This window comes from Nonomuraea sp. KM90, assembly GCF_052246675.1.
GTDB lineage: Bacteria > Actinomycetota > Actinomycetes > Streptosporangiales > Streptosporangiaceae > Nonomuraea.
The window spans coordinates 1-40,496 of sequence record NZ_JBQQCB010000100.1 but is presented as its reverse complement, the minus strand read 5'-3'; the positions used below and the strand labels follow the sequence as shown (position 1 = coordinate 40,496).

General features: G+C 71.6%; 33 protein-coding genes and 1 riboswitch. Of the genes, 16 read left to right on the top strand and 17 right to left on the bottom strand.

Features of this window, described 5'->3' with window-relative positions:
• The first annotated feature begins 128 nt into the window (after positions 1 to 128).
• Both ACTWPW_RS48800 and ACTWPW_RS48795 read left to right on the top strand, forming a co-directional pair.
• Positions 129 to 9,056: an RHS repeat-associated core domain-containing protein gene (locus ACTWPW_RS48800; protein ID WP_443172810.1), complete on the top strand. Its 8,928-nt coding sequence runs from the start codon at positions 129 to 131 to the stop codon at positions 9,054 to 9,056.
• A 35-nt stretch (positions 9,057 to 9,091) separates the two neighbouring features.
• Positions 9,092 to 10,507, top strand: a complete 1,416-nt coding sequence (locus tag ACTWPW_RS48795; protein WP_443172813.1) for a WD40 repeat domain-containing protein — start codon at positions 9,092 to 9,094, stop codon at positions 10,505 to 10,507.
• 15 nt (positions 10,508 to 10,522) lie between these two features.
• Here the strand turns inward: ACTWPW_RS48795 and ACTWPW_RS48790 are convergent, their stop codons facing one another.
• A complete protein-coding gene (locus ACTWPW_RS48790) occupies positions 10,523 to 11,464 on the bottom strand; it encodes a LysR family transcriptional regulator (protein WP_443172809.1) in 942 nt (313 codons plus the stop codon).
• 108 nt (positions 11,465 to 11,572) lie between these two features.
• On the opposite strand from ACTWPW_RS48790, the gene ACTWPW_RS48785 reads away from it, so the two are divergent.
• The gene (locus tag ACTWPW_RS48785) at positions 11,573 to 12,265 is read left to right on the top strand and encodes an MBL fold metallo-hydrolase (protein ID WP_375113760.1); all 693 of its coding nucleotides are present in this window, start codon (positions 11,573 to 11,575) and stop codon (positions 12,263 to 12,265) included.
• Positions 12,266 to 12,366: 101 nt separating this feature from the next.
• Positions 12,367 to 14,037 (top strand): RecQ family ATP-dependent DNA helicase, encoded by a 1,671-nt coding sequence (locus tag ACTWPW_RS48780; RefSeq protein WP_443172808.1) that lies wholly within the window; start codon positions 12,367 to 12,369, stop codon positions 14,035 to 14,037.
• A gap of 68 nt (positions 14,038 to 14,105) precedes the next feature.
• On the opposite strand, the gene ACTWPW_RS48775 is transcribed toward ACTWPW_RS48780, so the two are convergent.
• Positions 14,106 to 15,671: a sulfatase family protein gene (locus ACTWPW_RS48775; RefSeq protein ID WP_443172807.1), complete on the bottom strand. Its 1,566-nt coding sequence runs from the start codon at positions 15,669 to 15,671 to the stop codon at positions 14,106 to 14,108.
• 90 nt (positions 15,672 to 15,761) lie between these two features.
• Here ACTWPW_RS48775 and ACTWPW_RS48770 point away from each other — a divergent pair, with 90 nt between their 5' ends.
• Both ACTWPW_RS48770 and ACTWPW_RS48765 read left to right on the top strand, forming a co-directional pair.
• Positions 15,762 to 16,436, top strand: a complete 675-nt coding sequence (locus ACTWPW_RS48770; protein WP_443172806.1) for a TetR family transcriptional regulator — start codon at positions 15,762 to 15,764, stop codon at positions 16,434 to 16,436.
• A 208-nt stretch (positions 16,437 to 16,644) separates the two neighbouring features.
• A complete protein-coding gene (locus ACTWPW_RS48765) occupies positions 16,645 to 17,076 on the top strand; it encodes a cold shock domain-containing protein (RefSeq protein WP_375113756.1) in 432 nt (143 codons plus the stop codon).
• A gap of 258 nt (positions 17,077 to 17,334) precedes the next feature.
• Here the strand turns inward: ACTWPW_RS48765 and ACTWPW_RS48760 are convergent, their stop codons facing one another.
• The 3 genes from ACTWPW_RS48760 to ACTWPW_RS48750 form a co-directional block, all read right to left on the bottom strand.
• The gene (locus ACTWPW_RS48760) at positions 17,335 to 17,529 is read right to left on the bottom strand and encodes a helix-turn-helix transcriptional regulator (protein ID WP_375113755.1); all 195 of its coding nucleotides are present in this window, start codon (positions 17,527 to 17,529) and stop codon (positions 17,335 to 17,337) included.
• Positions 17,526 to 17,945: a hypothetical protein gene (locus ACTWPW_RS48755; RefSeq protein ID WP_443172805.1), complete on the bottom strand. Its 420-nt coding sequence runs from the start codon at positions 17,943 to 17,945 to the stop codon at positions 17,526 to 17,528. Before ACTWPW_RS48755 ends, ACTWPW_RS48760 begins: the two co-directional genes overlap by 4 nt.
• A gap of 115 nt (positions 17,946 to 18,060) precedes the next feature.
• Positions 18,061 to 18,915: a S1 RNA-binding domain-containing protein gene (locus ACTWPW_RS48750; RefSeq protein ID WP_443172804.1), complete on the bottom strand. Its 855-nt coding sequence runs from the start codon at positions 18,913 to 18,915 to the stop codon at positions 18,061 to 18,063.
• Positions 18,916 to 19,049: 134 nt separating this feature from the next.
• Here ACTWPW_RS48750 and ACTWPW_RS48745 point away from each other — a divergent pair, with 134 nt between their 5' ends.
• The 4 genes from ACTWPW_RS48745 to ACTWPW_RS48730 all read left to right on the top strand — a co-directional run bounded on the left by ACTWPW_RS48745 (position 19,050) and on the right by ACTWPW_RS48730 (position 21,809).
• The gene (locus ACTWPW_RS48745; protein ID WP_443172812.1) at positions 19,050 to 20,279 is read left to right on the top strand and encodes a serine hydrolase domain-containing protein; all 1,230 of its coding nucleotides are present in this window, start codon (positions 19,050 to 19,052) and stop codon (positions 20,277 to 20,279) included.
• Positions 20,280 to 20,373: 94 nt separating this feature from the next.
• Positions 20,374 to 20,781, top strand: a complete 408-nt coding sequence (locus tag ACTWPW_RS48740; RefSeq protein ID WP_443172803.1) for a hypothetical protein — start codon at positions 20,374 to 20,376, stop codon at positions 20,779 to 20,781.
• Positions 20,782 to 21,114: 333 nt separating this feature from the next.
• Positions 21,115 to 21,333 carry a hypothetical protein gene (locus tag ACTWPW_RS48735; protein ID WP_375113751.1) on the top strand — a complete coding sequence of 73 codons (219 nt, stop codon included), beginning with the start codon at positions 21,115 to 21,117 and terminating at the stop codon, positions 21,331 to 21,333.
• Positions 21,334 to 21,446: 113 nt separating this feature from the next.
• Positions 21,447 to 21,809 (top strand): YdeI/OmpD-associated family protein, encoded by a 363-nt coding sequence (locus ACTWPW_RS48730; protein WP_375113750.1) that lies wholly within the window; start codon positions 21,447 to 21,449, stop codon positions 21,807 to 21,809.
• Between the two features lie 116 nt (positions 21,810 to 21,925).
• Here ACTWPW_RS48730 and ACTWPW_RS48725 read toward each other — a convergent pair whose 3' ends face one another.
• The gene (locus ACTWPW_RS48725) at positions 21,926 to 22,399 is read right to left on the bottom strand and encodes a carboxymuconolactone decarboxylase family protein (RefSeq protein WP_443172802.1); all 474 of its coding nucleotides are present in this window, start codon (positions 22,397 to 22,399) and stop codon (positions 21,926 to 21,928) included.
• A gap of 110 nt (positions 22,400 to 22,509) precedes the next feature.
• Positions 22,510 to 23,268 carry a precorrin-6A synthase (deacetylating) gene (gene cobF / locus ACTWPW_RS48720; RefSeq protein ID WP_375113748.1) on the bottom strand — a complete coding sequence of 253 codons (759 nt, stop codon included), beginning with the start codon at positions 23,266 to 23,268 and terminating at the stop codon, positions 22,510 to 22,512.
• A gap of 82 nt (positions 23,269 to 23,350) precedes the next feature.
• On the opposite strand from cobF, the gene ACTWPW_RS48715 reads away from it, so the two are divergent.
• Genes ACTWPW_RS48715 through ACTWPW_RS48700 form a run of 4 tightly spaced genes read left to right on the top strand, consistent with a single transcriptional unit; the run spans position 23,351 to position 26,482 of the window.
• Positions 23,351 to 23,737, top strand: coding sequence for a pyridoxamine 5'-phosphate oxidase family protein (locus ACTWPW_RS48715; protein WP_375113747.1), 387 nt, complete (start codon positions 23,351 to 23,353; stop codon positions 23,735 to 23,737).
• Positions 23,734 to 24,942, top strand: a complete 1,209-nt coding sequence (gene cbiE, locus ACTWPW_RS48710; RefSeq protein ID WP_443172801.1) for a precorrin-6y C5,15-methyltransferase (decarboxylating) subunit CbiE — start codon at positions 23,734 to 23,736, stop codon at positions 24,940 to 24,942. The genes ACTWPW_RS48715 and cbiE overlap by 4 nt, the downstream gene beginning before the upstream one ends.
• The gene (gene cobM, locus ACTWPW_RS48705; RefSeq protein ID WP_375113745.1) at positions 24,939 to 25,709 is read left to right on the top strand and encodes a precorrin-4 C(11)-methyltransferase; all 771 of its coding nucleotides are present in this window, start codon (positions 24,939 to 24,941) and stop codon (positions 25,707 to 25,709) included. Before cbiE ends, cobM begins: the two co-directional genes overlap by 4 nt.
• Positions 25,694 to 26,482: a cobalt-precorrin-6A reductase gene (locus tag ACTWPW_RS48700; RefSeq protein WP_443172800.1), complete on the top strand. Its 789-nt coding sequence runs from the start codon at positions 25,694 to 25,696 to the stop codon at positions 26,480 to 26,482. Before cobM ends, ACTWPW_RS48700 begins: the two co-directional genes overlap by 16 nt.
• On the opposite strand, the gene cobJ is transcribed toward ACTWPW_RS48700, so the two are convergent.
• The 3 genes from cobJ to cobG are packed head-to-tail and all read right to left on the bottom strand — an operon-like array spanning position 26,473 to position 29,824.
• Complete coding sequence (gene cobJ, locus ACTWPW_RS48695; RefSeq protein WP_443172799.1) at positions 26,473 to 27,951, bottom strand: precorrin-3B C(17)-methyltransferase; 1,479 nt, start codon at positions 27,949 to 27,951, stop codon at positions 26,473 to 26,475. The genes ACTWPW_RS48700 and cobJ overlap by 10 nt on opposite strands.
• 5 nt (positions 27,952 to 27,956) lie before the next feature.
• The gene (locus ACTWPW_RS48690) at positions 27,957 to 28,577 is read right to left on the bottom strand and encodes a precorrin-8X methylmutase (protein WP_375113742.1); all 621 of its coding nucleotides are present in this window, start codon (positions 28,575 to 28,577) and stop codon (positions 27,957 to 27,959) included.
• The gene (gene cobG, locus ACTWPW_RS48685; protein ID WP_443172798.1) at positions 28,574 to 29,824 is read right to left on the bottom strand and encodes a precorrin-3B synthase; all 1,251 of its coding nucleotides are present in this window, start codon (positions 29,822 to 29,824) and stop codon (positions 28,574 to 28,576) included. Before cobG ends, ACTWPW_RS48690 begins: the two co-directional genes overlap by 4 nt.
• 76 nt (positions 29,825 to 29,900) lie before the next feature.
• A riboswitch (cobalamin riboswitch) is annotated at positions 29,901 to 30,103 on the top strand.
• A gap of 31 nt (positions 30,104 to 30,134) precedes the next feature.
• Between cobG and cobN the strand changes: the two genes are divergently transcribed.
• Positions 30,135 to 33,815: a cobaltochelatase subunit CobN gene (cobN, locus tag ACTWPW_RS48680; RefSeq protein WP_443172797.1), complete on the top strand. Its 3,681-nt coding sequence runs from the start codon at positions 30,135 to 30,137 to the stop codon at positions 33,813 to 33,815.
• Here cobN and ACTWPW_RS48675 read toward each other — a convergent pair.
• The 6 genes from ACTWPW_RS48675 to ACTWPW_RS48650 are packed head-to-tail and all read right to left on the bottom strand — an operon-like array spanning position 33,770 to position 39,503.
• Positions 33,770 to 35,083 carry a cobyrinate a,c-diamide synthase gene (locus ACTWPW_RS48675; RefSeq protein ID WP_443172811.1) on the bottom strand — a complete coding sequence of 438 codons (1,314 nt, stop codon included), beginning with the start codon at positions 35,081 to 35,083 and terminating at the stop codon, positions 33,770 to 33,772. The genes cobN and ACTWPW_RS48675 overlap by 46 nt on opposite strands.
• 8 nt (positions 35,084 to 35,091) lie before the next feature.
• Positions 35,092 to 35,694 (bottom strand): cob(I)yrinic acid a,c-diamide adenosyltransferase, encoded by a 603-nt coding sequence (gene cobO / locus ACTWPW_RS48670; RefSeq protein WP_364130644.1) that lies wholly within the window; start codon positions 35,692 to 35,694, stop codon positions 35,092 to 35,094.
• A 3-nt stretch (positions 35,695 to 35,697) separates the two neighbouring features.
• Positions 35,698 to 37,845 carry a VWA domain-containing protein gene (locus ACTWPW_RS48665; RefSeq protein ID WP_443172796.1) on the bottom strand — a complete coding sequence of 716 codons (2,148 nt, stop codon included), beginning with the start codon at positions 37,843 to 37,845 and terminating at the stop codon, positions 35,698 to 35,700.
• Entirely contained in the window at positions 37,797 to 38,486 is a 690-nt protein-coding gene (locus ACTWPW_RS48660) for a histidine phosphatase family protein (RefSeq protein WP_443172795.1), read from the bottom strand. The genes ACTWPW_RS48665 and ACTWPW_RS48660 overlap by 49 nt, the downstream gene beginning before the upstream one ends.
• Positions 38,487 to 38,495: 9 nt before the next feature.
• Complete coding sequence (locus ACTWPW_RS48655) at positions 38,496 to 39,290, bottom strand: CbtA family protein (RefSeq protein ID WP_443172794.1); 795 nt, start codon at positions 39,288 to 39,290, stop codon at positions 38,496 to 38,498.
• Between the two features lie 21 nt (positions 39,291 to 39,311).
• Positions 39,312 to 39,503, bottom strand: coding sequence for a CbtB domain-containing protein (locus ACTWPW_RS48650; protein WP_364130656.1), 192 nt, complete (start codon positions 39,501 to 39,503; stop codon positions 39,312 to 39,314).
• 352 nt (positions 39,504 to 39,855) lie between these two features.
• Between ACTWPW_RS48650 and ACTWPW_RS48645 the strand changes: the two genes are divergently transcribed.
• Positions 39,856 to 40,209 (top strand): STAS domain-containing protein, encoded by a 354-nt coding sequence (locus tag ACTWPW_RS48645; protein WP_443172793.1) that lies wholly within the window; start codon positions 39,856 to 39,858, stop codon positions 40,207 to 40,209.
• A gap of 18 nt (positions 40,210 to 40,227) precedes the next feature.
• On the opposite strand, the gene ACTWPW_RS48640 is transcribed toward ACTWPW_RS48645, so the two are convergent.
• The coding region (locus ACTWPW_RS48640) for a hypothetical protein (RefSeq protein WP_443172792.1) at positions 40,228 to 40,496 on the bottom strand (269 nt) is incomplete at its 5' end.

Genomic DNA, 40,496 nt, shown 5'->3' with positions numbered 1-40,496 from the left:
GCGGTGTGATCTGGGCCGGGAGCGGGACGACGTCGGCGGTGGCGGGGGGCGGTGTCTGGTTGAGCAGTGGTGCGGTGCCGGCGGGGAGGTTGCAGGACGGTTGGTTGATCCGGTGGCGGGTACGCGGTGTGACCACGAGCGGGGTGGCCGGACCGTGGTCGGCCTGGCAGTTCGGTCATGTCGACACCAGCAAGCCGACGGTGTCGTCGGTGAACTCCACCGGAGCCGAGGGGGAGTCGGTGTGGACGTATGTGAACACGATGCCGTCCTTCACCGGGTATGTGACGGATTCGGATGGCCGGGCTGTGGTGTTGGGTGTGGAGGTCGAGCACGATCCGGCGGCGGCGGGTCAGGGCAGCGGTGTGATCTGGGCCGGGAGCGGGACGACGTCGGCGGTGGCGGGGGGCGGTGTCTGGTTGAGCAGTGGTGCGGTGCCGGCGGGGAGGTTGCAGGACGGTTGGTTGATCCGGTGGCGGGTACGCGGCGTCACGACGGGCGGGGTGGCCGGGCCGTGGTCACAGTGGCAATCGGCGAAGGTGGACACGACCAAGCCCGCGATCTCGTCGTTGAACTCCACCGGAACCCTGAGCGAGGGGCTCTGGAGCTACTCCACCCTCACGCCGTCGTTCTCTGGTTATGTGACGGATCCGGATGGCCGGGCTGCGGTGTTGGGTGTGGAGGTCGAGCACGATCCGGCGGCGGCGGGTCAGGGCAGCGGTGTGATCTGGGCTGGGAGCGGGACGACGTCGGCGGTGGCGGCCGGGACTGGTGTCTGGTTGAGCAGTGGTGCGGTGCCGTCGGGGAGGTTGCAGGACGGTTGGTTGATCCGGTGGCGGGCGCGTGGCGTCGCCACGGGTGGGGTGGCCGGGCCGTGGTCACAGTGGCAGACCGGCAAGGTCGAGGTGAGCAAGCCGGCCGGAGGTGACCTCGGGGCCGTTCCGGCCACCCAGGGGACGAGCGCCTGGACGTTATCGTCGCTGACGCCCTACCTCTACATGAAGGTGACCGACTCGGGCGGAGCCGCGTCATACCTGGGGGCGGAAATCGAGCACGATCCGTCGGTGCCGGCGCAGGGCAGTGGGTCGATCTGGGCGGGTAAGGGCACCAAGTCGTACGCTTCGGGGTCCAATGCGTGGGTGCAGGTGCCGGAGGTCAAGTTGCAGGACGGCTGGCTGGTCCGCTGGCGGGTGCAGGGTGTCACCATCACGGGGATTAAGGGGCCGTGGTCGCAGTGGCTGTCGGCGAGGGTGGACCTGAAGAAGCCGTCGGTCGCGGGGCAGGGGCTGACGCCCGCCACTGAGGGGTCCGGCCTGTGGACCGCCTCCTCCGTGACGCCGTCGATCTTCGCGACGGTCACCGATCCGGAGAGCCGGGCGTCCTACCTGGGTGTGGAGGTGGAGCACGATCCGCTAGCGGCGGAGCAGGGCAGCGGACCGATCTACGCGGGACGGGGTACGGCGGCGGTCGCCTCGGGAGCGAAGGCGTGGGTGCAGGTGCCGGCGGCCAAGCTCAGCGACGGCTGGCTGGTGCGGTGGCGCGTCCGCGCTGAGACCACGACGGGGATCAAGGGGCCGTGGTCGGAGTGGCAGTCAGCCAAGGTGGACCTGAAGAAGCCGAGCGTGGACAGCCCGGGCATGGACCCGGCGATGCGGGGCACCGTCTCGTGGACGGCCGCCACGCTCACACCGAACCTGTACGCGACGGTCAATGATCCGGAGAACCGCCGCGTCCACCTCGGGATCGAGGTCGAGCATGACCTGTCGGCCACGACCCAGGGTGCCGGGCAGATCTTCGCGGGCACGGCGACAACCTCGTACGCGACCGGCACCAAGGCGTGGATGTCGATCCCGACCGGTAAGCTGAAGGACGGGTGGCTGATCCGCTGGCGCGTCCGCGCCGTGACCACCACCGGCGTCGCCGGTCCGTGGGCGGACTGGCAGTACGCCCAGGTGAGCGCGCTGCCGTTCGAGACGTTCTCGCCGGCGAACAACTCCCAGGTCGGCAGCCTGACCCCGATCCTAGCGGCGCACGCGCGGCCGCTGAACGAGGCGCCGGTCACGTACTGGTTCCAGGTGTGCGAGGGCACACAACCGAACTGGACCTGGTGCGAGAGCTCTCCCGGCTGGGAGAAGTCCGGGGCGTGGAAGGTGCCGGAGAATAAGCTCACGTGGGGGAAGACCTACTGGTGGATGGCCAAAGCGGTGGCGGGTGGCACCACGGTGACTTCCTCTTGGCGTACCTTCACGCCAACCCCCGAGCAGGGCACGATCAACGCGTCCCTGGGCGGGGCTGACGACGGGCACGCGTTCGACCACTTCTCCGGGAACTACACACGGGCCGAGACGGATTTGTCGGTCTCGGTGGTGGGCCCGCCACTGTCGGTGTCGCGTACGTACAACAGCCTTGACCCGCGTACGAGCGGCGCCTTCGGCGCGGGCTGGTCGACCCGCTGGGACATGCGGATCGACCCGGAGCTGCAGACATCGACCCTGCTGGTGACCTATCCGGCCGGCGTGCAGTTGCGGTTCGCGGCCAAGGGCGACGGCACGTACGCGTCGCCGTCGGGCATGTACGCGACTCTGGCGACGCTGCCGGAGGGCGGCTGGCGGCTGATGGACAAGTCGGCCACCTCCTACTGGTTCGACGTGACCGGCCGCCTTACCAAGGTGAGTGACCATCGCGACCGCGGCCAGGAGCTGAAGTACGGGGCGGATGGCAAGCTGGCCAAGGTGACCGCGACCGGCGGCAGGTCGCTCACGTTCGGCTGGACTGGCAAGCACGTGACCAGCGTGTCCACCGACCCAGTCGATGGGACGGCGCTCACCTGGACCTACACCTATGACGGCGACAAGCTGACCAAAGTGTGCGGCCCCACTCAGGCCTGCACCACCTATACCCACACCGACGCCTCCCGCTACCGGAGCATCGTGCTCGACGCGGGACCGGAGGGTTACTGGCGGCTGAACGAGACCACCACCGCCAAGGGCGCGAAGATCGCGAACTCGGCCGGGTGGAACGTCACCACCGAGGAGGCCACGCTCACCGGCGGCACCGCAGACGTGGTCGCTGGCGTCACCGGCGCTCTGGCCGGCTCGTCGGATACCGCGATGCGCTTCAAGGGCATGGCGACCTCCGGATACGTCTCGCTCCCGCCGGCCACCATCAGCGGCAACGGCGGCACCCTGGCGGTGGAGGCATGGTTCAGGACCACCGGCTCCGGCACGATCATCGGCTACCAGAACTCGGCGTCCGCGCCGTCAGCCTTCACCCCCGGAATCTACGTGGGCACCGACGGCAAGCTGCGCGGCCAGTTCTACACCGGCGCCGTGACGCCGATCACCTCCTCGGCCCCGGTGAACGACGGCAGCTGGCACCACGTGGTGCTGTCGGGTGCCGAGGACCGGCAGACCCTGTTCCTGGACGGCCAGGTGGTGGGCACGCTGACCGGAAAGATCACCCACGCCGGCCAGTGGGAGACTCGGATTGGCTCCGGCCACGGCTCTTCCGCCTGGCCCGCCACGACGGCCTCGGCGGCATCGTTCCCGTTCGCCGGCGACATTGACGAGGTGGCCGTCTATGGCAAGCCCCTGGGGGAGGCGCTCGTCAAGCTGCACTACGCGGCCAGGTCGCCGCAGCCGCAGCTCACCAAGGCCGTGGCGCCGTCGGGACGGGTCCAGGCGGACAACGTCTACGCCGCCGACGGCGGCCGGTTGACCCAGCACACCGACCGTCATGGCGGCGCGTGGAAGCTGTCGGACCCGGTGTACGTGCAAGAGACCACCGTGTACACCTCCGCCACAATTACTGTGACCGATCCGCACGGCGGCACCCTCACGTACGTGGACGACGTGACCCGGGGCAACCGGCAGGTCGCCGAGACTGACCAGCTCGGCAACACCACGAAGTACGGCTACGACGTGGGCGGATTCCAGGCCAAGATCGTCGATCCCAATGGCGGCGTGGTGGAGGCGGCGTTCAACGCCCGCGGCAACCTGATATCGAAGAAGACGTGCCGATCCGCGAACGCCTGCTCAACCGAGTACTACACCTACTACGTGAACGTCGACGACCCCTTCGACCCGCGCAACGACTTGAAGACGGCCTTCCGCGACGCGCGCTCGTCCTCGCCGCTGGACGAGATGTATCAGACATCCTGGACCTTCAACTCCTTCGGCGAGCAGATCGCGCAGACGACTCCGGCCACACCGGACTTCCCGCAGGGCCGTTCGACAGGAAAGACCTACACAGACGGGACCGAGTCCGCGGTGGGCGGTGGGCTGAGCCCGGCGGGTCTGGTCAAGTCGGTCAAGGACTACAAGGGCAACGAGACCACCTACGCCTACACCGCATCCGGCGACCTGGCCACCGAGACCACCCGCACCGGCCTGGTCAAGAAGTACGAGCACGACGCGCTCGGTCGGATCGTCAAGCAGACCGAGATCTCGCAGGCGTACCCGGGCGGAGCCACCACGACCACCGCCTACGACGCGTTCGGCAGAATCGTCTCCCGCACGGGTCACGGGGTGAAGAACGCGATCACCGGGGTGACGCACACCTCACGGTCGACAATTGTCTACGACGCCGACGGGCTGCCGCTGACCGAGACGCAGAGCGACCTGACCGGCGGGGACACTGCCCGTACCATCTCCCACACCTATGACACGTATGGCCGGACGGAGACCATCACCGGTCCGGAAGGCGGGACCCAACGCTTCGCCTACGACCACAGGGGGCAGAAGGTCAGCTTCACGGACGAGCGCGGCACGACCTACCACTACACTTACACGCCGCGCGGAGAGTGGGCCACGACCACACTGAAGGGCTGGACGGGAAGCCCGGTGGCGCTGCAACCGCCCGTAGACGTCGTGGTGACCTCCAACGCCTATGACCCGGCCGGGCGGCTCGCCTCCGAAACGGATGCGATGGGCCGCACCACCGCCTTCACCTACTACAACGACAACCTGCTCGCGGAGAAGATCGCCAAGGGCGTCAAGCTGAACGGTTCGGCGACCGCGCGCGACGTCGTGCTCGAGTCCAGGGTGTACGACGCGGCGGACCAGCTGATCCGCCAGACGGCTCACGGCGGGACGCTGCGTGCGGACGCGGCCTACGACGCCGCCGGCCGGCTCGTCTCGCAGACGCTGGACCCGGCCAAGCTCAACCGGGTCACCACACCCGCGTACGACGCCAACGGGAACATCACCAAGCTCACGCTGACAGCCGCGGGCACCCAGCGTGCCGAGGTCAGCGAGTACGCCTACAACGGGAGCGGCAAACTCGTCCGCCAGGTTGTCCGCAACGACGGGCAGGACCTCGTCACCACGTTCACCGTGGACGACCGCGACCTGGTCACCGCGATGACCGATCCGCGTGGCAACGTTTCCGGGGCCGACCCGGCCGCCTTTACCACAGACATCACCTATGACGTGTCCGGCCAGCCCGTCCAGGTGCAGCTGCCGCCGGTCAAGGTGGAGCACGTCGGTGCCGCGCCAGCCACTTCGCGGCCGACGACCAAGGTGGGTTACAACACGTACGGCGACAAGACGCATCAGGTCGATGCCGAGGGCCGAGCCGTGACCTCCGCTTTTGACCGGGCCGGGCGGGTCGTCGAGCAGACCTTCCCCGCCTACAACCCGCCCGGCGGCCAGCCGATCATCCCCAAGGTGAGCGCCGGTTACGACGCCGCCGGTCAGCTGATAACCTCCACCGACCGGCGGGGGCAGACCAGCACGGCGGTGTATGACGCGCTCGGCCGCAAGGTCAAGGTCACTGCGCCCAAGGGCGGGGTCTGGGCCTACGGCTACGACCTGCTGGGCGAGGCCTTATGGACGGTCGATGCCGGCGGGGCCCGTTCGGAGTCCACGTACGACGACCTGGGGCGTCAGATCACACTGACCACGATCGAGCGCAAGCCGTCCCGGGCTGCCTACGTCACCAGGATGGAGTACGACGACGCCGGACGGGTGACCAAGACCACCCGTCCGACCGGGGACATCAGCACACGTGTCTATGACGCCGTCGGCGCGCTCACCGAGCAGGCCGATGCCCTCGGCAATACCACGACCTTCGGCTACGACCTGGCCGGGCGCCTCATCGAGACGACCAACCCGCTGGGCGATTCCAGTACGGCGAGCTACGATCTGGCAGGACGGAAGGTACAGATCCAGGAGTTGGATGCCGGTGGAGCGGTGCTGCGCAGCCAGAAGGCCGGTTACGACGTGGCGAGCAACCCGATCAGTCGTACGTCGGCAGAGGGACGCATCACCACGCAGGTGTTCGATGCCGCCAACCGGCTGACCGAACTGCGCGAGCCGGTGTCTGCCACCGAGACCATCACTAGCAGCTTCGGCTACGATGCCACAGGTTCCCGCACCCGCTCGACCGACGGGCGTGGCAACTCCACCTTCACCACCTACAACACGCTCGGCCTGGCGGAATCGGTGATCGAGCCGAGCACGGCCGCACATCCGAATCCGGCCGACCGCACCTGGACCAACATCTACGACGCGGGCGGCAACCCGGTCACCAGCCTCATCCCGGGCGGAGTCCGCGTGGACCGCGTCTTCGATGAGCTCAGCCGGCTCACCACGCAGACCGGGACCGGCGGCGAAGCAGCGACCGAGGACAAGACATTCGGCTACGACCAGGTCGGCAGGCTGATCGCGGCGAACGACCTGACCTTCACCCTCAACGACCGCGGCCTGCTGCTGAGAACCACAGGAGCGGGCGGCGACCTCAACGCCTACGCCTACGACGCCAACAACCGGCCGACCCAGCGCGTCGACATCACCGGCGTCTCCAGTTTCACCTGGGATGACGCCGACCGTCTGACCCAGGCGGTCGACCCGGTCAGCGCCACCACCATCGAGTACGGCTACGACAAGGCATCCCGCCTGACCTCGATGGCTTATGGCGCGTCCGGGGCCCGTCGCTCCTACACCTATGACCCGCTAAACCGCCTGACCAAGGACCAGCTCACCACGTCAGCGGGCGGCGCCATCGCCTCCATCGAGTACGGCTACGACCTCGACAACAACCTGACGACCAAGACCACCGCTGGAACGGCCGGAGCCGGCACCAACACCTACACCTACGACTGGTCCAACCGGCTCACCTCCTGGACCGCCCCGGATGGCAAGAAGACCGACTACGGATGGGATGCCGCGGGCAACCGCGTGAAGGCAGGCGACGCCACCTTCACCTACGACGAACGCAACCGCCTGACGTCAGGAGACGGCCACACGTACACCTACACCGCCCGCGGCACCCTGGCCGAGGACTCCGGCGGCATCGTCCGCCTCACTAAGTCCGACGCCTTCGACCGTCTGGTGCAGGACGACGGCGTGCACTACGACTACGACGGCCTGGACCGGGTGGAATCCCGCTCCCAGGGCCAGCAGATCACCCGCCACATCTACGACGGTCTAAGCAACAACCTCGTGTGCGTCACCGACGGTAGTGGCGTCAAGCAGGCGTCCTTCGGCCGCGACGCGCTGGGCCGCACCTTGGGTATCAGCGACGGTGCAGGCGCCCAGCTCGGCTTCTCCGACCTGCGCGGAGACCTGATCGGCGCATTCACGGCCGACGGAATAGGACTGGTGGATTCGGTGGCCTACGACCCCTTCGGCGAGGTGATCATGCGCACCGGGGCCCAGCACACGCTCGGCTACCAAGGCGCCTACACCGATCCCGACTCGGGCAAGGTGAACATGGCCGCCCGCTGGTACCAGCCCACCACGGGGAGTTTCGTCACCCGCGACACGCTCACGCAGAACCCCGATCCCAGCGTGCAGCTCAACCGCTACGCCTACGCCAACGCTAACCCGCTCACCAACGTCGACCCCGACGGTCACGCTTCACTGAGCGCCAGGCTCATGAGCAAACTCAAGAACATGGTCCTGAACCGGCTAGCGGGCTTTGCCACAGTCGGGGGGGCCGGGATGTCCTTGGCCGATGACGAGAAGAAATGCCCCAGGGGGCGAAAGTCGGACGGCAGCTCGCTCTGCAACGATGCGCGCGGGGCCTACAACAAGTGCGTTGACGGAAAGAAAGGCAGCAAGGCGGTCTGCGAAGGAATGAAAAGTGACTACGTCGAATGCCGCCAGGAGAGCCGGGGTGAAGCTTCCAAGACAAACGACAAAATATGCTCGAGATATTCGAATGAATATCTCACGTGCCGCAAGGGGACCGAAACCTATGGCCGGCAGAGCCATGAGGCCTGCGGCGGCGCTGGCCGTGAGGTCCGGCGCTGCATGTACGGCAACGAGAACGGTTCGCGACCGGGATACGGTCAAGGGCTGGGCGGTTGCGAAAACGTGCGCTACGACTACTACGACTGTCGCCTGGACAAGAAGAGGGGCGACGATGCCGGATGCAGTGCCGTTTCCGAGCTCTACTACCGCTGTAAGAGGCACATGAGCGTGGCCTGCGCCGATCTGCAGGACAAGTTCCTCTCGTGCTACAAGCGTGGCAGAGGGGGGACAGTGAATGAGTGCGCCTTCGGCGTCAACATGCTGATGCACTGCCGGGACAGCCAGGCCCAGAAGGTCTTCATGAAATCGAACACCTGCTCCGACGCCTGGAGTGCCTTCATGAAGGAATGCGAGCCCCTGACAGATGCCTCCGGAAACCGCTGCACCAAGGGTGAGACGTGGCAGGATGTGTCGTACACGCTCTGCGAAGGGGATAAGAAGAGTAGTACGTGCGTGACGTACATCAGTCCTCAGGATAGGAAATCACTCGACAGCGGCGGCAGTCTGGCCTTGGTCCTGATAACCGCGAGCCTAGACATATGTGCGGCAACTCTAGGTCTGGCTCAGCCGCTGATCGCAGGGAGCTGCGGAGTGGCGAAGGCCGTTATCGACATCATCAACGGCGTTCTCGAAGAGATAGCGAAGAGCGAGTTCGACGCCGCTCTCGCAGGAAGTAAGGAGCACGGCGAGGAAGGGGGTATCGCATCGATCACCCGGATAAGCTATTGCAAGGGATATAAGTATACTCCGACCTGCAAGCCGGAGAACGCGCATGTGACCAACCAGAAATACGCGCCGTTGTAAGCCGCGGAGTCAGGTGGAGGGAAAGTGACGTGAAGATGCGTTCGGAGCCCGGCGAGCCTCGGAGACATGGCCATGTGACAGCCCTGGCGATCGTGCTCGTCGTGCTTCTGGTCATCACGTTCGCGGCCGGGGGATATGGGTTGAAGCGCGGACACGACCAGGCGTCAGCTCACGAACGCGTCGCCCTGGCACGCCGGCTCGCGCTCTCCGCCGCGGAACTGCGCGACGACGACCTCGTCAGAGCGCGCAATCTCGGGCTCGCGGCAGTCAAGATTCACCCGGATGAACAAACTCGAGCGGGGCTGACGGACACACTCCTCTCGTGGCGCCGCAAAGACCTCTACTCGCTCGACCCCCGCGGCGCTGGGAGCGTGGCGCTCAGCGGCGACGGGAAGGCGGCCCTCATAGGCGACGCGGGTGGCGTGGGCCTATGGAGTCTCAAGACCTGGCTCGATCCAGAAGTCCCGTTGAGCGAGAAGGCGGATCCGGTGCATCTGGCGAAGCGTCCGCATGGCGATGTGGTGGCCTTGGCGCTGTCCTTCGATGGGCGCACTGCGCTGACCGCTGACGGCGACGGCACCACGGACGTGTGGGACCTGACCGACCCGGTACGTCCGGGCCGCCTCGCCACCATGCCGGGCGGGGCGAAGAACGACGACGAGGTCGAGGCTCTGGCCTTGACCCGTGACGGCCGCCTTGCGGTGGCCGGCGACTTCGGCGGCAACCTGATCGTGTGGGACCTGTCCGACCGATCCCGTCCAGTGCGTCTGTCATCGATCAAGGCCCACGAATCCAGCGTGCGCGATGTGAGGCTGAGCGCGGACGGGCGGACCGTTGTCACCGGCGGCGATGATCACGACGTGGATCAGAAGGTGACGATCTGGGACTTGGCCGTTCCCACACGTCCGGTCAGGCTGAGTGATCTGGACCTTCCCGGTCGCGCCGCGGAGTCGACGGCGATGAGTGCGGACGGCCGTACCATCGTCGTCGCGAACCCGGATCGTGCCGACGTCTGGAAGGTGGACGACCGGGCGCATCCCGTCCACACCGCCATGCTGAGCCTGCCGCCCATAGACATTCACGACGTGGCTCTGACGCCGAACGGGAAAACGGCCTTGCTGGCCGGAGCGAGCGGCACCGGATTTCTCTGGGATCTTTCCGATCCAAGCCGCCCTGCCCGTCTGGCCGCTTTGAAGGGTTACACGCAGGAGGTCAGTTCCGTGGCGCTCAGCGCCGACGGCCGAGTCGCCTTGATGACCAGTCCTGACAGAGGGGTCTCTCTCTGGGACCTCAGCGACCTGGCCGCGATCGTCTCCGTCCCGGAGGAGTTCCTGTGCTCCACGTTCGACTGGAAGATCAGCAAGGCGGACTGGGACCGCTACTCAGGGGGAGCCGAGTGGCCTGACCCGGATGCGGACCCGGACAGTCTCAGCCTCTGCTCCATTCCCTGAGCCGGCCGTAGACCCTCACATCAAAGGCGTCAGGTCGGTCTCCGGGACCCAGACCCGCGCGTCGGACGGCGGTGGGAGCGCAGGGGCCGGCAGGTGTCTCAGCAGCGTGCGCAGGAGGGGTCGCGGGTTGCGCCGGTGCCAGACCACCGACCAGGGCAGCAGCGGTGTCGGGTCGGCGATCGGGATGCGGCGCAGGCCGCTGCCCACCGGGTCGATGCTCATCTCGCCCAGCCCCACCGCCGACTTCTCCCTCAGGAACTGCTCCACGAGATGGTCCAGGCCGATGGCCGGGGCGTTGAAGCGCAACGGCATGCCGAACCGGGCGGCCAGCCGTTCGAGGTAGCCGCGCCACTCCGCCGCGCCCGCCGGGTCGGGCATCGCGATGCCCGCCTCGCGCAGGTCGGCGGGCCGCAGCACGCTGCGGTCCGCCAGGGGGTGGTCCTCGGGGACGAAGGCGTGGATCGGCTCCAGGTGGACGAGCCGGTACGCCAGCTCGGCGGGCCAGGGCGCCGGCGTGTCGTGGACCCGGCCGAACGCCGCGTCGATCTCCTGGCGGCGCAGGGTCGGCAACGCCGGTGACAGTCCTTGCCGCATGCTGAGCTCGACGCGTACCCGGGGATCGAGCTCGCTCACCCGGCGGACGATCCGCAGCGGCGTGAACCGCTCGTCGTACACGTCCACCCGCAGCGGCTCGTCCACCGCGCGGACCGTACGGATCGCCCGGTCGAACGCCGACACCGCCTCCACGGCGTGCGGCAGCAACCGCCGCCCCGCCTCGGTCAGCTCCACGGCGCGCGTGGTCCGCTCGAACAGCGGCACCGCGAGCGCCTGCTCCAGCCGGCGGATCCGCTTCGACAACGCCTGCTGGCTGATGAACAGCCGCTGGCCGCCCCGCCCGAAGTGCAGCTCCTCCGCTGTGACGACGAACGCGCGCAGGCCCTCGATGTCTGCCTCCACGTCGCGAGCCTGGAATCAAAACCGCTGGTTGTCAATCCGGCCGGGATGGCTGTTGGACGTCACCGGCCTTCCGCGTGTTGGCTGGCACCTGCCGGAGGGGGTAATGACATGGAGATCGTGGAAATCCGTCCTGAGCTGCATCTGCTGCTGCTCGAGTTCGGCCAGGCGTACCTGTGGAACGACGCGGGCGCGCTCACGCTCGTCGACACCGGGATCGCCACGTCAGGCGGTGAGATCGCGACCGCGATCGAGGAGCTGGGCTTTCGTACGGGCGACGTCGAGCGCGTCGTGCTCACCCACTTCCACGAGGACCACTGCGGCGGCGCGGCCGAGATCAGCGGCTGGGGGGACGTCAGCGTGCTGGCCCACCGGCTGGAGGCGCCGGTCATCCGCGGCGAACGGCCCGCCCCGCCGCCGCTCTTCACGGACGAGGAGCGGGCCCTGCACCGCAGCCTCGGCGCCCACCTGCTGCCGCCCGCGCCCGCCTGCCGGGTGGATCGCGAGCTGGAGGACGGTGACCTGATCGACTTCGGCGGCGGCGCCCGGGTGATCCACACCCCCGGCCACACCGACGGCAGCATCGCCGTCCACCTGCCGCGCGCGGGCGTGCTCTTCACCGGGGACACCGTCGCGCACGTCGGCGGCCGGGTCATGCCCGGCGTGTTCAACCTCGACCGGGCCGGGATGCTGCGCTCCTTCCGCCGGCTCGCGGAGATCGACGTGCCGCTGGCCTGCGTCGGCCACGGCGAACCCATCCCCGACGCCCACGCCGCGCTCACCAAGGCCCTCATGGAGGATTGAGAACAAGCCGGACCCGGTCTCTCAGCCCGGCCGAGCCGGCCGCGCATGGGGCGGGTCAGGGTGGGTACTGGCCGCCCACCGCGTCGAAAGGTGAGTGACACATGGGCTTGGGGATCGCGCTGAAGCGCCGGTTCGGGCGGCGGGGGCGGCGGTTGCGGGCGACGGCCAGGCGGCGGTTCGGCTGGCGGGCGCTGCGGCCGGGGCAGCAGGAGGCGATGGAGCACCTGCTCGCCGGGCGTGACGTGCTGCTCGTCATGCCCACGGGCGCCGGGAAATCGGCCGTCTACCAGGTGCCCGCCCAGCTCCTCGACGGCCCGGCGATCGTCGTCTCTCCGCTCATCGCGCTCCAGCGCGACCAGGTGACCGGCCTGCTCAAGGCCGATGCCGGCGGCGCCGTGGCGGTGAACTCGACCACCTCCGTCGAGGCCGGGCTGGAGCTGGTCACGGCCGGGGAGGCGGGGTTCGTGTTCCTGTCGCCGGAGCAGCTCGCCAAGACCGAGGTCGTCGAACGGCTCGCGCGGGCCCGGCCCTCGCTCATCGCGATCGACGAGGCGCACTGCGTCTCGTCCTGGGGCCACGACTTCCGCCCCGACTACCGGCGGCTCGGCAAGGTCATCGAACGGCTCGGGCACCCGCCGGTCGTGGCCCTGACGGCGACCGCGGCGCCGAACGTGCGCGAGGACATCGTCGCCTCGCTCGGCCTCGCCGACCCGGTGGAGATCGTCAGGGGGTTCGACCGGCCGAACATCACGCTGGAGGTGCGACGCTTCGTCCGCGAGGAGGACAAGAGGCGGGCGCTGATCTCGTACGCCGCCGGGCGGCCGGGCCTCGGCCTGGTGTACGTCGCCACCCGCAAGGAGACCGAGGAGTACGCCGCCGCGCTCGCCGGTCTGGGCCGCCGGGCCGAGCCCTACCACGGCGGGATGCGAACCTCCGAGCGCACCCGCGTACAGGAGCTGTTCACCGCGGGCGACGTGGACACCGTGGTGGCGACGTCGGCGTTCGGGATGGGCATCGACTCGCCCGACGTACGGTACGTGCTGCACGCCGAGCCGCCCGAGTCCCCCGACGCCTATTACCAGGAGATCGGCAGGGCGGGCCGGGACGGCGCGCCCGCCTCGGCGGTGCTGTTCTACCGGCAGGAGGACCTGGGCCTGCGCCGGTTCTTCGCCGGCGGCCGGGCCGACCGCGAGGCGCTGCTGCGGGTGGCCACGCTGGTCCGCGAGCACGCCGGTACGGTGCCCGCCCGCGAGCTGGCCGCGCTGCTGGGGGTGACCACGTCCCACCTCACCAGGCTCGTCAACCTGCTCGAACAGGCGGGCGCGCTCACCGCGACCGGCGCCGGCGACCTGCGCTACACCGCACGCGGGCTCACCCCGGAACACGCCGCCGAGCGGGCCGCCGCGCTGGACGAGACGCGGCACCGCGTGGACGAGTCCCGGATCGAGATGATGCGCGGCTACGCCGAGACCCGGGGCTGCCGCCGCCGGTTCCTGCTCGAGTACTTCGGCGAGCCGTACGCGGGCAGGTGCGGCTCGTGCGACACCTGCCACGGCGGCGCCGCCCCCGAGCCCGACGCCGAGCCCGACGCCGAGCCCGACGCCGGGACGGGGCCGTTCGCCGTGCAGGCGAAGGTGACGCACAAGACGTGGGGGCCGGGCACGGTCATGAGGCGCGAACCCGACCGGATCACCGTGCTGTTCGACACGGTCGGTTACAGGACGCTGTCGCTGGCCGCCGTGAAGGACGTCCTGCGCCCCGAGCGCATCTGAACGAAACGAAACGGGTTCGGTCGTGGCGGGGAGGCTCCCCCTCCGGGTCTCCCCGCCACGACCGCGGCTCAGCCGGAGGTACGGCAGGCCGCGCCCTTGCAGGAGTTCAGCTCCGCCATGCGCTTGTCCAGCCGGGCCACCAGGGCGGCGTGCCGCTGCCGCCCGGCCTTCGTGGCCAGCAGGTTGTCGAGCTGGTAGGGGTCGCTGGCGAGGTCGTAGAGCTCGTACTCCCGCTTGCCGGCGGAACGTTCCAGGTCGTACCAGCGGGTGTAGACGTGGCGCTTGGTGCGCAGGGAGGTCCACGACGGCAGGTCGACGAGGTAGATCTCCTTGTTGTCGCCTTCGGTGTACTCCTGGAAGATGCCCTCCCGGTCGGTCACGCCCGAGCCGGCGTACTGCCCCAGGAAGTCCTTGCGCCACCCGCTCGGCGTACGGCCGCCCAGCAGCGGCACCAGCGAGGCGCCGTCCACGTCCGCCGGAACGGGCACGCCGGCCAGGTCGAGTATGGTCGGCCCGTAGTCGATCGACGTGACCATCGCGGAGGTCCGGCCGCGCTTGACGCCGGGACCCGAGACGACCAGCGGCACCCGCGTGGACTCCTCGTACGGCGCCATCTTCTGGACCAGCCGGTGCGCCCCCAGGTTGTAGCCGTTGTCGCTGGCGAAGATCAGGTAGGTGTTGTCGTACTCGCCGGTCTCCTTCAGCGTCTCGACGATGCCGGCGATCATGTCGTCCATCGCGAGCAGGGTGCCCATGCGCTTGCGGTATTCGCGGTCGTTCGTCGCGGCGACCAGCTTCGAACGCGGCTTCCTGGTCTGCCGCAGCCAGGTGGGTTTGTCGCTGACGTCCTTCTCCTGGAAGTTGGGCAGGTGCGGGGTGCGGCCGAAGCGCTTGCCGGCGTACCGGGGCGGGGCCGGCATGGGCAGGTGGGGGGCGGTGGAGGCGGCGTACCAGAAGAAGGGCTTGCCGGTGGCCGAGGACTCCTTGATGAACTCGGCGGACTTCCGGGCGATGACGTCCACCTGGTAGTCGGACTGCTTGTCGCCGTACTTCACCATCGTGCCGTTCTCGTTGAGCGTGTAGTTGTAGCCGGTGTACAGCGACTGGCTGACGCCGCCGTTCCAGTCGTCCCAGCCCGGCGGGATGTGCCCGGGCTTCTCCTCCAGGCCGTTGAGGTATTTGCCGGCCATGCCGGTGCGGTAGCCGGCGTCGTGCAGGTGCTTGACGAACGTCCTGCTCTCGTTGCCGGCGGCCTCGAACGCCGCGTAGCCGCCCCATTCGCCGTAGTTGGTGAGGACGTGGTTGTTGTGGCCGTACTTGCCGGTCAGGATCGCGGCCCGGGCGGCGCAGCAGATCGGCGTCGTCGCGAAGGAGTTCGTGAACGTCAGGCCCGTCCGCTGTAACAGCGCCCTCGTCTTCGGCATGGCCTCCCAGTAGGGGGTGGTGCGTTCGTCGAGGTCGTCGGCCAGGACCATGACGATATTGGGCCGGTCGTCCGTCGCGACCTGCCTGTTTGTCGCGGTTCGCGGTGCCGCCGCCGCGGCCTGCGGGCCTGTCACGGTCAGCACCGTGGCCAGCGTGGTCAGTACGAGCGTCCCGCCGGCCAGCGAGATGTTCCTGCGCAAAAGTGTCACGGCTGACACTTTAACAGGGAATGTGTCAGTCATGACACTTTTCTTGGCGTGCCGGGTCGATCAGCGCCCGGACGTGGAACAATGCGGGACATGGTCACTGCCGGGCGGCGCGAGCAGCACAAGGAGGCGACGCGGCGGGCCTTGCAGGAGGCCGCCACGCGCATGTTCGAGGAGCGCGGATTCGCCGAGACCACGGTGCGTGACATCGCCGAGGCCGTCGGCGTGACCGAGCGGACCTTCTTCCGCTACTTCCCGTCCAAGGAGGACCTCGTCCTGGGGGAGGTCCTCGACTTGTTCCCGGAGTTCGCGCGGCTGGTGCGGGCCAGGCCGGTGGACGAGAGGCCGTACGTGGCGGTGCGCAACGCCCTGCTCGACCTGGCCGGCACCCGTACGACGGGGCTGGCCCTGCTGTTCAGCGGCCTGCCGGGCCGCAAGCTCTCCCACCCGACCAGGGCCGCGCATCCGGTGCTGCTGGAGCTGGAGGACGGCCTGGCAGAGGCCCTCCGCGACCGCCTGGCCGCCGTGGACGGCGTCAGCGGCGAGGGCAGCGAGGGGGGCGAGGGCGGCGAGGGCGGTCTGATCGGCGACCTGGATGACGAGCGGGTGCGGACGCTGCGTGCCTCGGTGCTGGCCCGCGCCAGCGTGGCCGCACTGCGCGCCACCGTCCTGGCCTTTCATGAGCTCCCCGAGGAGGAGCGCCGGCTTGAGACGGCCCGGCACCTGGCCGACCAGGCGTTCGCCATCCTGCGCGACGACCCCCGCTGACCCCCGCGCGGTTGCACGGCGCTCGGAAGTCGGTGCTCGGACGGGCGCCCGCGCGCTGATGGGAGGCGGTGGTGGACCCCGGCATGGGTTATCATCCATGCGCGTCCCTCGCGCACCGCGAAGCCTCATTCCGTTGTGGAAAAGCGCGCGGCGGGCCCGGTGTGCGCGGTTGTGTGTGAGTTGGTTTCTTGAGTGGTGATTGGGCGGCGTGGTCGTGGTTTCTGCGGGAAAAATCATCAGGTTTGACGACGTCCGGGGTTATGGGTTCATCGCGCCGGTGGGCGGCGGGGAGGACGTCTTCTTCCATGCGAACGACTTCGGGGAGAATCGCCACCTGCTGCAGGTCGGCCTGACGGTCAGGTACGAGGCGATAGCGGGCGACCGCGGGCCGAAGGTCCTGTCGGTACGCATCGTCGACCCGGCGGACAGCGGCATCGGCCCGGCCCCGGACTGGGAGCGGCGGGCGGTGTCCGCGGCGGACGACGACGGGATGTGCGACGTCCTCGCGTCCCGCGAGTTCCTGACCGACGTGACCGAGATGCTGCTGCGGCACGTGCCGTCGCTGACCGGCACCCAGATCATCGAAGTGCGGAAGCAGTTCGTCGACTACGGCCGGGCCCACGGATGGGTGGAGAACTGACCTGACGCCTCGCCCGGAGCCTGTGTCTCCGGGCGAACCGGTCGGTTCCACCCAGTCGATTCCGCCCACCCCGCGCTTCAGGCCCAGCCGGTGCACGACCGGCTCCATCGGCGCGGCGGCGGCGGTGCCCGCCCTTCTCCTCACCCCACCGGATGACCGCCCCGGAGGCGGCCCGAGAGCACCACGTACAGGACCGCATTGCCGATTTCCGGCGCGGATGATTCTCCGGCCGCGCGCCGGTGTTCAGCTGCTGCCGCTTCATTGATCGTCGAGAAAGAGCTCTTCGATCTTCAGGTTGAACACCTTGGCGAGGCGGAAGGCGACCGGAAGGCTCGGATCGAACTTCCCTGTTTCGATGGCGTTGATCGTCTGCCTTGACACGCTGACACGCTGAGCCAGGTCCGCCTGCGTCCAGGCGCGTTCGGCCCGAAGCTCCGTGATGCGGTTCTTCATCGGTATCTGATCTTGCCGACGGCGATGGCGAGCAGGTAGACGACTCCCAGGGACACGGGGAAGGCCGCGATGTTGACGTCGTAGGCGACGAGGTCGGCGGCGTCCGCGACGATGTAGGCGAATCCGCCGACCCATCCCGCTCCGAGGGTGATCCCCAGCGCATCCTGCACGATCTTCCGCTGCAACTCATCTTGTTCTCGAAGAAAGCGCGTGAAGGCGACGATCCATCCGATGCCGACGGCCAGAGTGGCGGCGACTGCGGCCCAGCTCGCCACCGGTTGCTGCGAGCCCCACGCCCGTTCGGGGCCGAACTTGGCTAAGGCAACGCTCGCCACCCAGGCGAGTGTCCAGAGCGCCAGTCGAACGGTTGTCCTGATCGATTCCCGATAGTCCCCGGTCGCGTTGTGTGCTTGCACGCGTTGCCTCCCTGCGATGCGAAGTCAAGTACACTTGACACGGTAGGAGCTGCCTGCCGCAGTGTCAAGCTCACTTGACACCGGCCGAGCCGACCCCGGTCCGGGCGGCTGGTGGTCAGGCGCCGCCGGGTCCTGAGCCCCGGCCACGGCGAGACAGGGTGAGCCGTCGCCGCAGCGGATCGATCTCGACGACGATCACGGTGACCGCGTCGCCGACCTGAACCTCGTCGCCTGATGCCTCGACGCTCGGGGCGGGGAGTTCGCTGAGGGGGATCAGGCCTTCGATGCCGTCTGCCACGCGGACAAAGACGCCGAAGGGCACCACCTTGCTGACCGAGCCGTGCAGGACATCCCCCACGTGAACGCTGCGCGCGAACTGCTCGAAGTGCTTGAACGGGTCGGGCTGGGTGGCCCGCAACGATAGGCGGGCTTCGCCGTTGCATGTGTCGAAGACGAGGAACTCGCAGGTGATGCGCTCGCCCACGGAGACGACCTCAGACGGGTCCTCGAAGCGGCGCCAGGACAGCTCGGGCATGCTGATGAAGCCAACGCCGGGAAAGACGGGATGATCGGGTCCGTCATCCAGATCGACGAAGACGCCGAAGCGTTCGACAGCCGCAACGGTGCCCGACAGCCGCTGCCCCGGACGCAGTGCCGTCAGATATGCCCATAGCTGTGGGTTCTCGGTCGCGGACCGCGAGAGCCGTACCTGTCGCTTACGGAGGTCAACGGCGATCACCTCGGCGGAGACCCGGCCGCCGACCTCGACGATTCCAGCGGCGAATCGCCCGGAGAACCGCCAGGAAAGATCGAGCGGGCCGATGACGCCGACTGGATCGCCGGCGAAAGCGTCGAGAACCACGGTCGTTTCCGATTGCGCGACCGCTGCAACGGTCCCCGTGAGGACGTCACCGACCTTCACCGACCTCAGGAACGCGGTGAGAAGCGATTCGTCCTCCACCGTTCCCATGGCTGCAAGGCTCTCAGAGATGCGCGGTCGTGTCAGCGGTGGCGTCAGGACGGTGACGGCCCGGTATCAGGGCGGTCGGCGATGGTGGACGACATGAAGGGGTTCAGCCACCACTGTAGGCAAGGAGATTCATGATGGGATCGGGCAACAGCGGCTTCTCCGTGGCAGGGCTGCGCAGGTTGCGTGAGGTGCTGGCGCGGTATGTCGAGTCCGGGAAGGTTCCCGGGCTGGTCGCCCTGGTCAACCGGGGCGGCGAGACGCATGTCGAGGCGCTCGGCACGATGCGGCACGACGGTGGCGCGCCGATGCGCCGGGACACGATCTTCCGGATGGCGTCCACGTCAAAGCCGGTCTCGATGGCGGCGGCGATGGTGTTGCTGGACGAGTGCCGGCTGCGGCTCGATGACGTGGTGGAGCCGTGGCTGCCGGAGCTGGCCGACCGCCGGGTGCTGACGCGGATCGACGGCCCGCTGGACGACACCGTGCCGGCGCGGCGGCCGATCACCGTACGGGACGTGCTGACCTCCACCTTCGGGCTCGGCATGGACATGACGGCGCTGGGCACCCCGATCATGGGCGCGATCTTCGAGCGGGGGCTGACGCCCAATCTGCCGGTGCCGATGCCCGGGCCGGACGAGTGGATGCGCCGCCTGGGCGAGCTGCCGCTGATGTACCAGCCCGGCGAGCGCTGGCAGTACCAGATCAGCAACGACCTGGTAGGCGTGCTGGTGGCCCGGGTCACCGGCCAGTCGTTCGAGGAGTTCCTGCGGGAGCGCATCTTCGATCCGCTGGGCATGAAGGACACCGGCTTCCACGTGCCCGCCGACCAGATCGACCGGCTGCCGCCCCTCTACGCCCCCGACCCGCAGACCGGGGAGTTCCTCGTCTGGGACGAGGCCGAAGGCGGACGCCACAGCAGGCCGCCGGCGTTCCAGGGCGGAGGCGGCGGGCTCAACTCCACCGCCGACGACTACCACGCCTACTTCCGGATGCTGCTCAACGGCGGCACGCACCAGGGGCGGCGGATCCTGTCCCGCCCGGCCGTCGAGCTGATGACCACCAACCGCCTCACCCCCGAGCAGAACGCCGCCCGCAACGCCCTGGCCACCGACAACGTCCACGTGTCGTTCGGCCAGGGACAGCACGGCGGCTGGGGCATGGGCATGGCGGTACGCACCTACCGCGGCGACTACGCCCCCGTCGGCCAGTTCGGCTGGGACGGCGGCAGCGGCACCTCGACCTACGCCGACCCCGCCAACCAGCTCACCGGCATCCTGCTCACCCAGGTCGGACTGTCGGTCCCGGACCCGGCGCGGCTGATCCACGACTTCTGGACCACGCTCTACCAGGCCATCGACGACTGACACCGAGCCCACGCCTCAGTAATCGGGACAGGACCGCATCCCACCGGCCGCCCCGTTCCATCGAATCGCCGCAACCCTTGAAGGAGCAACCGCCATGTCCCTCACCCTGAGCAACCAGGACAGGATCACCCTGCGCACCGCCGCGTACGGCGCCGTCTCGCTGATGTCCGCCGCTGACGCCGCCGGCCGGCCGCACCGGGCCGCCACCCACGGCTCCATCGCCCTGGCCTCCGCCACCGGCCTGGTCGGGCACGTGCTCGCCGAGTGGCCCAAGGGTGTGAACCTGCGTGGCAAGTCCGTGGCCGAACTCGCCGACCTGGTGCTGCCGGCCCTGACGGCAGCCATGAGCCTGCTGAAGAGGCAGGCTCCGGCGGAGGCCGACAACTTCCGCCGCACCGTCCTCGTCGCCGTCGAAGCCGCCGCCCGGACCCACCAGGGCCAGCCCAGCCCGACCCTGGCCGACATGGCCCGCAAGATCACCGAAGCTCTCGACGCCGCTTGACGGGATGCCGGCCCGCACGGGCCACGGCGTGCACGGGGTCCTGTGACACGGCGGCGGGCCGGGGACGTCCCGCTGAGGCCGGGTGAGTCCGTACCGGTTCGAGCCGCCGTCCCGGGTCTCGGGCGACCCGCGGCGGTGACCGACTGGCCCAGGGCGCTTCATGTTTGACCTGGTCGCCGGGCGGGCCGATAGTGGAGTGACGCGAAGGGGAGTACTCGCCGTTCGACATCCCGGCCGTCATCACGGTCTCCACGCCTGGGGGAGACCCGGCGGGATGGCCCTTCCGGCTCCGGCGCGGCCGGGGCTGAAGGGTGCGGGAAGACCTTCGTCCTCATGGCCGCATGCCCGGGCGAGGCCGAGGGGGTCCTCATGCCGAACATCGTGCTTCCCGAGATCCTGCTGGGTGTCCTGCTGATCTACTCCGCGCTCGTCAGCGCCGCCGTGCTGTGGGTCGGGCCGCCACGCCCCCGCGCCGCCGGCGGCCGCCGCCGCGACCACTTCCGCCACGTGCCCGTCGAAGACCGCCCCGACTGGCCGGGAACGCATCGCTGATCTCGCGCCCGCGGCGGGCCGTCCCACCACGTCCGGGTCGTGCACCGCGACCCCGGCCGGGTCGTCGACAAAGTGCTCAATTGATGAGCACTTTGGCAGGGAGGATGGTGGTCATGACGATCCTCATCGACGACGCCGCCGCCTGGCGCGGCTGGCTGGCCGACCACCACGACAGCGCGACCGAGGCCTGGCTCGTGATCGCCAAGAAGGGCACCACCGAGCCGACCAGCCTCACGTACGCGCAGGCCCTGGAGGAGGCGCTGTGCTTCGGCTGGATCGACGGCCTGGCCCGTTCCCGCGACGGGGCGACGTACCTGCAGCGGTTCAGCCCGCGCCGGTCGCGCAGCCCGTGGTCGCGGCCGAATGTCGCCCGCGTCGAGCGCCTGCGGCGGGAGGGCCGGATGCGGCCGGCCGGCCTGGCGGCGGTCGAGCGCGCGCAGGCCGACGGCCGCTGGCCCGCGGCCGATCCCGCCTGATCCGCAGCCGGTCGGGGTGAGGCCGTGCTGCGCCGGGGCTTCCGGGCCCCGCGCACGATCCCGGCGGGGTGGGGCAGGGGTGCGCGACGTCCCCCCGCGCCCCACCCGCCATCGGTCTACGCGAACTGGCCGGGCTGGTAGGCGCCGGCCGGCTGCTGGGTGATGACGTTCAGGCGGTTGACCATGTTCATCAGGGCGATGAGGGCCACCAGGGCGCCCAACTGGTCCTCGTCGTAGTGCTTGACGGCGTTCGCCCAGATCTCGTCGCTGACCCCGCCGGCGGCGTCGGCGACGCGGGTGCCCTGCTCGGCCAGCTCCAGGGCGGCCCGCTCGGCCTCGGTGAAGACCGTCGCCTCCCGCCAGGCCGCGACCAGGTTGAGGCGCACCGAGCTCTCTCCCGCGTGCGCGGCTTCCTTGGTGTGCATGTCGATGCAGACGGCGCAGCCGTTGATCTGGCTGACGCGGAGCGACACCAGCTCCTGGGTCGCGGCGGGAAGGGGCGAATCCTTCATGACCTTGCCCATGGCCATGAAGTGCTTCACGAGCTTCCCCGTGAACGGGTTGGCGATGTAGTTGAAACGGGCTTCCATGCTGATCTCTCCTTGCCGTGTCGGCTGTTACCTTGACCGACGAGATGGCTCGGGAGATGTGATGGCCTGCCGGATGTGACCTCCGTCTCCCCGGGACGGCCGGCCCGCCCTCAGCGATCCGCGGGAGGGAGACGGCGCAGCAGGTACGTGTCCATGATCCAGCCCTTGCGGGCGCGGGCCTCGGCGCGCACCTCGCGGATCCGGTCGCCCACCTCGGCCACCGGCCCGGACACCAGGATCTCGTCGGGCGTCCCCAGGTACGCGCCCCAGAAGATGTGGAAGTCGTCGAGACCGGCGAAGGAGCAGTGGGCGTCCAGCATGACGACCACGTCGTCGGCGGGCGCGCCCCGCTCGGCCAGGCGGCGGCCGGTGGTGAGGTGGACGGGCCGCCCGACCTGGGTGAGCGTGGTGCGGTGGCGGGCGGTGAGCGCGGCCACGCTGCTGATGCCGGGGATGACCTCGTGCTCGAAGGCGACGTTCCCGCGCTGGAGGATCTGCTCCACGATGGCCAGCGTGCTGTCGTACACGCCCGGATCGCCCCACACCAGGAACGCGCCCGTCTCGTCCTCGCCCAGCTCGTCGCGGATGAGCGCCTCGCACGCCAGCGCGCGGCGCGCCCGCCAGTCGTCGACGGCGGCGGCGTACGCGGGCGCGGTGCGGTCGCGCTCCGGGTCGCGGGCCTCCACGATCCGGTACGGCCCGCGGCCGTGCTCGGCGATCAGGTCCAGCCGGAGCTGCACGAGCTCGTGCTTGACCTCGCCCTTGTCGACGATGAGGAACACGTCCGTGGCGGCGATCGCCTTGACTGCCTGCAGGGTGAGATGGTCGGGGTCTCCGGCGCCGATCCCGATGACGAGTAGCCGCTTCACCCGCAAGAGTCTGCCAGAGCGCCGCGTATACGATATGCCTCGCCATTCACCCGAGGAGGCCTGAGCAGGCCAGAGGAGCATCGTGGACCTGGTCGAGCTGGGCGACGCGTTCGCCGCCTTCTGGCAGGAGCGGCACCTGTGCACGCTCTCCACCGCCCGCGCGGGCGGCCCGCCGCACGTGGTGCCGGTGGGCGCGACGCTGGACCTGGCCGCCGGCATCGCCCGGGTGATCACCTCGGGGTCGTCGTACAAGGCCAGGCTCATCGGCGCCGGCGGCGCCGCGGTCGCGCTCTGCCAGGTGGACGGCCGCCGCTGGTCGACGCTGGAGGGCCGGGCCGTGCTGCGGACCGAGCCGGAGCAGGTGGCCGACGCCGAGCGCCGCTACGCCGCCCGCTACAAGCCGCCCAGGGTCAACCCCGCGCGGGTGGTCGTGGAGATTCACGTGACCCGCGTGCTGGGCAACGTGTGATCACGGTCGTCGGCATCGGTGCTGACGGCTGGGACGGGCTGCCCGCCGGATCGAGGCACGCGGTGGAGGCGGCCGAGGTGCTCATGGGCGGCGCCAGGCAGCTCGACCTCGTACCCGTGACGGCCGCCGAGCGCGTGGCCTGGCCGTCGCCGCTGCTGCCCGGGCTGCCCGCGCTCATGGACACGTACGCCGGCCGCGAGGTCTGCGTGCTGGCCAGCGGCGACCCGATGTTCTACGGCATCGGCTCGACCCTGGTACGCCTGCTGGGCGCGCCCCGGATCCGGGTGCTGCCGCACGTGTCCTCGCTGTCGCTGGCCTGCGCGCGGCTCGGCTGGCCGGTCGAGCAGGTGGACGTGGTCAGCCTGGTGGGCCGCCCGCCCGCGGCCCTGACCGCCGCCCTCCAGCCCGGCCGCCGCGTCGTCGTGCTCGGCGCGGGCCCCGCCTCCCCGTCCGTGGTCGCCGCGCTGCTGGCCGGGCACGGCTACGGTCCGAGCGCCATGACGGTGCTGTCCGACCTGGGCGCCCCGTCGGAGTCCGAGCTGCGCGGCACCGCCGACTGCTGGACGGACGCCGGCGTGTCCCCGCTGCACCTCATCGCCGTCGAATGCGCGCTCGCGCCCGGCGCCGAGCCGCTGGCCAGGGTGCCCGGGCTGCCCGACACGGCGTTCGAGCACGACGGGCAGCTCACCAAGCGGGAGGTCCGCGCGGTCAGCCTGTCGCGCCTGGCCCCGCTGCCCGGCGAGCTGCTGTGGGACGTGGGGGCGGGAGCGGGCAGCATCGCGATCGAGTGGCTGCGCACCCACCCGTCGTGCGCGGCGGTGGCGATCGAGAGCCGGTCCGACCGCGCCGCCGCCATCGGGCGCAACGCCGACCGGCTCGGCGTGCCGTCGCTGCGCGTCGTGACGGGCCGGGCCCCGGAGGCGCTGGACGGGCTGCCCGCGCCGGACGCGGTGTTCGTCGGCGGCGGCGCGACCGCGCCCGGCCTGCTGGACCGCTGCTGGGCCGCCCTGCGCCCCGGCGGCAGGCTGGTGGCGAACGCCGTCACCCTGGAGTCGGAGGCCGTCGTCGGGCAGTGGTACGCCCGGCTCGGCGGCGATCTGGTGCGCCTGGCCGTGCAGCGGGCCTCGCCGGTGGGCGGGTTCACCGGATGGCGGGCGGCGATGCCGGTGACAGTGTGGTCGGTGACCAGGAGGGACGTATCGTGACCGTGTACTTCGTCGGGGCGGGCCCCGGCGCTCCCGACCTGATCACGTTGCGGGGGCTGCGGCGGCTGGAGTCGTCGCCGGTGTGCCTGTACGCGGGGTCGCTGGTGCCCCGTGAGCTGCTCGACGCCTGCCCGGCCGGGGCCCGGCTGGTGGACACGGCCGACCTGACGCTCGACGAGATCGTGGCCGAGCTGGTCGCCGCGCACCGCGAGGGCCTCGACGTGACGCGGCTGCACTCCGGCGACCCGTCCGTCTTCAGCGCCGTGGCCGAGCAGATGCGCCGGCTGGACACGCTCGGCGTGCCGTACGAGGTGGTGCCCGGGGTGCCGGCGTTCGCGGCGGCCGCGGCCGCGCTCGGCCGGGAGCTGACCGTGCCCGGCGTCGGCCAGACGGTCATCCTGACGCGTACCTCCGCCCGCGCCACGCCGATGCCCGAGGGCGAGGACCTCACCACGCTCGGCGCGAGCCGGGCCACGATGGTGCTGCACCTGGCGGTCCAGCGGATCGACGCGGTGGTGGCGGAGCTGCTGCCCTCGTACGGCACGGACTGCCCGGTGGCGGTGGTGGCGCGGGCGAGCCGGGCCGACGAGGTGATCCTGCGCGGGACGCTGGCCGACATCGCCGCGCGGGTCCACGAGGCCGGGATCCGGCGGACGGCCGTGATCGTCGTCGGGCGGGTGCTGTCGGCGTCGCAGTTCCCCGACAGCCACCTCTACAGCGTGACCAGGGAGCGGGCGGCCAGGGAGCGGGCGTGCGGCGGATCCTGATCCTGGGCGGCACCGCCGAGGCGCGGGCGCTGGCGGCCGAGCTCGCCCCCGACCCCCGGCTGCGGGTCGTGTCCTCGCTGGCCGGGCGGGTGAGCAGGCCGCGGTTGCCGGTGGGCGAGGTGCGGGAAGGCGGCTTCGGCGGGCCGGACGGGCTGGCCGCCTGGCTGGTACGGGAACGGGTCGACCGGCTGGTGGACGCCACGCACCCGTTCGCGGAGCGGATGACCGCCTCGGCGGTCGCGGCCTGCGCGGCGACCGGGGTGCCGCTGCTGGTGCTGCGCCGCCCGGGCTGGCGCGAAGGGCCGGGCGACGCCTGGCAGCGCACCGGCTCCCTGCAGGCGGCCGCCGCGCTGCTGGCCGGCGGCCGGTGGCCGGCGGCGCGGCGGGCGGAGCGCGCGGGCCCGCCGGACGCCGCGCGCGGGTGCCGGGTGTTCCTCACGACCGGACGCCGGAGCCTGCCGCTGTTCACCGGGGTGCCCGGCGCGTGGCTGCTGGCCAGGTCGGTGGACCCGCCCGAGCCGCCCGTGCTGCCGAACGTGCACGTCCTGCTCGACCGCGGCCCCTACACCGTCGCAGGCGAGCTGGCCCTCATCCGGGAGCACCGCCTGGACGTGCTGGTCACCAAGGACAGCGGCGGCCCGATGACCACGGCCAAGCTCGTCGCGGCCCGTGAGGCCGGACTGCCGGTGATCATGGTGGACCGGCCGCCGCTGCCCGCCGGCGCCCGGCTGGTGGACACGGTGGCGGCGGCGGTGTCCTGGGTTCAGGGATAGCGGCGAGGCGTGTAGACGGCCCCGCTGCCGGTGACGCGGGTCGTGGAGGAGCCGACGATCAGCAGGCAGCGCATGTCGACCGCGGCCGGGTCCAGGTCGCCGAGGGTGGTGACGGTGACGCTCTCCTGCGGGCCGCCGACGTCGCGTCCGATGACCACGGGGGTGTCCGGGGCGCGGTGTTCGAGGAGCAGGTCACGGGCGGCGGCGACCTGCCACGTACGGCTGCGCGAAGCCGGGTTGTAGATCGCCAGCACCAGGTCGGCCCGGGCGGCGGCGGCCAGCCGATCGGCCACCACCTCCCACGGCTTGAGCAGGTCGGACAGCGACAGCACGCAGTAGTCGTGGCCGAGCGGCGCGCCCACCCGGCTCGCCACCGCCTGCGCTGCCGTCAGCCCGGGCACGACCCGGACCGGCACCTCGGGGAAACCGCCGGCCGCCTCCAGCACGGCGCTGGCCATGGCGAACACGCCCGGGTCGCCCGACGACACGACCGCCACGCGGGCGCCGTCGCGGGCCAGCTCCAGGGCATGCCGGGCGCGCTCGGCCTCGACCCGGTTGTCGGTGCGGTGCCGGCGCTGGCGCGGGTTCGGTGGCACGCGGTCCACGTACGGGCCGTAGCCGACGATGTCCGTGGCCGCCGCCAGAGCCTCCTGAGCCTCCGGCGTGAGCCACGGCCGCCCCGCCGGGCCCAGGCCGACCACGGCCACCTCGCCCGGCCCCGCTGCCGACGGCGGCTCGGGGACGAAGGTCCGCTCGGCCGGGCTGGCGAGCAGGGCCAGCGAGAAGTACGGGACCCCGTCCGGGTCGACGTCCTTGAGCGGCGCCACCCGCTCGGCGCCCATCGTGGCGCGCTCCACGTACCAGGCGTCGTCGAGCCGCCCGGCCTCGGCCAGCGCGTCGCGGACCTTCTCGAACGTCCGGCCCAGCTTGAGCACGGCGGCGGAGTCGGTGCCGCGCAGCCGCTCGGCCAGCACGTCGGCGGGCAGTGTGCCGGGCAGCACGGTGAGCACCTCGTCCCGCTCCACCAGCGGCCGCCCGAGCACGGCGGACGCGGCGCTGACCGAGGTGACGCCGGGCACCACCTCGGTCGGGTAACGGTGGGCGAGCCGCTTGTGCATGTGCATGTAGGAGCCGTAGAACAGCGGATCCCCTTCGGCCAGCACGACCACCGTCCGGCCCGCGTCCAGGTGGGCGGCCAGCCGCTCGGCGCAGTCGGCGTAGAAGTCGTCGAGCGCGCCCTGGTAGCCGCCCGGGTGGTCGGTGGTCTCCGTGGTCAGCGGGTACAGCAGGAGCTCCTCGACCTGCCCCTCCCGCATGTACGGCAGCGCGATCGAGCGGGCGATGCTGCGGCCGTGCCGGGCGGCGTGGTACGCGATCACGTCGGCCTCGCCGATGAGCCGGGCCGTCCTGACCGTGACCAGTTCGGGGTCACCGGGCCCGAGGCCGACTCCGTACAGGCGTCCCGTCATCACATTCACTCCGTCTCGCCGGCGATGGCGTTGACCGCCGCCGCAGTCATCGCACTGCCGCCGCGACGGCCGTGCACCACCAGGTACTCCAGGTCGCTGTCCGCCAGCGCGCGCTTGGACTCGGCCGCGCCGATGAAGCCGACGGGGATGCCGAGCACCGCCGCCGGTCGGCCCGCGCCCTCGGCGACCAGCTCCAGCAGCCGGAACAGGGCGGTCGGCGCGTTGCCGATCGCCACCACCGCGCCGTCCAGCCGGTCGCGCCACAACTCCAGGGCGGCGGCGCTGCGGGTGGTGCCCAGCCTTCCGGCCAGCTCCGGGACCCGGGGATCGCCCAGCGTGCACACCACCTCGTTGGCGGCGGGCAGCCTGCTGATGGTCACCCCGGAGGCCACCATCCGCGCGTCGCACAACACCGGGGCGCCCCCGCGCAGGGCTCGCCGCGCCCGCGTCACCACCTCGCTCGACCAGTCCAGGTCCGCCACCAGGTCGGTCATGCCGCAGGCGTGGATCATCCGCACCGCCACCTGCGCCACCTCGGGCGGCAGGCCGGTGAGATCGGTCTCGGCGCGGATGGTCGCGAACGAGCGCCGGTAGATCTCGGCGCCGTCGCGGATGTAGTCGGTCACTGGCGGTGTTCCTCGTATCCGTCGGTGGTGGCGATCAGCTGGACGACCCGGCCGCGCGGCAGGCCGCAGCGCCGCTCACATCCGGCCCAGTGCACGGGTGTCTCGGGCGCCTCGTCCAGGCCGGCCACCCAGCGGCGGGCGTCGGCCTGGACGTCCGCCCGGGACTTCGCGCAGCCGGGGCGGCCGGTGCAGGCGGTGACGCCGGCCCAGGGGGAGCCGGGGTCGGTGGCGAGGCCGGCGGTGTCGAGCGCGTCCGTGATGCGGTCGGCCTCGGCGGGGGAGAGGTCCAGCAGCACGGCGGTCCGCCAGGGGGTCAGGCGGATGACGCCGCCGCCGGCCAGCGCCCGCGCCTGCCCGGGCGACAACCGGCCCAGCGGTACGACCACCTCGACCGCCACCCGCCCGTCCCGCTGCGCCACCCGCCCGGCCCGCGCCCGGCCCGGCCCGTCCCGCTCCCCGCCCGCGCCGCCTCTTGCGCTTGCTGGTGCCGCGTCGATGGCGGCCGGGTTGCTGGTGGCCGGGTTGATGGTGGCTGGGTCGCCTGTCGCGGGGCCGGTCAAGCGGGCGGTGATCCGGGCGGGGCCGTCCGGGAGCTCGTGGAGGCGCCACGCTCCGGCGCCGTCCTCGCGGGACCGCTCGTCGAGGAACGCCTCGGCGGCGGCGATCATGAGCGGGACGGCGGAGTCCGGGCCGGTGGTCAGCCCGGTGTCCGAGCCCGCCAGCAGCAGCCGCCCGTTCCGAGGGGCCATCGGCGGTGGCTCGTCCCGAGGGGCAGTCGGCGCCCGTGGCCCCGTGCCGGGACTCGCCGCGCCCTCGCCGGGAAGGGGTGCGAAGGTGACGTCCGCGCCGAGACCGGTCACGTCGCCCGTGCCGTCGTCCAGGGCGAACAGGAAGCGCCCGGGCAGTTCCGCCAGGCGCGGGTGCGCGCACAGGGCCTCGTCCAGTGCCCGTACCAGCGGCTGCGGGTCCAGGTGGCCCCCGGGGCCCCGCCCGCCGAGCGGGGAGGCGACGATGTTGCGGACCCGCTCGTGGGCCGGGGACGGCAGCAGGCCCGCCGCCGCGATCCGGGAGGCGAAGGCGGTGGGCGAGCGCAGGCCGCGGACCTGCACGTTCGCTCTCGACGTCAGCTCGATCACGCCCGAGCCGAGGTCGGCCGCGCAGGACGCCAGCTCGCGCAGCTGCGCGGGCGACACCGCGCCGCCGGGGAGGCGGACGCGGGCCAGCGGGCCGTCGGCGGCCTCGTGCACCTGTAGCGCTCCCGGACAGGCGTCAGGGCGGACACGTCCGGAAAAGTCAGCTATGGACACGATCAGGATGGTAACGCCACTTATGGGGCGGGTCGGTTCTGCCGTAGGCTCCTGCGTAGGCGATGGCATGGGAGGAAGCCGGTGCGAAACCGGCGCGGTCCCGCCACTGTGACCGGGGAGCGAACCCCACGACAGGCCACTGCCCGGCGACGGGTGGGAAGGCCGGGGTGAGCGCTGATCCGGGAGCCAGGAGACTCCAGCCGTCGCGACACCCGCTACCGGGGCGAGGACCCCGAGGGAGGATCGTGCCGTGCCCGGCGACAGCCGTACCGTCCTGCTGCTCTCCACCTCCGACACCGACCTGCTGAGCGCCCGGGCCAGCGGAGCGGCCTACCGGTCAGGCAATCCCGCCCGCCTGACGGCCGACGACCTGCCCGCCCTGCTGGAGGGCGCCGACCTGGTCGTGGTACGCCTGCTCGGTGGCCGCCGCGCCTGGGCGGAGGGCCTCGACGCGCTGCTGGCCGGGCCGCGCCCGGTGGTGGTGCTCGGCGGGGAGCAGGCGCCGGACGCCGAGCTGATGGAGCTGTCCGCCAAATACGGTGGGGTCAGCGGCGGCGTCTGCGCCGAGGCGCACGCCTACCTGGCGCACGGCGGGCCGGCCAACCTGGCGGAGCTGCACACGTTCCTGTCCGACACCGTCCTGCTGACCGGCCACGGCTTCGCCCCGCCCGCGCCCGCCCCCGCCTGGGGCCGGCTGGAGCGTGCCGCGCGCCGCCAGGACGGGCCCGTGATCGGCGTGCTCTACTACCGGGCGCACCACATGGCGGGCAACACGGCGTTCGTCGAGACGTTGTGCCGGGCCGTCGAGGACGCGGGCGGGCAGGCGCTGCCCGTCTACTGCTCGTCGCTGCGTACGGCCGAGCCCGAGCTGCTCGACACCCTGCGCGCGGCCGACGCGCTGGTGGTGACGGTGCTGGCGGCGGGCGGCTCGCGACCGGCGACCGCGAGCGCGGGCGGTGACGACGAGGCGTGGGACGTCGGCGCGCTGGCGGCCCTGGACGTGCCGATCCTGCAGGGCCTCTGCCTGACCACCTCGCGGCGGGCATGGGAGGAGAACGACGACGGGCTCTCGCCGCTGGACGCGGCCTCGCAGGTGGCGATCCCGGAGTTCGACGGGCGGATCATCACGGTGCCGTTCTCGTTCAAGGAGATCGACGAGGACGGGCTGACCGTCTACGTGGCCGACCCCGAGCGGGCCGCCCGGGTGGCGGGCATCGCCGTACGGCACGGGCTGCTGCGGCACACGCCCCCCGACCGGCGCCGGCTGGTGGTGATGTTGTCGGCGTACCCGACCAAGCACTCCCGCGTCGGCAACGCCGTCGGGCTGGACACGCCCGCCAGCACCGTCCGGTTGCTGGCCCGGCTCGCCGAGGCCGGCTACGACCTGGGCGGCGGCTTCCCCGGCGTGGCCGAGCAGGACGGCGACGCGCTCATCCACGCCCTGATCGCCGCCGGGGGACAGGACCAGGACTGGCTGACCGAGGAGCACCTGGCCGGCAACCCGGTACGCATCTCCGCCGCCTCGTACGAGCGCTGGTACCGCACGCTCCCCGCCGACCTGCGCGCCGGGATCGAGCGGCACTGGGGCCCGCCGCCGGGGGAGCTGTTCGTGCACGAGGGCGACAGCGGGACCGACATCGTCCTGGCCGCGCTGCGGGCCGGGAACCTGGTGGTCATGGTGCAGCCGCCACGCGGCTTCGGCGAGAACCCGATCGCCATCTACCACGACCCCGACCTGCCGCCCAGCCACCACTACCTGGCCGCGTACCGGTGGTTGTCGGACGAGTTCGGCGCGCACGCGATGGTGCACGTCGGCAAGCACGGCAACCTGGAGTGGCTGCCCGGCAAGTCGGCCGGGATGTCCGCCGCGTGCGGCACCGACGCGGCCATCGGCGACCTGCCGCTGATCTACCCCTTTCTCGTCAACGACCCGGGGGAGGGGACGCAGGCCAAGCGGCGCGCGCACGCCGTGCTGGTGGACCACCTGGTGCCGCCGATGGCCCGCGCCGACACCTACGGGGACATCGCCCGGCTGGAGCAGCTCCTCGACGAGCACGCCACGATCGCCGCCATGGACCCGGCCAAGCTGCCCGCGATCAGGGCGCAGATCTGGACGCTGATCCAGGCCGCCCGGCTCGACCACGACCTGGGGCTGGCGGACCGGCCGCACGACAGCGAGTTCGACGACTTCATCCTGCACGTGGACGGCTGGCTGTGCGAGGTGAAGGACGCGCAGATCCGCGACGGCCTGCACGTGCTCGGCCAGGCGCCGGAAGGGCAGCCGCGGGTGGACCTGGTGCTGGCGATGTTGCGGGCCCGGCAGATGTGGTCCGGCCGGGAGACGCTGCCGGGCCTGCGCGAGGCGCTCGGCCTGGCCGAGGACGGCACGGCCGGGCTGGGAGCCGTGGACCGGGCGGAGGCCACGGCCCGCGCCCTGGTGGAGGGGATGGAGCGGCGCGGCTGGGCACCGGAGGCGGCCGGTGAGGTCGCCCGCGCCGTCATCGCGGCCGGCGAGGCAGCCCGGGGAGTCCTCGCGGCCGATGGGGTCGCCGACGGCCCCCTTCCGGCCGACGAGGAGCGGGTGGAGCTGGTCGCGCGCGTGCTGACCTTCGCCGCCACCGAGATGGTGCCGCGCCTGGCCCGCACCACCGACGAGCTGGACCACGTCCTGCACGCCCTCGACGGCGGCTACGTCCCGGCCGGGCCCAGCGGCTCGCCCCTGCGCGGCCTGGTGAACGTGCTGCCGACCGGCCGCAACTTCTACTCGGTCGATCCGCGGGCGGTGCCCAGCCGGCTGGCCTGGGAGACCGGTCAGGCGATGGCCGACTCCCTGCTGGAGCGCTACCGGGCCGACACCGGCGAGTGGCCGCGCTCGGTGGGACTGTCCGTCTGGGGCACCAGCGCCATGCGTACGGCAGGCGACGACGTGGCCGAGGTGCTGGCCCTGCTCGGCATCCGCCCCGAGTGGGACGAGGCGTCGCGCCGGGTCACCGGCCTGGAGCCGATCCCCCTCGCCGAGCTCGGCCGGCCCCGGATCGACGTGACGGTACGCATCAGCGGCTTCTTCCGCGACGCCTTCCCCCACGTGGTGAGCATGCTCGACGACGCCGTACGGCTGGCCGCGGGCCTGGACGAGCCGGACGAGGACAACTACGTGCGTGCCCACGTCACCCGGACCGGCGGCGACGAGCGCCGGGCGACGATGCGGATCTTCGGCTCGGCCCCCGGCGCGTACGGTGCCGGGCTGCTGCCGCTCATCGACAGCCGCAACTGGCGCGACGACGCCGACCTGGCCGAGGTGTATGCGGTGTGGGGCGGCTTCGCCTACGGCCGCGACCTCGACGGCGTCGCCGCCCGCCCGCAGATGGAGGACGCCTACCGCCGGATCGCCGTGGCCGCCAAGAACGTCGACACCCGCGAGCACGACATCGCCGACTCCGACGACTACTTCCAGTACCACGGCGGCATGGTCGCCACCGTCCGCGCGCTCACGGGGAAGGCGCCGGCCGCGTACGTGGGCGACAGCACCCGGCCCGACGCCGTACGCACCCGCACGCTCTCGGAGGAGACCGCCCGGATCTTCCGCGCCAGGGTCGTCAACCCGCGCTGGCTGGCCGCCATGCGCCGGCACGGCTACAAGGGCGCGTTCGAGCTGGCCGCGACCGTCGACTACCTGTTCGGCTACGACGCCACCACCGGCGTGATGGCGGACTGGATGTACGACAGGCTCACCGAGGCGTACGTGCTCGACCCCGAGAACCAGGAGTTCATGGCCCGCTCGAACCCGTGGGCGCTGCACGGCATCGCCGAACGCCTCCTCGAGGCCGCCGAGCGCGGCATGTGGCAGCACCCGGACCCGGAGATCCTGCGCGGCCTGCAGGAGGTCTACCTCAAGACCGAAGGCGACCTGGAGGACGACACCAGCCGCTGAGCCAGGCCGGGCGCCCCGGCCCAGTGCAGGTGCAGGTAGGACGCGGTCACGCGGGCGTCGCCGTACCCGTCGGCGCCGCCGTCCCAGCGGAACAGCGGCTCGCCCGCGTACTCGACAGACGTGCGGTGGAACTCGTGCCCCCGCAGGCGCTCGCCCGCCCTCGTGAGCGGCGAGCGCCTCAGCGCGACGGCGTCCCGGTAGCCGAGCGTCAGCCGGGACGTCATCCGCGCCCGCCCGGGAACCCGTCCGCACATGCGCTGCCCGTCCAGCTCGTCGCACAGGTACAGCAGCCCCGCGCACTCGGCGGCGATCGGGCCGGGGAAGGCCGCCACCTGCTCGCGCAGCGGGGCGTTGGCGGCCAGTTCGGCGGCGTACACCTCGGGGAACCCGCCGCCGATCACGAGCGCGGCGGCGCCGTCCGGCAGCCTCTCGTCACGCAACGGGTCGAACACCGCCACCTCCGCTCCCGCGGCCCGCAGCAGCTCGACGTGCTCGGCGTACCCGAACGTGAACGCCGCCCCGCTCGCCACCGCCACCACCGGCCGCTCGCGGACGGCCGCGTACGGAGGCGTCCATGGGGCGGCGTCCAGCGGGGGAGCCGACCTCGCCAGCCGCAACAGCGCGTCGAGGTCGCACGACCGGGCCACCAGCGCGGCCAGCCGCTCCACCGAGGCCACCGCCTCGCTCACCCGCTCGGCCGCCGGGACGAGCCCCAGATGCCGCGACGGCGTCGCCACGCCGTCGTCGCGCCGGATCGCCCCCAGCACCGGCACGCCCGCCGCCTCCAGCGCGGCCCGGCACAGCTCCTCGTGCCGGTCCGAGCCCACCCGGTTGAGCACCACCCCGCCCACCCGCACCCGGGGGTCGAACGTGGCGAACCCGTGCACCACGGCCGCCACCGACCTGCTCTGCCGCGCCGCGTCCACGACCAGCACCACGGGCGCCGCCAGCAGCCGCGCGACGTGCGCGGTCGAGGCGAAGTCCGTGGCCCCCCTGCCGTCGAACAGGCCCATCACGCCCTCGACCACCGCCACGTCGCACCCCGCCGCGCCGTGCCGGAACAGCGGGCCCACCCGCTCCTCACCGACCAGCCACGGATCCAGGTTCCGTCCCGGACGGCCGGTGGCCAGCGCGTGGTATCCGGGGTCGATGTAGTCGGGCCCCACCTTGTGCGGCGAGACCTTCAGCCCCCGCCCCCGCAGCGCCGCCATCAGGCCCGTGGCCACCGTCGTCTTCCCGCTCCCCGACGACGGCGCCGCGATCACCAGTCGCGGAACTACCACTCGATACCCTTCTGCCCTTTCTGCCCGGCGTCCATGGGATGGCGTACCTTGCCCATCTCCGTCACCAGGTCGGCCACCTCGATCAGCCGCTCCGGCGCGTCCCTGCCGGTGATCACCACGTGCTGGTTGCCCGGCCGCCCGGTGAGCGCCGCCAGCACGTCGTCGAGCTCCAGCCAGCCCCACTTCAGCGGGTACGTGAACTCGTCCAGCACGTAGAACCGGTACGTCTGGGCCGCCAGGTCGCGCTTGATCTGCTCCCAGCCCTCCCGGGCGTCGGCCGCGTGGTCCTCCTCGGTGCCGGGCCGCTGGATCCAGGACCAGCCCTCGCCCATCTTGTGCCAGGTCACCGTGCCGCCCTCGCCCGTGTCGCCGAGCACCTTGAGCGCCCGCTCCTCGCCGATGCGCCACTTGGCCGACTTCACGAACTGGAACACCCCGACGGGCCACCCCTGGTTCCAGGCCCGCAACGCCATCCCGAAGGCGGCCGTCGACTTGCCCTTGCCCGGGCCGGTGTGGACGATCAGCAGCGGCCTGGTACGGCGCTGCCGGGTGGTGAGGCCGTCGTCCGGCACGACGGCCGGCTTCCCCTGCGGCATGACTCAGACCACCTTCCGGTAACCACGATCGCCCCCATGGTCAGCTGCCGCCCGCCTGTGATCGCGGACGACCGACCCGAGATCGGCGAGGTCATCGAGCGGAACGAGCCGGGCCCGCAGCCGGGACGCCAGCCGCCCGGCCAGGCCGAGCCGTACCGGCCCGCTCTCGCAGTCGACGACCACCGACGCCGTGCCCGCCAGCAGCCCGGCCGCCCGGTCCACGTCCCCGCCCGCCGTGACGCGCCCATCGGTCACCACCACCAGCAGCGGCCGCCTGGCCGGATCCCGCAGCCGCTCCACCCGCAGCACCTCCGCCGCCCGCACCAGCCCGGCCGCCAGCGGAGTACGCCCGCCGGTGGGCAGCGAACGCAACCGCGCCGCACCCGCCTCCACCGACGACGTGGGCGGCAGCGCCACCTCGGCACCCGCGCCCCGGAACGTCACCAGCCCCACCTTGTCGCGCCGCTGGTAGGCGTCGAGCAGCAGGCTGAGCACGGCCGTCTTGACCACCGCCATCCGCCTGCGCGCCGCCATCGAGCCGCTCGCGTCCACCACGAACAGCACGAGGTTGCCCTCCCTGCCCTCACGCATCACCTCACGCAGGTCGTCGCCGCGCAGCACCAGCCCCGGCCCGCCGCGCCCGCGTTCCCTCTGGTGCGGGGCGGCCGCCAGCAGCGTCGCGGTCACGTGCAGATCGCGCACCGGCCCGGAGGGGCGGCGCGACCCGGTGGCCCGGCCGCGCGGGGTCCGCGAGCGCGACCGCCGCCCGGACGCCCCCTCCCCGAGCCCCGGCACCTCCAGCAACGGCACCCGGTACGGCGCCATCACCCCATCCACCCGCCCGGCCGCCCGATCGGCGCCCCCACCGTCCTGGCCCTCACCCGGAGACCCGTCGTCCCCACCCGCATCCGCCCCCTCGCCAGAAGGACCACCGCCCGCCCCACCACGATCGTCCGCTTTGTCACGATCGTCCGTCCGGCCACGATCGTCGGCACCGCCACGATCGTCCGAGCCGCCACGATCATCTGGGCCGCCACGATCATCTGGGCCACCACGATCATCTGGGCCACCACGATCGTCCGGGCCACCACGACCATCTGGGCCGTCCGGACTGTCGCTCCCGTCCGGATCGTCATCCTCCGAGGTGCGCTCCAGCAGCTCATCGAGCAGCGCCTCATCCAGCCCCGGCGCGTCGAACGGATCCCGCCGTCTCCGGTGCGGCAACGACAGCCGGGCCGCCGCGCGTACGTCTGCCACGCTCACCACCGCCAGCCCCTGCCAGGCCGCGTGGGCGATCGCCGCGCTCGCCGTGACCAGGTCGGCTCGCAGACCGTCCACCTCGAAGGCCGCGCAAACCGTGGCGATCTGCCGCAGCCGCGCGTCGGGGAGCCGTACGCCCGCCACCCGCTCCCGGGCCGTGACGATCCGCCCCGCCAGCTCCGACTCCTCCCGCGCCCACCGCGCCGCGAACGCCGCCGGGTCCGCGTCGAAGGCCAGCCGCCTCCGCACCACCTCGGCCCGCTCCCCGGGATCGCGCGACGCCCTGACCTCGACCGTCAGCCCGAACCTGTCGAGGAGCTGCGGCCGCAGCTCTCCCTCCTCCGGGTTCATGGTGCCCACCAGCAGGAACCGGGCGGCGTGCCGGACCGAGACGGACTCGCGCTCGACGTAGCAGGTCCCGAGGGCGGCCGCGTCGAGCAGCAGGTCCACGAGGTGGTCGTGCAGCAGGTTCACCTCGTCGACGTACAGGACGCCGCGGTGCGCGGCGGCCAGCAACCCCGGCTCGAACGCCTTCACACCCTCCGTCAGCGCCCGCTCCACGTCGAGCGATCCCGCCAGGCGATCCTCGGACGCACCGACAGGCAACTCCACCAGTGCGGCCGGACGGCTCACGCCCTCGACACCGCTCTCATGCGGCCCGTCCGGGCATCCGGGGTCGGGCGCCGCCGGGTCGCAGGCAAAGCGGCAACCGGCCACCACGTCCACGGCGGGCAGCTGGGCCGCGAGCGCGCGTACGATCGTGGACTTCGCCGTGCCCTTCTCACCGCGTACGAGCACGCCGCCCACCCGGGGTGAGACCGCGTTGAGCACCAGCGCCAGCTTCAGGTCGTCGAGCCCGACGACCGCGCTGAACGGGTAGGTGTTGACCAAGACAGAACCTTCCGGTTGACATGAGCGACCCGCCGGCCAGTTCGCGTGACGGTCAGCTCGGTGAAGGACAGCGGCGCGATGTCGAAACGGGCGGTGCTGAGCGGATCCAGCCCCAGCACATGCCCGAGCGCCGCCCGGATCACACCGACATCACAGATGACGACCACCTCAGGGCGTACGGCGCCGGCGGGTTGCGCCCGGCCGGTGACCGCCTCGGGGTGGGTGGGACTCTCGCGTACCGCTTCCAGCCAGTCCCCGACCCGTTCGGCGAGAGCGGCCAGGCTCTCGCCGCCGTGCGGGGCCGCGTGCGGATCCGCCAGCCATCTGGCCAGCGCCTCTGGCTCCTCCCGCGCGACCTGTTCATACGTCAGCCCGCCCCACCGGCCGCAGTCGGCTTCCCTGAGGGCCGGAGCCACGCGCGCCTCCAGCCCCATCGCGGCGGCGGTCTGCCACGCGGCCCGCACGGGCGAGACCCAGACGGCCGCGCCCGCCATGACTCCCGGTGCGGTCCAGCCCGCCATGGCGGCCAAGGAGGCGGCTCTGGCGAGGCCGGCCGGGTCGGCGTTGGTGTGGTCGGTGTCCGTGACACCGGGGAAGCGGGCAGCCCGCATCCCCGGCGTCGTCGCGTGCCGGACGAACAACAACCGAGCTCAGCCCGGCTCGACGGCGGCACCGGCAGCGCCGCCGGTACGAGTTGCACCGGCCGTACGAGCCGGGTCGGCCTGAACCGCTCGGGCCGCTCTGTCGCTCACCCACCCGAACAGCACGCCGAACGCCGCCCAGAAGACGAGTTGCGTGCCGAGCGAGGCGAGCCTGAACTCCCACAGCAGCGTGGCGGGGAACCCGGCGGGCACCTCGTGCACCGGTGGCAGCAGCACCCACGCCGCCACCACCGGAACCAGGAAGGAGCCCACCGCCGAGACCCACCGGACCCACGGATCCGCGGAGCTCACCCGGCGGGCCGTGGCCACCGCGACCGCCACCGCGGCCAGCCCGACGAGGACCATCACCACGTACAGCAGAGTGCGGTTGCCGATCGTCGCCGGGTCACCGACAGCGGGCGGGTTGGCTGGATATTTCACGAAAGGGACGAGGATGACGGCGACGAAGGCCGTACCGGCGGAGGCCAGGGCCAGCCGCCCGTCCGAGCGCGACCCGACCCGGCCCCGCAGGCCCGCGAACACGAGGGCGAACACGCCGCCCACGGCCAGCCCGTAGAGCCCGGTGGCCAGGAAGAGCCCCGCCTTCTGCACGGGCCTGCTGACCTCGGCCCCTTCGCCGTGAACGTGATCCGCGTGCGCCTCTGCCGGAGCGGCCCGGGTCTGGGCCGCGGCCGCCTCCTCCAGGGCGATCGCGCTGTCCACGCGCGGTTCCCCGAAGACGAAGGCGAAGCCGCCCGCGACCGATCCGGCCAGCAGGCCTACGAGCAGACCTCTGACCAGCAAGTTCCGTACCATGCCGGGGCCTCAGTGGCACGGCACGCCGAGCAGGTGCCGCCCGTCGTGCATCAGCTCGTGCAGGAACGCGCCCGTCTGGGACACGGCGCCGTTGTCCATCAGGACCAGGTACGCGACGAGCAGCAGCAGTGCCACGGCCGGCAGCCAGGCGCGCAGGCGTGGAAAGGGAATGGTGGTGGTGGGAGTGGTCAGATCACTCATGCAAAAGCCTCCTCAGGGATGACGCGTCCCGCCTTCGAGGTCACGGCTGCCAAGCGACCTGGCTCCCGGGATCTACGTCCCGGATACAGTGGCGCGTCCGCACCGGCATCTCACCGGATTTCCCTTGGACAACCGTGAAATCTACCGGAACGTATCTGTTCCTCCTGTTCGCGTCAATACGTCCCGGCCGATGGGCTGGTGGGTGAGGGGGCCTGAGCGCCGGGGTCCCCGGAGCGAGTCCGGGGAGTTCAGGCGGGCGGGCCTTCCTTGACGAGACGCCGGGAGTGGGAGGGTTAAATTCGGGACCTTTGGCCCTAGTGCGGCGTTATGGGCCGGCCATAGGTTCCCCCTCATGTCGTCCCCGATGGACCCTCACCTGCCGGGAGGGGAGGCTGGCCTGGTCCTTCAGGTGACCCGGACGGACGACCAGGTGGTGATCACGGCGTCCGGAGAGCTCGACCTGGCCTCGGAGTCGGTCTTCCGCGCGTGCGTGGCCCGCGTGCTCGCCCAGCGGGGCACCCATCTCCTGCTCGACCTGGGCCAGGTGGGTTTCATCGACGCCCGCGGCCTGGCCGTGCTGGTCGCCGCGCGTAACCAGGCGGTGGCGGGGCGGGGGAGCCTGCGGGTGACGAGGAGCTCGCGGAGTGTCGTACGGCTGCTGGAGATCACCGGCCTCGACCGCGTGTTCCCGCCGCCGACCGGCTGACCCGCCGGCCCGCGCCGGTCAGTGGGGCGGGCGCTGGGCGTGGCCGTGAGCGGCCTCGGCGGCGCTGCAACTGCTCTCCCCGGGCATCGCCTGGACGCGGGAGGGCCACCAGACCTGTACGTCCCCCGGCCGGACGCGGGCGAACAGGCACACCCCCGGCCGCTCCCGCAACGCGATGCCGATCACCCCGTCGACCTCGGCCACGTCCTTGCCGATGCGGTCGTCCAGGTCCAGCCGGTCGACGACCTCGCGGGCGGCCGCCAGGTCGGGGGTTGCGGGCAGGCGCG

What these genes read in the sequence shown, in the direction of transcription:
- ACTWPW_RS48795 (WP_443172813.1), top strand. Translation starts at nt 9,092, where the DNA reads ATGCGTTCGGAGCCCGGCGAGCCTCGGAGACATGGCCATGTGACAGCC.
- ACTWPW_RS48785 (WP_375113760.1), top strand. Translation starts at nt 11,573, where the DNA reads ATGGAGATCGTGGAAATCCGTCCTGAGCTGCATCTGCTGCTGCTCGAG.
- ACTWPW_RS48780 (WP_443172808.1), top strand. Translation starts at nt 12,367, where the DNA reads ATGGGCTTGGGGATCGCGCTGAAGCGCCGGTTCGGGCGGCGGGGGCGG.
- ACTWPW_RS48770 (WP_443172806.1), top strand. Translation starts at nt 15,762, where the DNA reads ATGGTCACTGCCGGGCGGCGCGAGCAGCACAAGGAGGCGACGCGGCGG.
- ACTWPW_RS48760 (WP_375113755.1), bottom strand. Translation starts at nt 17,529, where the DNA reads ATGAAGAACCGCATCACGGAGCTTCGGGCCGAACGCGCCTGGACGCAG.
- ACTWPW_RS48750 (WP_443172804.1), bottom strand. Translation starts at nt 18,915, where the DNA reads ATGGGAACGGTGGAGGACGAATCGCTTCTCACCGCGTTCCTGAGGTCG.
- ACTWPW_RS48745 (WP_443172812.1), top strand. Translation starts at nt 19,050, where the DNA reads ATGGGATCGGGCAACAGCGGCTTCTCCGTGGCAGGGCTGCGCAGGTTG.
- ACTWPW_RS48740 (WP_443172803.1), top strand. Translation starts at nt 20,374, where the DNA reads ATGTCCCTCACCCTGAGCAACCAGGACAGGATCACCCTGCGCACCGCC.
- ACTWPW_RS48735 (WP_375113751.1), top strand. Translation starts at nt 21,115, where the DNA reads ATGGCCGCATGCCCGGGCGAGGCCGAGGGGGTCCTCATGCCGAACATC.
- ACTWPW_RS48730 (WP_375113750.1), top strand. Translation starts at nt 21,447, where the DNA reads ATGACGATCCTCATCGACGACGCCGCCGCCTGGCGCGGCTGGCTGGCC.
- ACTWPW_RS48725 (WP_443172802.1), bottom strand. Translation starts at nt 22,399, where the DNA reads ATGGAAGCCCGTTTCAACTACATCGCCAACCCGTTCACGGGGAAGCTC.
- cobJ (WP_443172799.1), bottom strand. Translation starts at nt 27,951, where the DNA reads ATGACGGGACGCCTGTACGGAGTCGGCCTCGGGCCCGGTGACCCCGAA.
- cobO (WP_364130644.1), bottom strand. Translation starts at nt 35,694, where the DNA reads ATGCCGCAGGGGAAGCCGGCCGTCGTGCCGGACGACGGCCTCACCACC.
- ACTWPW_RS48650 (WP_364130656.1), bottom strand. Translation starts at nt 39,503, where the DNA reads ATGAGTGATCTGACCACTCCCACCACCACCATTCCCTTTCCACGCCTG.
- ACTWPW_RS48645 (WP_443172793.1), top strand. Translation starts at nt 39,856, where the DNA reads ATGTCGTCCCCGATGGACCCTCACCTGCCGGGAGGGGAGGCTGGCCTG.